This is a genomic window from Streptomyces sp. NPDC006430 (assembly GCF_040612395.1).
In the GTDB taxonomy this organism is placed as follows: Bacteria; Actinomycetota; Actinomycetes; order Streptomycetales; family Streptomycetaceae; genus Streptomyces.
Window position 1 is genome coordinate 344,426 of sequence record NZ_JBEXQA010000003.1, and the last position, 56,599, is coordinate 401,024.

General features: G+C 70.8%; 52 protein-coding genes and 1 pseudogene (1 of these 53 only partly in view). 35 read left to right on the forward strand and 18 right to left on the reverse strand.

Annotated elements, in window-relative coordinates; all coding sequences use genetic code 11:
* The first annotated feature begins 22 nt into the window (after positions 1-22).
* Positions 23-793, forward strand: a complete 771-nt coding sequence (locus ABZZ20_RS07435) for a DUF6801 domain-containing protein (RefSeq protein ID WP_356867747.1) — start codon at positions 23-25, stop codon at positions 791-793.
* 171 nt (positions 794-964) lie between these two features.
* A complete protein-coding gene (locus ABZZ20_RS07440; RefSeq protein WP_356867748.1) occupies positions 965-2,248 on the forward strand; it encodes an NAD(P)/FAD-dependent oxidoreductase in 1,284 nt (427 codons plus the stop codon).
* A 68-nt stretch (positions 2,249-2,316) separates the two neighbouring features.
* Here ABZZ20_RS07440 and ABZZ20_RS07445 read toward each other — a convergent pair whose 3' ends face one another.
* Positions 2,317-3,480, reverse strand: a complete 1,164-nt coding sequence (locus ABZZ20_RS07445) for a magnesium and cobalt transport protein CorA (protein WP_356867750.1) — start codon at positions 3,478-3,480, stop codon at positions 2,317-2,319.
* Between the two features lie 139 nt (positions 3,481-3,619).
* Between ABZZ20_RS07445 and ABZZ20_RS07450 the strand changes: the two genes are divergently transcribed.
* Both ABZZ20_RS07450 and ABZZ20_RS07455 read left to right on the forward strand, forming a co-directional pair.
* Positions 3,620-4,825: a winged helix DNA-binding domain-containing protein gene (locus ABZZ20_RS07450; RefSeq protein ID WP_356867752.1), complete on the forward strand. Its 1,206-nt coding sequence runs from the start codon at positions 3,620-3,622 to the stop codon at positions 4,823-4,825.
* Positions 4,826-4,870: 45 nt separating this feature from the next.
* The gene (locus ABZZ20_RS07455) at positions 4,871-6,577 is read left to right on the forward strand and encodes an AMP-binding protein (protein ID WP_356867754.1); all 1,707 of its coding nucleotides are present in this window, start codon (positions 4,871-4,873) and stop codon (positions 6,575-6,577) included.
* A gap of 115 nt (positions 6,578-6,692) precedes the next feature.
* Here ABZZ20_RS07455 and ABZZ20_RS07460 read toward each other — a convergent pair whose 3' ends face one another.
* A complete protein-coding gene (locus ABZZ20_RS07460) occupies positions 6,693-7,181 on the reverse strand; it encodes a glutathione peroxidase (RefSeq protein ID WP_356867756.1) in 489 nt (162 codons plus the stop codon).
* A gap of 178 nt (positions 7,182-7,359) precedes the next feature.
* Complete coding sequence (locus ABZZ20_RS07465) at positions 7,360-8,253, reverse strand: hypothetical protein (RefSeq protein WP_356867758.1); 894 nt, start codon at positions 8,251-8,253, stop codon at positions 7,360-7,362.
* 275 nt (positions 8,254-8,528) lie between these two features.
* Between ABZZ20_RS07465 and gcl the strand changes: the two genes are divergently transcribed.
* Complete coding sequence (gcl, locus tag ABZZ20_RS07470) at positions 8,529-10,307, forward strand: glyoxylate carboligase (RefSeq protein ID WP_356867988.1); 1,779 nt, start codon at positions 8,529-8,531, stop codon at positions 10,305-10,307.
* Between the two features lie 392 nt (positions 10,308-10,699).
* On the opposite strand, the gene ABZZ20_RS07475 is transcribed toward gcl, so the two are convergent.
* The 4 genes from ABZZ20_RS07475 to ABZZ20_RS07490 all read right to left on the reverse strand — a co-directional run bounded on the left by ABZZ20_RS07475 (position 10,700) and on the right by ABZZ20_RS07490 (position 14,967).
* The gene (locus ABZZ20_RS07475; RefSeq protein ID WP_356867759.1) at positions 10,700-11,101 is read right to left on the reverse strand and encodes a hypothetical protein; all 402 of its coding nucleotides are present in this window, start codon (positions 11,099-11,101) and stop codon (positions 10,700-10,702) included.
* Between the two features lie 378 nt (positions 11,102-11,479).
* Complete coding sequence (locus ABZZ20_RS07480; protein WP_356867990.1) at positions 11,480-12,937, reverse strand: catalase; 1,458 nt, start codon at positions 12,935-12,937, stop codon at positions 11,480-11,482.
* A gap of 230 nt (positions 12,938-13,167) precedes the next feature.
* Positions 13,168-14,058 (reverse strand): 2-hydroxy-3-oxopropionate reductase, encoded by an 891-nt coding sequence (locus ABZZ20_RS07485; protein ID WP_356867761.1) that lies wholly within the window; start codon positions 14,056-14,058, stop codon positions 13,168-13,170.
* A 75-nt stretch (positions 14,059-14,133) separates the two neighbouring features.
* Complete coding sequence (locus ABZZ20_RS07490; RefSeq protein WP_356867763.1) at positions 14,134-14,967, reverse strand: TIM barrel protein; 834 nt, start codon at positions 14,965-14,967, stop codon at positions 14,134-14,136.
* 126 nt (positions 14,968-15,093) lie between these two features.
* Here ABZZ20_RS07490 and ABZZ20_RS07495 point away from each other — a divergent pair, with 126 nt between their 5' ends.
* The 7 genes and pseudogenes from ABZZ20_RS07495 to ABZZ20_RS07525 all read left to right on the forward strand — a co-directional run.
* Positions 15,094-15,345: a thiamine-binding protein gene (locus ABZZ20_RS07495; protein ID WP_356867765.1), complete on the forward strand. Its 252-nt coding sequence runs from the start codon at positions 15,094-15,096 to the stop codon at positions 15,343-15,345.
* Positions 15,342-15,725, forward strand: a complete 384-nt coding sequence (locus tag ABZZ20_RS07500; RefSeq protein WP_356867767.1) for a helix-turn-helix domain-containing protein — start codon at positions 15,342-15,344, stop codon at positions 15,723-15,725. The genes ABZZ20_RS07495 and ABZZ20_RS07500 overlap by 4 nt, the downstream gene beginning before the upstream one ends.
* A gap of 154 nt (positions 15,726-15,879) precedes the next feature.
* Complete coding sequence (gene uraD, locus ABZZ20_RS07505) at positions 15,880-16,395, forward strand: 2-oxo-4-hydroxy-4-carboxy-5-ureidoimidazoline decarboxylase (protein ID WP_356867769.1); 516 nt, start codon at positions 15,880-15,882, stop codon at positions 16,393-16,395.
* 2 nt (positions 16,396-16,397) lie between these two features.
* Positions 16,398-16,790, forward strand: coding sequence for a hydroxyisourate hydrolase (uraH, locus tag ABZZ20_RS07510; RefSeq protein ID WP_356867771.1), 393 nt, complete (start codon positions 16,398-16,400; stop codon positions 16,788-16,790).
* Between the two features lie 5 nt (positions 16,791-16,795).
* On the forward strand, positions 16,796-17,719 hold the full coding sequence (gene pucL / locus ABZZ20_RS07515; protein WP_356867773.1) for a factor-independent urate hydroxylase: 924 nt from the start codon (positions 16,796-16,798) through the stop codon (positions 17,717-17,719).
* A gap of 188 nt (positions 17,720-17,907) precedes the next feature.
* Positions 17,908-19,311, forward strand: a complete 1,404-nt coding sequence (locus tag ABZZ20_RS07520) for an 8-oxoguanine deaminase (RefSeq protein ID WP_356867775.1) — start codon at positions 17,908-17,910, stop codon at positions 19,309-19,311.
* Positions 19,312-19,586: 275 nt separating this feature from the next.
* Positions 19,587-19,904 (forward strand): annotated as a pseudogene (locus ABZZ20_RS07525) (solute carrier family 23 protein); the annotation flags it as partial.
* Between the two features lie 355 nt (positions 19,905-20,259).
* Here ABZZ20_RS07525 and ABZZ20_RS07530 read toward each other — a convergent pair.
* The 4 genes from ABZZ20_RS07530 to ABZZ20_RS07545 all read right to left on the reverse strand — a co-directional run bounded on the left by ABZZ20_RS07530 (position 20,260) and on the right by ABZZ20_RS07545 (position 24,473).
* Positions 20,260-21,381 carry a GDSL-type esterase/lipase family protein gene (locus ABZZ20_RS07530; protein WP_356867777.1) on the reverse strand — a complete coding sequence of 374 codons (1,122 nt, stop codon included), beginning with the start codon at positions 21,379-21,381 and terminating at the stop codon, positions 20,260-20,262.
* A gap of 376 nt (positions 21,382-21,757) precedes the next feature.
* On the reverse strand, positions 21,758-23,377 hold the full coding sequence (gene aceB, locus ABZZ20_RS07535) for a malate synthase A (protein WP_356867779.1): 1,620 nt from the start codon (positions 23,375-23,377) through the stop codon (positions 21,758-21,760).
* 272 nt (positions 23,378-23,649) lie between these two features.
* The gene (locus ABZZ20_RS07540) at positions 23,650-24,267 is read right to left on the reverse strand and encodes a nucleotidyltransferase family protein (RefSeq protein WP_356867781.1); all 618 of its coding nucleotides are present in this window, start codon (positions 24,265-24,267) and stop codon (positions 23,650-23,652) included.
* On the reverse strand, positions 24,228-24,473 hold the full coding sequence (locus ABZZ20_RS07545) for a hypothetical protein (RefSeq protein WP_356867783.1): 246 nt from the start codon (positions 24,471-24,473) through the stop codon (positions 24,228-24,230). Before ABZZ20_RS07545 ends, ABZZ20_RS07540 begins: the two co-directional genes overlap by 40 nt.
* 86 nt (positions 24,474-24,559) lie before the next feature.
* Here ABZZ20_RS07545 and ABZZ20_RS07550 point away from each other — a divergent pair, with 86 nt between their 5' ends.
* Positions 24,560-26,047 carry a PLP-dependent aminotransferase family protein gene (locus tag ABZZ20_RS07550; RefSeq protein ID WP_356867785.1) on the forward strand — a complete coding sequence of 496 codons (1,488 nt, stop codon included), beginning with the start codon at positions 24,560-24,562 and terminating at the stop codon, positions 26,045-26,047.
* A gap of 177 nt (positions 26,048-26,224) precedes the next feature.
* Here the strand turns inward: ABZZ20_RS07550 and ABZZ20_RS07555 are convergent, their stop codons facing one another.
* Positions 26,225-26,854, reverse strand: a complete 630-nt coding sequence (locus tag ABZZ20_RS07555) for a response regulator transcription factor (RefSeq protein ID WP_356867787.1) — start codon at positions 26,852-26,854, stop codon at positions 26,225-26,227.
* Positions 26,851-28,053 (reverse strand): sensor histidine kinase, encoded by a 1,203-nt coding sequence (locus ABZZ20_RS07560; RefSeq protein WP_356867789.1) that lies wholly within the window; start codon positions 28,051-28,053, stop codon positions 26,851-26,853. The genes ABZZ20_RS07555 and ABZZ20_RS07560 overlap by 4 nt, the downstream gene beginning before the upstream one ends.
* Positions 28,054-28,187: 134 nt before the next feature.
* On the opposite strand from ABZZ20_RS07560, the gene ABZZ20_RS07565 reads away from it, so the two are divergent.
* Together ABZZ20_RS07565 and ABZZ20_RS07570 are read left to right on the forward strand one after the other, a co-directional pair.
* On the forward strand, positions 28,188-29,276 hold the full coding sequence (locus ABZZ20_RS07565) for an ABC transporter permease (protein WP_356867791.1): 1,089 nt from the start codon (positions 28,188-28,190) through the stop codon (positions 29,274-29,276).
* Entirely contained in the window at positions 29,273-29,974 is a 702-nt protein-coding gene (locus ABZZ20_RS07570) for an ABC transporter ATP-binding protein (RefSeq protein ID WP_356867793.1), read from the forward strand. The genes ABZZ20_RS07565 and ABZZ20_RS07570 overlap by 4 nt, the downstream gene beginning before the upstream one ends.
* An 89-nt stretch (positions 29,975-30,063) precedes the next feature.
* Here ABZZ20_RS07570 and ABZZ20_RS07575 read toward each other — a convergent pair whose 3' ends face one another.
* Positions 30,064-30,867, reverse strand: a complete 804-nt coding sequence (locus ABZZ20_RS07575) for an IclR family transcriptional regulator (protein ID WP_356867794.1) — start codon at positions 30,865-30,867, stop codon at positions 30,064-30,066.
* A 329-nt stretch (positions 30,868-31,196) separates the two neighbouring features.
* Between ABZZ20_RS07575 and allB the strand changes: the two genes are divergently transcribed.
* From allB to ABZZ20_RS07600, 5 genes are all read left to right on the forward strand, one after another.
* Complete coding sequence (gene allB / locus ABZZ20_RS07580; RefSeq protein ID WP_356867796.1) at positions 31,197-32,537, forward strand: allantoinase AllB; 1,341 nt, start codon at positions 31,197-31,199, stop codon at positions 32,535-32,537.
* Positions 32,538-32,540: 3 nt separating this feature from the next.
* Positions 32,541-33,677, forward strand: a complete 1,137-nt coding sequence (gene alc / locus ABZZ20_RS07585) for an allantoicase (RefSeq protein ID WP_356867798.1) — start codon at positions 32,541-32,543, stop codon at positions 33,675-33,677.
* 337 nt (positions 33,678-34,014) lie between these two features.
* Positions 34,015-34,635: a dihydrofolate reductase family protein gene (locus tag ABZZ20_RS07590; RefSeq protein ID WP_356867800.1), complete on the forward strand. Its 621-nt coding sequence runs from the start codon at positions 34,015-34,017 to the stop codon at positions 34,633-34,635.
* A gap of 183 nt (positions 34,636-34,818) precedes the next feature.
* The gene (locus tag ABZZ20_RS07595) at positions 34,819-35,751 is read left to right on the forward strand and encodes a DMT family transporter (protein WP_356867802.1); all 933 of its coding nucleotides are present in this window, start codon (positions 34,819-34,821) and stop codon (positions 35,749-35,751) included.
* A 59-nt stretch (positions 35,752-35,810) separates the two neighbouring features.
* On the forward strand, positions 35,811-36,998 hold the full coding sequence (locus tag ABZZ20_RS07600; protein WP_356867804.1) for a cytochrome P450: 1,188 nt from the start codon (positions 35,811-35,813) through the stop codon (positions 36,996-36,998).
* Positions 36,999-37,052: 54 nt separating this feature from the next.
* On the opposite strand, the gene ABZZ20_RS07605 is transcribed toward ABZZ20_RS07600, so the two are convergent.
* On the reverse strand, positions 37,053-38,057 hold the full coding sequence (locus ABZZ20_RS07605) for a Gfo/Idh/MocA family oxidoreductase (protein WP_356867806.1): 1,005 nt from the start codon (positions 38,055-38,057) through the stop codon (positions 37,053-37,055).
* 211 nt (positions 38,058-38,268) lie between these two features.
* On the opposite strand from ABZZ20_RS07605, the gene ABZZ20_RS07610 reads away from it, so the two are divergent.
* From ABZZ20_RS07610 to ABZZ20_RS07650, 9 genes are all read left to right on the forward strand, one after another.
* Positions 38,269-39,258: a sugar ABC transporter substrate-binding protein gene (locus ABZZ20_RS07610; RefSeq protein WP_356867808.1), complete on the forward strand. Its 990-nt coding sequence runs from the start codon at positions 38,269-38,271 to the stop codon at positions 39,256-39,258.
* Positions 39,255-40,286 (forward strand): ABC transporter permease, encoded by a 1,032-nt coding sequence (locus tag ABZZ20_RS07615; RefSeq protein WP_356867810.1) that lies wholly within the window; start codon positions 39,255-39,257, stop codon positions 40,284-40,286. Before ABZZ20_RS07610 ends, ABZZ20_RS07615 begins: the two co-directional genes overlap by 4 nt.
* Complete coding sequence (locus ABZZ20_RS07620) at positions 40,256-41,146, forward strand: ATP-binding cassette domain-containing protein (protein WP_356867812.1); 891 nt, start codon at positions 40,256-40,258, stop codon at positions 41,144-41,146. Before ABZZ20_RS07615 ends, ABZZ20_RS07620 begins: the two co-directional genes overlap by 31 nt.
* A gap of 16 nt (positions 41,147-41,162) precedes the next feature.
* The gene (locus tag ABZZ20_RS07625; protein WP_356867814.1) at positions 41,163-42,374 is read left to right on the forward strand and encodes an ROK family glucokinase; all 1,212 of its coding nucleotides are present in this window, start codon (positions 41,163-41,165) and stop codon (positions 42,372-42,374) included.
* Entirely contained in the window at positions 42,371-42,955 is a 585-nt protein-coding gene (locus ABZZ20_RS07630; RefSeq protein WP_356867816.1) for a hypothetical protein, read from the forward strand. Before ABZZ20_RS07625 ends, ABZZ20_RS07630 begins: the two co-directional genes overlap by 4 nt.
* Positions 42,956-43,001: 46 nt before the next feature.
* Entirely contained in the window at positions 43,002-43,634 is a 633-nt protein-coding gene (locus ABZZ20_RS07635) for an MBL fold metallo-hydrolase (RefSeq protein ID WP_356867818.1), read from the forward strand.
* A gap of 48 nt (positions 43,635-43,682) precedes the next feature.
* Complete coding sequence (locus ABZZ20_RS07640; protein ID WP_356867820.1) at positions 43,683-44,468, forward strand: exodeoxyribonuclease III; 786 nt, start codon at positions 43,683-43,685, stop codon at positions 44,466-44,468.
* 111 nt (positions 44,469-44,579) lie between these two features.
* The gene (locus ABZZ20_RS07645; protein ID WP_356867822.1) at positions 44,580-45,020 is read left to right on the forward strand and encodes a DUF6278 family protein; all 441 of its coding nucleotides are present in this window, start codon (positions 44,580-44,582) and stop codon (positions 45,018-45,020) included.
* Between the two features lie 121 nt (positions 45,021-45,141).
* Positions 45,142-45,885, forward strand: a complete 744-nt coding sequence (locus ABZZ20_RS07650) for an amino acid ABC transporter ATP-binding protein (RefSeq protein ID WP_356867824.1) — start codon at positions 45,142-45,144, stop codon at positions 45,883-45,885.
* A 107-nt stretch (positions 45,886-45,992) separates the two neighbouring features.
* Here ABZZ20_RS07650 and ABZZ20_RS07655 read toward each other — a convergent pair whose 3' ends face one another.
* Both ABZZ20_RS07655 and ABZZ20_RS07660 read right to left on the reverse strand, forming a co-directional pair.
* Positions 45,993-47,582 carry a CocE/NonD family hydrolase gene (locus tag ABZZ20_RS07655; RefSeq protein ID WP_356867826.1) on the reverse strand — a complete coding sequence of 530 codons (1,590 nt, stop codon included), beginning with the start codon at positions 47,580-47,582 and terminating at the stop codon, positions 45,993-45,995.
* A 121-nt stretch (positions 47,583-47,703) separates the two neighbouring features.
* Positions 47,704-48,882 (reverse strand): Ig-like domain-containing protein, encoded by a 1,179-nt coding sequence (locus ABZZ20_RS07660; protein WP_356867992.1) that lies wholly within the window; start codon positions 48,880-48,882, stop codon positions 47,704-47,706.
* A gap of 265 nt (positions 48,883-49,147) precedes the next feature.
* Between ABZZ20_RS07660 and ABZZ20_RS07665 the strand changes: the two genes are divergently transcribed.
* The 6 genes from ABZZ20_RS07665 (at position 49,148) to ABZZ20_RS07690 (ending at position 56,070) form a co-directional block, all read left to right on the forward strand.
* Positions 49,148-50,335 (forward strand): peptidoglycan bridge formation glycyltransferase FemA/FemB family protein, encoded by a 1,188-nt coding sequence (locus tag ABZZ20_RS07665; RefSeq protein ID WP_356867828.1) that lies wholly within the window; start codon positions 49,148-49,150, stop codon positions 50,333-50,335.
* Positions 50,336-50,400: 65 nt separating this feature from the next.
* Entirely contained in the window at positions 50,401-52,029 is a 1,629-nt protein-coding gene (murJ, locus tag ABZZ20_RS07670; RefSeq protein WP_356867994.1) for a murein biosynthesis integral membrane protein MurJ, read from the forward strand.
* A 39-nt stretch (positions 52,030-52,068) separates the two neighbouring features.
* Positions 52,069-52,764 (forward strand): response regulator transcription factor, encoded by a 696-nt coding sequence (locus tag ABZZ20_RS07675; RefSeq protein ID WP_356867830.1) that lies wholly within the window; start codon positions 52,069-52,071, stop codon positions 52,762-52,764.
* Positions 52,761-54,203 carry a HAMP domain-containing sensor histidine kinase gene (locus tag ABZZ20_RS07680; RefSeq protein ID WP_356867832.1) on the forward strand — a complete coding sequence of 481 codons (1,443 nt, stop codon included), beginning with the start codon at positions 52,761-52,763 and terminating at the stop codon, positions 54,201-54,203. Before ABZZ20_RS07675 ends, ABZZ20_RS07680 begins: the two co-directional genes overlap by 4 nt.
* Positions 54,200-54,706, forward strand: coding sequence for a hypothetical protein (locus ABZZ20_RS07685; protein WP_356867834.1), 507 nt, complete (start codon positions 54,200-54,202; stop codon positions 54,704-54,706). Before ABZZ20_RS07680 ends, ABZZ20_RS07685 begins: the two co-directional genes overlap by 4 nt.
* A gap of 62 nt (positions 54,707-54,768) precedes the next feature.
* A complete protein-coding gene (locus ABZZ20_RS07690; protein WP_356867836.1) occupies positions 54,769-56,070 on the forward strand; it encodes a cytochrome P450 in 1,302 nt (433 codons plus the stop codon).
* On the opposite strand, the gene ABZZ20_RS07695 is transcribed toward ABZZ20_RS07690, so the two are convergent.
* Positions 56,030-56,599, reverse strand: the 3' portion of a protein-coding gene (locus ABZZ20_RS07695; RefSeq protein ID WP_356867838.1) for a hypothetical protein. 156 nt of this gene lie beyond the right edge of the window; the window shows 570 of its 726 coding nt (coding positions 157-726); the start codon falls outside the window, past its right edge; it ends in the stop codon at positions 56,030-56,032. The two genes, ABZZ20_RS07690 and ABZZ20_RS07695, sit on opposite strands and share 41 nt — an antisense overlap.

Genomic DNA, 56,599 nt, shown 5'->3' on the forward strand with positions numbered 1-56,599 from the left:
CGGACCCGCTGCCGCGGACCCGGTGTCGCTCACACTGCGGTACACGTGCTCGACCGGGTTGATCGGGAACCTGCCCGTCACGGTGCGGATCCACTCGGACGTCCCTGAGTCGGCCGAGGTCGGAAAGCCCACCCCGACCTTTCCCGTCAACGCTGTCGTGCCGGTGCCCGCGGACGCTGCGAAGGTACTGGGCACGATCGGTGTGACGACCGTCGAGGGCACGGTGGAGGCGCAGGCCCGGGTGGCGGCCCCGGAGGGGGACAGCCGGGTGAAGGTGCCGGTCGACGTGAAGGCCGGCATCCCGGCGGCCGGGTCCTTCGACATCGAGGCGTCCGGCTCCGCACCGGCGCTCACCTTCAGACGGGCGGGCAGCGCGCGGATCACCGTCGGCGACCTCGTCGCGCATCTCGCCCTGAAGGACGCGAGCGGCGACGTCGTCTACCCGGGCGAGATCGACGCGCAGTGCACGCCGGATGCCGGGCAGAACAACGTCTTGGCGTCGTTCCGCATTACCGGGACCAGCACCGGGACCGGGACGGACACGAGCCAGACCGCGTCCGGGGCGACGGGCACTGCCGGTACAGCCGCCGCTCCCGGCGCACCGGCAGCCGACCGGACCGCGTCAGGCGCCACCGGGTCCACACCGCAGGGCGCGCTCCCCGAGACCGGAGCCGACCCCGACCTGTGGCTGCTCGGCGGCGCGGGCGTGCTGCTGGCTGCCGGTGCGGGCACTCTCTTCGCCGCACGCCGAACCCGTGCTGATGACGGGGCCGGCGATGCCGCCGCGCCCTGACCGGGCGACCGGGCGGATTCACGTCCGGAGCAGATCGGCAGGCGCAGGAACCCCCGCCGGGCGATCACCACCCGATCCGCAAACCCTTGACACCTGGTCATGCTCCTGACTGCAGTGGGCACTGCGCCACTCCCACGAACGGCACCACACCCGAAGGGAAGCGATCAGCGCATGACCAAGCCCGAGAGCGCGGGATACGACTACGACGTCGTCATCAGCGGAGCCGGCCTCGCCGGCAGCGCCGCGGCGATTCTGCTCGCCCGACGCGGCGTCCGCGTCGCACTGCTGGAACGCCGCTCGGACCCCGACGCGTACAAGGTGCTGTGCACCCACTCCCTCACGGCCAACGCGTACCCGGTTCTGGACGAGCTCGGCCTCGTCCCCGCTCTCGAGAAGGCCGGAGCCGTCCGCAACGAGGCCCGCTGGTACACCCGCTGGGGATGGATCGAGCCGAGGGCGGCGCCGGCGGGCCCCGAGCTGCCGTACGCGTACAACGTTCGGCGCAGCACCCTCGACCCGTTGATCAGGTCCCGTGCGGCGGAGACGCCCGGCGTCGATCTGCTCCTCGGTCATCATGTGACCGGGCTGGTCCGGGAAGCCGGGCGAACCTTGGGGGTGCGCGCGTCGACGCCACAGGGCGAGCGTGAGATCCGGGCGCGCCTGGTGGTCGGCGCTGATGGCAAGGACTCGGCCGTGGCGAAGTTCGCCGAGGTTCCTGCCCGGCAGTACGAGAACGCGCGGTTCGGCTACCTCGCGCACTACCGCAACCTTCCGCTGCACGGCGGGATCGGTCAGACCTGGTTCCTCGAGCCCGACATGGCGTACGCGTTTCCGAACGACGGCGGGGTGACCGTCCTCGCGGTGCTCCCGGACAAGAAACGGCTGCCGGCCTTCCGGGAAGACCTGGAGGGCAGCTTCCTCTCATTCGTCCGTGCCCTGCCCGAGGCACCGCCCATCGACTCAGCCGAGCGCATCACCAAGATCATCGGCACTGTCAACTACCCGCTCATCAGCCGCGAGCCGACCGCGCCGGGCGTCGCGTTGATCGGCGACGCCGCCCTGACCGGCGATCCCCTGTGGGGAGTGGGATGCGGCTGGGCTCTGCAGTCCGCGCAATGGCTGGCGGAGGCGGTCGCCCCGACCGCGACCGGCCGGGGCGACCTCGACCGGTCGCTCGCGGTGTACGCACGCAGACACCGACGCCGGCTGCGTGGCCAGCAGTTCCTGGCCGTCGACTACGCCAAGGCCCGTCCGTTCAATCCCGGGGAGCGGCTGATGTTCTCGGCGGCAGCGCGCGATGAGTCGATGGCGCGGCACATGTATCTGTTCGCATCCCGCCTGATCGGTCCGCTGCGCTTCTTGAACCCCGTGGCCCTGGCCAAGGCGTCGGCCGTCAACATCAAGCACCGCGGGTCGGCTACGTCAACCGTGTTCCGGACACACCCAGAGCCATGACCGACTCCCCTCCCACGTGACTCCCTCTCACCAAATGGGCTGCGCCGAAGGCGGTCGCGCCCTCTCGCCTACAGCCAGTCGCGCTTCTTGAAGATGACGTACAGGCTCGTACACACTACGGCCATCAGGAGGATCGCGAAGGGGTAGCCCGCGGCCCAGTGCAGTTCGGGCATGGTCTCGAAGTTCATGCCGTAGATGGTTCCCACGAGTGTGGGTGCAAACAAGATTGCCGCCCAGGAGGAGATCTTCTTGATTTCCTCGTTCTGTTCGAAGCCGGCTTCGGCCAGGGCGCGCATTTCGGCGTTCTGTTGTTGGGAGACCAGGGTGGCGTTGACCGTCAGGATTTCGGTCAGGGCTTGGCGGAAGCCGTCCACGCGCTCGCTGGTGTGGGTGACGTGGTCGGCCACGTCGCGGAGGTAGCGTTGGAGTTCCTCGTCCGTGCCGTACTTCGCGAAGCCGGCCATCAGGCCGTGGAGCATGCCGACCAGGGGGCGGGTGGCACGCTGGAACTCCACCATTTCGCGGGAGAGTTCGTAGATGCGGCGGGAGACCTCCGGGTCGCCGCGGAAGACCTCCGTCTCGATCTCGTCCATGTCGTTCTGGACGCCCTCGACGACCGGGACGTAGCCGTCGACCACCGCGTCGAGGATCGCGTAGAGGACGGCCTCCGGGCCGAGGGAGAGGAGTTCCGGGGTCTCCTCCATGCGGCGGCGGACGGCTGAGAGGTCCGGGGCGGCGCCGTGGCGGACCGTGATCAGGAAGTCCGGGCCGACGAAGATGTGGAGCTCGCCGAACTCGACCTCCTCCAGGGCGTCGAGGTAGCGCGCGGCGCGCAGGACGACGAAGAGGGTGTGGCCGTAGCGCTCCAGCTTGGGGCGCTGGTGGGCTTCCAGGGCGTCCTCGACGGCGAGCTCGTGGAGGTTGAACTCGGCGGCCAGGGAATGGAGTTCCGTCTCGCTAGGGCGGTGCAGGCCGATCCAGGCCATGCCGTCGGGCTGTTCCCGCAGCTGGCGGAAGGTCTCCGCGAGAGTCGCGGGGGAAGCGATGCGCCGGCCGTCGCGGTAGACGGCGGAGTCGATCACGCTGCGGTGGTTCGGGGGAGTGGCCGGCGCCGCCGTGGGCTTCGCGGCGGACGGCGGGGAGGCGGGGGGCGTGGCGGGCGGGGGCGTGGGGCGGCGCCATCCGGTGCGCTTCGCGGACGGCGAGGGGCGGCGGTCTGGGCGCTCCGACATCGCAGGTCAGCTCCCGGTCGAACGTGTGTTTACGGGCAAGAGGCAGGATATAGGGGGAAACGTGACCCTCCCGCACGGCCGCCACCTCGGCTCGCGTTGCGGACAGAAGGTGTCCGCAATGCGGGCTAGTTTTGCTGCCATGGCCTCCCGGACGACGCATCCCGTACTCGATACCCGCTCACTGAACCGTGCCACGCTCGCCCGCCAGCTGCTCCTGAGCCGTGCCGAGATGTCCGCGCAGGACGCCGTCGCACACCTCCTCGGCCTACAGGCGCAGAACGTGAAGCCGCCGTACTTCCAGCTGCACGCGCGGCTCGCCGGATTCCGGCCCGCCGAACTCGCGGGACTGATGGAGTCCCGGCAGGTGCTCCGGATGGTCACCATGCGTTCCACCATCCACACCCACACCGCTGACGACGCGCTCACCCTGAGGCCGTTGGTCCAGGGCGCCCGGGACCGGGAGGTCACCGCCTTCCGCAAGGGCCTCGTCGGCGTGGACCTGGAACGGCTCGGTCAGCGCGCCCGGGCGTTCGTCGAGGCCGTGCCGCGGACCATGGGCGAGATCCGCGAGGAGCTGCTCACCCAGTGGCCCGAGGCCGATCCGCAGGCCCTGGCCGTCGCCGCGCGGTGCCGGCTGCCGCTCGTACAGGTCACGCCGCGCGGGGTGTGGGGGCGCAGCGGGCAGGTGCGGCTCACCACCGTGGACCAGTGGCTAGGGAGGGCGGCCGGGCAGCGGCCGCAGCCGCAGGTCGTGGACGAGGTCGTACGGCGTTACCTGCGAGCCTTCGGCCCGGCTTCCGTGAAGGACATGCAGGTCTGGGCCGGGCTGACCCGACTGCGCGAGGTCTTCGAGCGGCTGCGCCCGGAACTGCTCGCCTTCCGGGACGAGAACGGCGTCGAGCTGTTCGACCTGCTCGACGCGCCCCGGCCGGACGCCGACACCCCGGCTCCACCCCGGTTCCTCCCGGAGTTCGACAACCTGCTGCTTTCCCACGCGGACCGCACGCGCGTGGTGCCCCCCGAGCTCAAGGGGCGCAGCTGGGCGGGGAACCAGGCCTACTGCACCCTCCTCGTGGACGGCTTCCTCGCGGGGCTGTGGCGGCTGGAGCCGGATCGGCGGCTCACCGTCGAGCTCTTCGGGAGGGCCTCGAAGGCGCTGAAGGACGAAATCGTCGCCGAGGGGGAGCGGTTGATCGCGGAGATGACCGAGTCGGACAAGGCGACCGGGACGGCCGGAGCGACCGGGACGGCCGGGACGGAAGGGGCGAGCAGGACGGCCGGGACGGAAGGGGCGAGCAGCGCGGCCGGTCGGGGCTCGGTACGGTTCGGGTCAATCCGCGACTGACGCCGCTCTGGTGGGCCGCGGGGGCGACACGGCACGATGCCTCCCATGACGCACAACACCGCCGAGAACGCCTTCCGGAACACCGGCGCCACCGCCGAGTTCCTGGCCGCACGGGACTTCCTGCTCGACCGCCGCGGGGACTACGAAGCCGCACGCGCCGGATTCACCTGGCCGCGGCCCGAGCGCTTCAACTGGGCCCTTGACTGGTTCGACCACATCGCAACCGGCAATGACGCCGACGCCCTGCGCATCGTCGAGGAGGACGGCACCAGCCAGTCCGTCTCGTTCGCCGAGCTGGCCGTACGGTCGGACTCCGCCGCCAACTGGCTGCGCGACCAGGGCGTCGCTCCCGGCGACCGGGTCCTGGTCATGCTCGGCAACCAGCGAGAGCTGTGGGAGGTCATGCTCGGCGCGATGAAGCTGCGCGCCGTCGTCATCCCCGCCACCCCGTTGCTCGGCGCCGCGGACCTGCGCGACCGCATCGAGCGCGGTCACGTACGCCATGTCATCGTGCGCGCCGAGGACACCGGCAAGTTCGACGGGGTGCCGGGCACCTACACCCGGATCGCCGCCGGGCCCGACGTACCCACCGGATGGCGTCGACTCGACGACATGTACGCGGCCGACTGTCATTTCGCCCCGGACGGCGAGACCCTGGCCACCGACCCGCTGATGCTGTACTTCACCTCCGGTACCACCACCCGGCCCAAGCTTGTCGAGCACACGCACGCCTCGTACCCGATCGGGCACCTCTCCACCATGTACTGGCTCGGGCTGCGCCCCGGCGACGTCCACCTCAACATCGCCTCGCCCGGTTGGGCCAAGCACGCCTGGTCGAACCTCTTCGCACCCTGGAACGCGGGCGCCACCGTGTTCGTGCACAACTACACCCGCTTCGACGCCGAGCGGCTGATGGCGGAGATGGACCGGCACGGCGTGAGCACCTTCTGCGCCCCGCCCACCGTGTGGCGGATGCTGATCCAGTCCGACCTCACCACACTCCGCACCCCTCCGCGTGAGGCCGTCGCCGCCGGCGAGCCGCTCAACCCCGAGGTCATCGAGAAGGTCCGGGAGGCCTGGGGCGTCACCATCCGCGACGGCTTCGGCCAGACCGAGACCACCCTCCAGATCGGGAACTTCCCCGGAGCCCCCGTCAAGCCCGGCTCGATGGGACGGCCGGCGCCCGGGTACGAGATCGTGCTCCTCGATCCGGTCTCCGGCAAGGAGTCCCCCGACGAGGGCGAGCTCTGCGTGGACCTGCGCACCCGGCCCGCCGGGGTGATGACCGGCTACCGGGACGACCCGCAGCGCACCGCCGAGGCCATGGCGAACGGCCTCTACCGCACCGGCGACATCGCCGCCCGCGACGAGGCCGGGTACCTCACGTACGTCGGGCGCTCCGACGACGTCTTCAAGGCCTCCGACTACAAGATCAGCCCGTTCGAGCTGGAGAGCGCCCTACTGGAGCACGAGGCCGTCGCCGAGGCCGCCGTCGTCCCGGCCCCCGACCCGCTCCGGCTGGCCGTACCGAAGGCGTACATCGCGCTCGCCGCCGGCTGGGAGCCCGGGCCCGAGACCGCCCGGGCGCTGTTCGAGCACTCCCGCGCGGTGCTCTCCCCGTACAAGCGGATCCGCCGCATCGAGTTCGCGGAGCTCCCGAAGACCGTGTCCGGCAAGATCCGACGGGTGGAGCTGCGGGAGCTCACTGCGGCCGGCTCCCGGGCGGAGTACGACGAGGCCGAGCTCGGCTGACCGGCTGACTCCGCCCCTGCTCCGGGCGAGCAGGCGAGGCGGCTCGACCGCACGGGTCGGGCCGCCTCTCGCCTCTCCGCCCCCGCCTCTCCGCCCTCGCCCCCCCAGGCCTCGGCTACGCCGGAAGCTGCGCCTCGATGGCGGCGATGATCTCCGGGGACTCGGGCTCGACGCTCGGACGGAAGCGCGCCACGACCTCGCCGGCCGGGGAGATCAGGAACTTCTCGAAGTTCCACTGGATGTCCCCCGCCTCGCCTTCCGCGTCCGGGGTCTTCACCAGCTCCTGGTACAGCGGGTGCCGGTTCTCGCCGTTGACCTCGGACTTCTCCAGGATCGGGAAGGTCACGCCGAAACCGGTCGCGCAGAAGGTCTGGATGTCCTCGGCGTTGCCGGGTTCCTGCCCGCCGAACTGGTTGCAGGGCACGCCGATGACGGTGAAGCCCTTCGCCTCGTACGCGAACTGCAGCCGGGCCAGACCCGAGTACTGCGGGGTGAGCCCGCACTGCGAGGCGGTGTTGACCAGCAGGATCACCTTGCCCTTGTGGGCCGCCAGGCTGGTGGGCTCGTCGGACAGGGTGGTCAGCGGGATGTCGTACAGGCTCATCGGGCTCTCCTCGGCAGGGAAGGGCGGACACGAACACGGGCGCGGATACGCCGAAACGGACACGGATACGTATACGGATACGGGTATCGGTTCCGAGCCTACGGCCTGCCCCGGGGCCCGAACGACCTGCCCTGACCCGGGCGGTGGGCCCGGCAGCCCCGCCCCGCGGGCCCGAGTCCTACGCTTCCGATCCTTGTGCTCCCGCGCCCACCAGCTCGTCCGCCGGGTCGTTGAGCGGCTGCGGCATGCCCGTGAGATCCATGACGAACAGCGGTATCCCCAGTTCGTCCGCGCGGGAGCGGGCGTCCTGCGTGTATCCGGCGAGCGCGAAGTAGACGCTGGTCGCGGACGCCGTGAGCCCGTTCAGCCAGACGCACTCCACCGCCCGCAGCCCGGCCGGCGCGGTGGTCGGGTCCACCTGGGCGACCAACCCCGGCGCCCGCAGGTCCACGGCCGCCGAGGGTACGGGCCGGGTGTCCGGCAGGCGAACGTCCTGGAAGCCGAGCCACCGCAGGTACAGCGCGGCCGTGGCCACCGCGTCCCGGGCGGTACGGATGGTCACCGGGCGGAACGCGGGCCGTCGGGGAGCCGCCGCCCGCGGGTTGGCCCCACCGGCCGCATCCCGGCGCCCATCCGCGGCGTGTCCTGCCTCCCCGCGTACGTGGGGCCCGTGTGCAAGGGGCCCGCGTCCGTCGGAGCGCGGCGCCGCGGAGTCCGGTACACCGAACTGGGGCGCTGACCCCATCGCCCCCATCGCCCCCATCGACCCCATCGGGCCCGACGGCGGGACCGGCGGCTCGGCGGGCTCGACCGGATGCACCGGAATCCGGACCACCGTGCCGCACGAGACGCAGCCCAGCTCGGGGTGCGGCCACTCGCTCACCCGCCGGCAGATCGTGCACCGTACGGCGACCCAGCCTTCCGACCAGGTGCGGTGCGTCAGCGGCAGGGGTGGTGCCGACAGGTCCAGTGGAGGGTTCACCGGGCTCCCGCAAGCACACGGGAAGACCGGGGCGGCGTAGTCGTTCTCGCGCAGGCACGCCGGGCAGCGCACCGGTACCGCTTCCGCCATGAGTCCTGGACCCCTTTCGTCGCTGTGCGTGGGTCCATGCTCCACCAGCTGCTACCGGCGGCGGGCGGGGTCCTCGATTTCCCGCCGACTCCCGGTCGTTCGTACAAGTCGCTTGAGCGAGACGCGGCTTTTGGTGGGTTCCGGAGTTCGGGAGCTTCTTGACGCGCAGGGACGCGCCCCCTAGCTTGTTCCGTATAGCAGAACAAAACTTCCGGATTACGGAAACAGCCGGAACAGTCTGACCGCCAGACCCGCAGGAGAACTCGATGCCTCGTATGACAGCCGCCGCCGCTGCAGTGGAGATCCTCAAGCGCGAGGGTGTGTCGCAAGCGTTCGGCGTGCCCGGCGCTGCGATCAACCCGTTCTACCGCGAGCTCAAGAACGTCGGTGGCATCAGGCACACCCTCGCCCGCCACGTCGAGGGCGCCTCCCACATGGCGGAGGGCTACACCCGCACCGCCCCGGGCAACATCGGTGTCTGCATCGGTACTTCCGGCCCCGCCGGCACCGACATGATCACCGGGCTGTACTCGGCCATCGCGGACTCCATCCCGATCCTGTGCGTCACCGGTCAGGCTCCGGTCGCGAAGCTCCACAAGGAGGACTTCCAGGCCGTCGACATCGCCTCGATCGCCAAGCCGGTCACCAAGGCCGCGACCACGGTCCTCGAAGCCGCCCAGGTCCCGGGCGTCTTCCAGCAGGCCTTCCACCTGATGCGCTCCGGCCGCCCCGGCCCGGTCCTCATCGACCTGCCGATCGACGTCCAGCTGACCGAGATCGAGTTCGACCCGGAGACCTACGAGCCGCTGCCGGTCTACAAGCCGCAGGCGACCCGCGCCCAGGCCGAGAAGGCCATCCGGTTCTTGCTGGAGTCCGAGCGTCCGCTGATCGTCGCCGGTGGCGGCATCATCAACGCCGACGCCTGCGACCTGCTCGTCGAGTTCGCCGAGCTGACCGGCGTCCCGGTCATCTCCACCCTGATGGGTTGGGGCACCATCCCCGACGACCACGAGCTGAGCGCCGGCATGGTCGGTGTCCAGACCTCGCACCGCTACGGCAACGCGACCTTCCTGGAGTCGGACTTCGTCCTCGGTATCGGCAACCGCTGGGCCAACCGCCACACCGGTTACAACCTGGACGCCTACCTCGGCGACCGCACGTTCGTCCACGTCGACATCGAGCCCACCCAGATCGGCAAGATCTTCGCGCCGGACTACGGCATCGCCTCCGACGCCAAGGCTGCGCTGAAGCTCTTCGTCGAGGTGGCCAAGGAGCTCAAGGCTGAGGGCAAGCTGCCGGACTTCAGCAGCTGGGTCGCCTCCCACCTGGAGCGCAAGAGCACCCTCCAGCGCCGTACCCACTTCGACGACATCCCGATCAAGCCGCAGCGCGTCTACGAGGAGATGAACAAGGCCTTCGGCCCTCAGACGCGCTACGTCACCACCATCGGCCTCTCCCAGATCGCCGGCGCGCAGATGCTGCACGTCTTCAAGCCGCGCCACTGGATCAACTGCGGCCAGGCCGGCCCGCTCGGCTGGACCATTCCGGCCGCACTGGGCGTCGCCACCGCCGACCCCGAGACCCCGGTCGTCGCCCTCTCCGGCGACTACGACTTCCAGTTCATGCTGGAGGAGCTGGCGGTCGGTGCGCAGCACAAGATCCCGTACGTCCACGTCCTGGTGAACAACGCCTACCTGGGCCTGATCCGGCAGGCGCAGATCGGCCTCGACATCAACTTCCAGGTCAACCTGGAGTTCGAGAACATCAACGCGCCGGAACTGGGCGTCTACGGCGTCGACCACATCAAGGTGGTCGAGGGCCTCGGCTGCAAGGCGATCCGCGTCACCGACCCGAACGAGCTGGGGGCCGCCTTCGAGGAGGCCAAGAAGCTCGCCGCCGAGTACAGCGTCCCGGTGGTCGTCGAGGCCATCCTGGAGCGCGTCACCAACATCTCGATGAGCAAGACGGTCGACATGAGCAACGTCACCGAGTTCGAGGAGCTCGCGACCGAGCCCGGCCATGCTCCCACCGCGATCCGCCCGCTGTCCGTCTGAGCGGTTCGGTAGTGCAGAACGGCCCTCGTCCCTCCGCGCGGAGGGACGAGGGCCGTTCTGCTGCCTCGTACGGGCCGCCGCCGCACGCTACCGCGGCCTGGCACCGGACGGTTGCCAGACCGCTGATCAGCACCTCGATGCCGAGGGCGAGCCGGGCGGAGGCCGGACCGGCAGCCAACTCGACCGCACTCGCCGCGAGTTGGGGATGGCGGGCCGGGTCCAGTTCGGCGGGCCGCTCCTCGATGGAGACCTGGGCGTGACGGCGTTCCAAAGCGTCCTGTAGTGCGTCGGAGCCGGAGCCGGAGCCGGAGCCGGAGCCGGAGCCGGAGCCGGGGCCGGGGCCGGGGCCGCGACGGAGACCTGGTAGGTGACGGCGCCGATGTGCAGGGCAATCAGGTCGCAGCCCCACGCGGCGCGTGGGCGTTCGACGCCGCCGGCGAGCAGCAGGCCGAGGATCCGGTCGAAGGGTCGAGCCAGGCGGGTGTCGTCGGGATGGAGCCGAGCGCGACCCGGCCGATGCCGGGGTGGGCGTTGAGGGCGTGGACCACATCGGTGATCAAATCGGTCAGCCGGGTGCGCCAGTCCCCGGGGGCCGTCGCGGACGACGGGGGCAGCGGCACCGTCGCGATCACCGCGTCGAGCATCAGGCGCAGCAGTTCGTCGCGTTGGGCGACGTAGACGGCACCCGCAGCCGTCCCCGCACCGTTTGGGCCATCGTCAAGGAGCCCCTCTGGTGCGGCCCGCGGCCTGCGGCCCGCGGTCCCGGCGATCGGCACGACGAAGCGCCGAGTCACGGGACCGTCCGTGACTCGGCGCTTCGGGTGTGACCGCCCGACGGTGCGAGGCTGGCGCAACAGGACGTTCGCATCGCCGGGCGGAGTTGCTGTCCTTATATATAGGGGGCCTTGTGCGAAGCCCCGTACGCAAGGAACGGCTGGGACCGTGGCGGGCGGCGACGGGGACTTCGGCATCGTCTCCCTCAGGTCGAGAGACGGGCCTCGGAACCCATGACCACCGCACTGGCTCGCACGCTCGCCACGGTCCTCACGCAGCGCCGGCCAGCGGCCGGCGCAGTCTGCCCTCGCCGCGCACCACCCCTCATCCGGGTCCGCGGTTCGGGCTCGACACCCGGGACCCGACCTCCCGCCAGGTCCCCGGTGCGGCTCTGCGGCTCAGGCGTCGCGCAGGGCGCGGACGGCCTCCTCGACGCGCTGGCCGTAATCGGCGTCCGCGGCGTGGAAGTGAGCCAGGTTCTTCTCGATGACCTCTTCCAGGGTGACCTGGGACAGGCCGCCGGCGATGTTCGCCACCAGACGCTCCTTCTCGGCCTCCGACATCAGTCGGTAGAGCTCACCGGCCTGGAAGAAGTCGTCGTCCTTGGTGTGGGCCGGTGCCTCGTGGGTGCCCGTGTAACCGGAGACGGCCTTCGGGGCGCCGAACGCGAGACCGGTCTCGACCGGGCCCCGGTACGAGTTGGGCTCGTAGTTCTTGTCGTGGCGCGAGCCGTTGCGCAGCGCCATGACGCCGTCGCGGCCGTAGTTCTCGGCCCTCGTCGCCTTCGGTGCGTTGACCGGCAGCAGGGTGTGGTTCACGCCGAGGCGGTAGCGCTGGGCGTCGGCGTACGCGAAGAGGCGGCCCTGCAGCATCTTGTCCGGCGAGGCGGTGATGCCCGGGACGAAGTTGTTCGGGGAGAAGGCGGCCTGCTCGACCTCGGCGAAGACGTTGTCCGGGTTGCGGTCGAGGACCAGCCGGCCCACCCGCTGGAGCGGGTAGTCGCTGTGCGGCCACACCTTGGTGAGGTCGAACGGGTTGAAGCGGTAGTCGGCGGCCTCGGCGGCCGGCATGATCTGGACGTACAGGGTCCAGCTCGGGTGGACACCGCGCTCGATCGCCTGCAGCAGGTCGGTCTGGTGCGAGTTGGCGTCCTTGCCGACGAGCTCGGCGGCCTGCTCGCCGGAGAGGCAGCGGATGCCCTGGTTCGTCTTGAAGTGGTACTTGACGAAGAAGGCCTCGCCCTGGGCGTTGGTCCACTGGTACGTGTGGGAGCCGTAGCCGTTCATGTGACGGTAGGAGGCCGGGATGCCGCGGTCGCCCATCAGCCAGGTGATCTGGTGCGTCGCCTCGGGGGCGTGCGCCCAGAAGTCCCAGACGTTGTCCGGCTCCTGCTTGCCCGTGAAGGGGTCGCGCTTCTGGGAGTGGATGAAGTCGGGGAACTTGATCGGGTCCTTGATGAAGAACACGGGGGTGTTGTTGCCGACGAGGTCGTAGTTGCCCTCTTCGGTGTAGAACTTCAGCGCGAAGCCGCGGGGGTCGCGGACGGCGTCGGCGCCGCCGAGCGAGTCGGCGACGGTGGAGAACCGCAGGAAGGTCTCGGTCTTCTTGCCGACCGTGTTCAGGAACGCCGCGCTGGTGTACGCGGTGACGTCGTCGGTCACCTCGAAGTGGCCGTACGCGGCCGAGCCGCGGGCGTGCACCACGCGCTCCGGGATGCGCTCGCGGTTGAAGCGAGCGAGCTTTTCGAGGAGCTGCTGGTCCTGGACCAGGAGCGGGCCACCGACGCCGGCGGTGGCGGAGTTCTGGTTGTCGGCGACCGGGGCGCCGGACTCGGTCGTCAGCGTGCGCTTCGACATGGTGACCTTCCGTACGGGAACCTGCTGACGGAAAGCGTATTCCGTCATGCGGAACAGCCTAATTTCCGGCCGGACGCAGCGTCAACAGTTTGTTGAAGAAAGAGGGTGGGAGGTGATCCGGACGGCGCCGGCGCTTGGGCGCGACAGGACAGGTGTCAGCACCGGCGCCATCCGGAAACTCGGGTCCCCGCGAGCGGGGAGGGGGCGGCCCGGCGCGCGGGCCGCGGGGGTCAGAGCTCGGCGCCGGAGAGGCGCTCGACCGCGCGGAGCAGGGCCGAGTGGTCCAGGCCGCCGTCGCCCTGGGCGCGCAGCGAGGCGACCAGCTGGGCGACGACCGCGCCGACCGGGAGGGCCGCACCGACGTTGCGGGCGGCGTCGGTGACGATGCCCATGTCCTTGTGGTGCAGGTCGATCCGGAAGCCGGGCTTGAAGTCGCGGTTGAGGAAGTTGTCCTTCTTGCGGGTCAGGACGGTGGAGCCGGCCAGTCCGCCACCCAGGACGTCCAGGGCGGCCCGGAGGTTCACGCCCGACTTCTCCAGGAAGACGACGGCCTCGGCACACGCCTGGATGTTCACCGCGACGATGAGCTGGTTGGCGGCCTTCACCGTCTGGCCGGAGCCGTGCGGACCGCACAGGACGATGGTCTTGCCGAGGGTTTCCAGGACCGGCAGGGCCTCGTCGAAGTCGGCCTGCTCGCCGCCCACCATGATCGACAGCACGGCCTCGATGGCGCCGGTCTCGCCTCCGGACACCGGGGCGTCGATGACGCGGATCCCCTTGGCGGCGGCGTTCTTCGCGAGGTCGATCGAGGTCTGCGGGGTGATCGACGACATGTCGATGATCAGCGCGCCGGACTTCGCGTTCTCCAGGATGCCGTCCTCGCCGTAGGAGATGGCCTCGACCTGGGGGGAGGCGGGCACCATCGTGATGATCACGTCGGCGTCCTCGACGGCCTCGGCGATCGAGCCGGCCGCAGTGCCGCCGGCGGCGGCCAGCCGGTCCAGCTTGTCCTGCTCCAGGGTGAAGCCGGTGACCGAGTAGCCGGCCTTGATCAGGTTCTCGGACATGGGGGAGCCCATGATGCCGAGGCCGATCCACGCGATCTTGGGGAGGTTGCTCATGGTGGGGGTCCTTCTCCACATGCTTCGTACGAAAAGTTCGGGACGTGCCTGGCGGATCGCCTGGACTTGGTCCGCCTACCGGGCGGCGTGGGCCCGTGCCGGCAGCCACTCGAAGGACGCGGCGGCGTCGGCCGCCTTGTACTCCAGGCCCACGTAGCCCTCGTATCCGGCCTTCTTCAGCTGGTCGAGCAGCTCCTCCAGGGGCAGCTCGCCGGTGCCGGGGGCGCCGCGTCCGGGCTTGTCCGCGATCTGGACGTGACCGGTCTTGGCGGCGTACTTTCCGATGACCTCGCTGAGGTCCTCGTCGTTCATCGCCAGGTGGTACAGGTCGAGCAGGAACTTGGCGTTCCCCAGGTCGGTGGCCTCGTTCACCTTGTCCACGACCTCGATCGCGGCGGGCGCGCTCACCAGTGGGTAGAGCGGGGACTCGGGCTCGTTGAGGGTTTCGATCAGCAGGATCGCGCCGATGCGGTCGGCCGCCCGCGCCGCCACGACCAGGTTCTTCAGGGCGAGCTCGTCCTGAACGGCCGGGTCCACCCCCTCGACGCGGTTGCCGTAGAGGGCGTTCAGCGCCTTGCAGCCGACGGAGGCGGCGAAGTCCGCGGCCACGTCGATGTTGGCGCGGAAGCGGTCCGACTCCTCACCGGGGACCGATACCGCACCGCGGTCCGGGCCCGGCAGCTGACCGGCGTAGAAGTTCAGGCCCACCAGCTGGGTGCCGGCGTCCTCAAGAGCCTTCTTGAGGGCGTCGAGCTCCTCCTGAGCGGGGGTGGGGGTCTCGATCCAGGGCCACCACAGCTCGACCGCGGTGAAGCCCGCCGCGGCGGCAGCCGCGGGACGCTCCAGAAGCGGGAGTTCCGTGAAGAGGATCGAAAGGTTCACATCGAAGCGCTGGTCCGTGTATCCCATGAGGGGCGTGCGCTCCTTCCGTATTGCGGAAGTTACTTTCTGCTTGATGGAAGACTGCAAGCAGGTCGGCGCACTTGTCAAGTACGGACTGCCGAAAAAACCTGACCGGGAGGTAGCTTGACCAGCGTGCGATTGAGAGTGGAGTTCACGACCGAGCCCTTCGACCTCGAAGAGGCCCCTGCCCATGCCGTGGCCGCTCGCGAGGTCATCCAGAAGGCCCAACTGGACGCGGTGGACGTCGGCCCGTTCGGCAACACGGCCGAAGGGGAGGCCGGCGAGGTGCTGGCTGCGGTGACCGCGCTGCTGCGCGACTCGCTGGAGTCCGGAGCCACGCGGGTCTCGCTCCAGATCAACGTGATCCGGGAGGAGAGCTCATGACCGAGCCCCGCGACCACCCGTTCGTCACCGCGGTCAAGCCGCTGGTGGATGCGATGGGCGGCGAGCTGATGGATCCGGCCCTGGCGCAGCCCGACGACGTCGTGCTCACCTGGGAGGGTCAGGACCTGCTGGCCGTGCGCCTGCCCCAGCTGTCCGACTCGCTGGACCACATCCTGGCGGCGCTGGAGCGTCGGCACGGCGTGCCGCTGTCCCAGCTCGACCGGAAGTCCAAGCAGGACGTCGTACGGATACTGGAGGCGCGGGGCGCCTTCTCGGTACGGCACGGCGTGGAGACGGTCGCGGGCGCCCTGGGCGTGAGCCGCTTCACGGTCTACAACTACCTGAACAGGGAAAATCCCAACAAGAACAACCCGGCGTGAAGATCAGCCGACCCGCGGCGACGAGCCGCCGTCCGCTTCGTCCGGGCGGCGGCTTTTGTGTGCGGGAAGTTTCAACAAAGTGTTGACGCGGTGTTGTCGAGGGCGTTAGCTATGCGCAGCCCGTCAAAGCACCAACAGGCCACGGAGGCCTACCGTGACTTCGAGTCCGACCCCGGGTCTCACCCGGTTCAACGCCTTGGACGACGGCGCGGCCACGGCTGAGCTGCACGAGGTCTGTGCCAGTTCGGCCTGGGCGAGCAAGCTGCTCGCCCAGCGTCCCTTCGCCACCGCCGACTCCCTGTTCTGCGCGAACGAGGCCGCCATGGCCGAACTCGCCGCCGAGGACCTGGCCGAAGCCATGGCGGGGCACGCGCCGATCGGCCGGCCGAAGCCGGGCGACCCGACCTCCGCCCGCGAGCAGCGCGGCATGGCCGGCGCCTCGGAGGAGCTCAAGAACGAACTCCTCGAACTGAACCTGGCCTACCAGGAGAAGTTCGGCCACGTCTTCCTCATCTGTGCCACCGGTGCGACCGGTGAGTTCATGCGGGACGCGGTCAAGGTCCGGATCGACAATTCGCCGGAGCAGGAGCGGGAAATCGCCCGCGGCGAGCTCGTCAAGATCAACAAGATCCGGCTGACCCGCCTCGTAGAACGCGCAGGAGGAGAGTGAGCATGAGCACCGGAACCACCGCGTCCGTGTCCACGCACATCCTGGACACCAGCATCGGCAAGCCCGCCGAGGGCGTCGCCATCTCCCTGTCGGCCCGTACGGGCACGACCGGAGAGTGGACGGCCCTGGGCAGCTCCGCCACCGATGCGGACGGGCGGTGCAAGGACCTGCCGGCGCTGCCGGAGGGCACCACCCACGTACGTCTCGACTTCGAGACCGAGACGTACTTCTTGAAGAAGAAGCAAGCCGAGGCGCAGCAGGACGCCCCCCGCGTAAGGGACAGCGGTGCGTTCTTCCCCGAGGTCACCATCACCTTCGCGGTGAACCCGGGCGAGCACTACCACGTACCGCTGCTGCTCAACCCGTTCGGCTACTCCGTTTACCGAGGGAGCTAGCAGACATGCCCACGATTCTCGGCCAGAACCAGTACGGCAAAGCAGAGAACCGCGTCGTCAAGATCACGCGGGACGGCGACACCCACCACATCAAGGACCTGAACGTCTCGGTCGCCCTCTCCGGCGACATGGACGACGTGCACTACTCCGGCTCGAACGCCAACGTCCTGCCGACGGACACCACCAAGAACACGGTGTACGCCTTCGCCAAGGAGCACGGCATCGAGTCCGCCGAGCAGTTCGGCATCCACCTGGCGCGCTGGTTCGTCGGCAGTCAGGAGCCGATCCAGAAGGCGCGCATCCGGATCGAGGAGTACGCCTGGGACCGGATCGCCACCTCGGACGCCAACTCCAAGTTCATCGGCTCCGACGAGGTCAACCACTCCTTCGTCCGCAAGGGCATGGAGACCCGCCTCACCCAGATCACCTACGACGGCCAGCACTGGGAGGTCATCTCCGGCCTCAAGGACCTGGTCGTCATGAACTCCACGAACTCGGAGTTCTGGGGCTACGTGAAGGACAAGTACACGACCCTCCAGGAGGCGTACGACCGCATCCTGGCCACTCAGGTGTCGGCCCGCTGGCGCTTCAACTGGTCGGACGACGAGCAGCGGATGCCCAACTGGGAGAAGTCCTACGCCGAGACCAAGAAGCACATGCTCCAGGCCTTCGCGGAGACCTACTCGCTCTCGCTCCAGCAGACCCTGTACCAGATGGGTTCGCGCATCATCAACCACCGTTCGGAGATCGACGAGGTCCGCTTCTCGCTCCCGAACAAGCACCACTTCCTCGTGGACCTGGAGCCCTTCGGCCTCAAGAACGACAACGAGGTCTACTTCGCCGCGGACCGCCCGTACGGTCTGATCGAGGCCACGGTCCTGCGGGACGGCGTGGACGCCCGCATCCCCGTGGACATGACCAACCTCTGATGCGGTACGCGCGTCCCGGGGCACCGCAGTGGCCCCGGGGCGGCGCGACACCCGTCAACTTCCTGAATCGGCACCCGGACGCACCCCACGGGGCGGCAGTACTGTCAGCTGTCAGACCCCGGCTCCGGCACTCAAATCCCCTGGGTTCTGCCGTGCCCGCACCGCCACTGAAAGCACGAGGAAGTCCCATGGCAGCATCGGCAGCGCATGACGGTGCGGTAGCGCGCACCGTCATCGAGAACTGTGCGATCGCGACAGTCGACGCGAACGACACCGAGTACGCCTCGGGCCACGTGGTCGTCGCCGGCAACAAGATCGAGTCGCTCGGCGCGGGCAGAGCACCCGAGAACCTCGAGAACGTGGTCCGACGCATCGACGGCACGGGTCACCTCGTCACCCCGGGTCTGGTCAACACCCACCACCACTTCTACCAGTGGATCACCCGCGGTCTGGCCACCGACCACAACCTCTTCAACTGGCTCGTCGCGCTGTACCCGACGTGGGCGCGCATCGACGAGCAGATGACGTACACGGCCGCCCAGGGTTCCCTGGCGATGATGGCCAAGGGCGGCGTCACCACCGCCATGGACCACCACTACGTCTTCCCCAAGGGCTCCGGCGACCTCTCCGGCTCGATCATCCGCGCCGCGTCCGAGATGGGCGTCCGTTTCACCCTCGCCCGCGGTTCCATGGACCGCAGCGAGAAGGACGGCGGCCTGCCGCCGGACCACGCCGTCGAGACCCTCGAAGGCGCGCTCGCCGATACCGAGGCGACCGTCAAGAAGTACCACGACCACTCCTTCGACGCGATGACCCAGATCGCCGTCGCCCCGTGCTCCCCCTTCTCGGTCTCCACCGAACTGCTGAAGCAGGGCGCCGAGCTGGCCCGCCGCCTCGGTGTGCGCATGCACACGCACGGCTCCGAGACCGTCGAGGAAGAGCAGTTCTGCAAGGAACTGTTCGGCATGGGCCCGACCGACTACTTCGAGTCGACCGGCTGGCTCGGCGAGGACGTGTGGATGGCGCACAGCGTCCACATGAACGACTCCGACATCGCCGCGTTCGCCCGGACCAAGACCGGCGTCGCGCACTGCCCCTCCTCCAACGCCCGACTGGCCGCCGGCATCGCCCGCGTCCCGGACATGCTCGCCGCCGGTGTACCGGTCGGCCTCGGCGTGGACGGCACCGCCTCCAACGAGTCCGGTGAGCTGCACACCGAGCTGCGCAACGCGCTGCTGATCAACCGTCTCAACCCGGTCCACCGCGAGCGGGCCCTGAACGCCCGCCAGGCCCTGCGCCTCGGTACGTACGGCGGCGCCCAGGTGCTCGGCCGCGCCGACAACATCGGGTCCCTGGAGCCGGGCAAGCTCGCCGACCTGGTGATGTGGAACCTGAGCACCCTGGCCCACTCCTCGATCGCCGACCCCGTCACCGCGCTGGTCTTCGGTGCGGCGGCACCGGTCACGCTCTCGCTGGTCAACGGAAAGCAGATCGTCGAGGACAACCGGCTGCTCTTCGCCGACGAGGACGCCATCGCGGTGTCCACGCGGGAAGAGGCCCAGCGTCTCGCGCGCATCACCGCGCAGGCCTGATCTCCCCAGCTATCGCTGGGAGGTACTCCCAGGCGTCCGGCCGGGGGGGGGGACGGCCCCCGGCCGGCGGTCGCGGACCCGAGCGGGGCCCGCGACAGCCGTTCCCGGGAAGCGCCCGAGGTTCTTCCGAAGGCGCCCCCGGGTGCGGTTACTCGTGCCACTGCTTCCCTTCTCGGTGGAACGAATCGGGCGAATCGTTTCTGCATGCCAGGACCCCTGCCCCCCCAACTGAACACAGGCTCGACTCGCACAGCTTTCGCACCACCTCCACGCGCATCGTCATGCTGGTCTGCATGACCGAGTCCACTGCCGACATCCTGGCCCTCGGCAAGATCGTCGATCGTCCGGCGGACGCGAAGACCATCGAGGGCGGACTGCGCGCCGACACCCTCGGCAGCGCGCTCAGCCCGCTGTTCAACGGCTTCATGTGCAGTGCCTTCGCGCAGAACATCGGACTCGTGGCGATGACCAAGGTGCGCAGTCGGTTCGTCGTCGCCGCCGGCGGCGGCATCCTGATCCTGCTGGGCCTGTGCCCGATGGCCGCCTCCGTCATCGGGGTCGTCCCCCTGCCGGTGCTCGGCGGCGCCGGCATACCGGCTGCGTGGTGGCCATCGTCCTCAACAACCTGGCCTTCAACCACCTCGGCAGCAAGCGGGCCGCAACGACCGGAGGGCTCGCGGAGCCGCTGCCCGCGCACTGAGGCCCGTACGGAGACGGCGGTGCGTACGCCACCCACTGCGGGTGTGGCGTACGCACTGCCGCGGTCATCCACGCGGCAGCGTGTGCGGCTCGGGAGTTGAGCATCGAGTAGGGGCCGGGGAGCGGGCCGTCGGCCTCGATGTCGACGGAGAAGCAGAGATGGGGGCGTGCGGTACGGGCTGCCATGCGCGAGAGCATGACAGCCCGTACCCGGGCCCGTACCCCGGGAGTTCGTCCGGAGGACTGGTACTACGACACCGGGGCGAGGTACATCCCGGTCTGGTCGGTGCCCGCCGTGTTCTTGCAGCTGCTGCTGGACGTGGCGCCCTGCGCGACGGCCAGGGCCAGGCAGCGGCCGACGGCGAGCTGGCCGAAGTAGTTCGGGTGCATGTCCTCCTGGATCGGGCCCTGCGTCTCGCTGCTGTCGATCCAGCGCGCCCACTCGCTCGTCTTCGCCGACGCCGCCGACGTGGAGCTCACCTGCTTGCTGGCCTTCGCGCACACCTCACGGCCCTGGAGCATGTCGCGCAGGTCCAGGAACTGCACGCCCTTGGCCGCGGCGACCCCCTTGATCCGGTTCGCTATCTGCGGCACGAGCGAGTCCCGAGCCCAGTCCGAGTCCCGGTTCCAGAAGGGGCAGCCGCCGGTGTTGACACGGCTCCAGTCGCTCTGCGGGTACCGGTTCTCCGCGGCGCGCGGGATCGGTGACGGGTAGGACTGCAGCACGATCCGGTAGGAGGCGTCGGTGTACCCGGCGGCCCGCATGACGGCGCGGATCTCGTCGACGGACTTGCCGACGCTCGCCATCACCGCGTCGATCTTCCCGTCGACGCCGTACTGCTGGTCGTCGTAGCAGTACGAGTTCCACAGGACGAAGTCGAGCGCGCAGTTCGTGATGATGTCGGCGAAGCCGAGGTCGTTCCCGCCGATGGACAGCGTGATGACCTTGACGTTGTGGCTCGCGGCCACCGCGGCGAGTTGATCGGCCTGCGGGGCCTCGCCCTTGAAGGGCACGCCGCCGTTTGAAGCGCGGAAGACGTTCTCGGTGACCGCTCCGGAGCAGGCCAGGTTCACGGCCACGTCGGCGATCGCCCCGGCGCTCTTGACCTCGGCGGAGTCGGACCGGTCGCAGCCGCCGGCCGTGCTCCCGTACACCTTCGAGGGGTCGTAGCTGCTGCCGGTCACCCAGGCCCGGTCGGTGCCGTTCCTGCTGCCGCTGTTGGTGAGGCTGTTGCCCTTCCATCGTCCGGCCTCGCCGGAGATGTAGCTGTCGCCCATGGACACCACGGCGGTGGGCCCGGTCCCGGGGCTGGCCACCGAGGTGCCGGCCCCGCCACCGATCAGCGCGCCGACGGTGAGCGGCAGAACCATCCCAACCCCGGCGAGTCGTCGCATTCGACTGCGGGTCCGATCCTTGGTGGCGTTGCGGAATCCGATCACTGCGGAACTCCTGCGGTAGGCCATGGCGAAGCGAGGCGCAACTCCGTTGCATGGCTGGGGAAGTGGGGGTACCGCCGGCCGGTGGCATCGGAAAGGTGACACGGCGCACGTTGTTACCGCTAGGTAGCCGCAGATTACGATGGCGTAACGTCCGACCGTTCGTTCGGTCGCGCTCGAATCGGCGCGGCGGAGGGGGCGGGGAGGTGCTCGCGTGACGGGATCGCACGCGCACATGGCTCCGCCCCCGGGGCCCTGGGGCGCCGGGGGCGGAGTCGTGCCGCTGTGCGAATCGGCCGAAGTGGAGACGTCAGCCGTCCAGTTGGTCGTACGCGGGGAGGGTGAGGAAGTCCGCGTAGTCGGCGTCCAGGGCGACCTTGAGGAGCAGGTCATGGGCCTGCTGCCACTTCCCGGCCGCGAACGCCTCGTCGCCGATTTCGGCGCGGACGGCCGCCAGTTCCTCGGCGGCGATCGTACGGGTCAGCTCGGCGGTGGCGGTCTTGCCGTTCTCGAACACGACGCCGGCGTTGATCCACTGCCAGATCTGCGAGCGGGAGATCTCGGCGGTGGCCGCGTCCTCCATCAGGCCGAAGATGCCGACCGCACCCAGGCCCCGCAGCCAGGCCTCGATGTAGCGGATGCCGACCTGGACCGCGTTGCGCAGGCCCTCGTACGTGGGTTTCGCGTCCAGCGAGTCGATCGCGATGAGCTCGCCCGGAGCCACCGAGACGTCCTCGCGCAGCCGGTCCTTCTGGTTCGGCTTCTCGCCGAGGACCGCGTCGAAGGAGGCCATGGCGATCGGGACCAGGTCGGGGTGGGCGACCCACGAACCGTCGAAGCCGTCGGCTGCCTCGCGGTCCTTGTCCGCCTTGACCTTCTCGAACGCGATCCGGTTGACCTCGGCGTCCTTGCGGGACGGGATGAAGGCCGCCATGCCGCCGATGGCGTGCGCGCCGCGCTTGTGGCAGGTCTTGACCAGCAGTTCGGTGTAGGCCCGCATGAACGGGGCCGTCATCGTCACCGCGTTGCGGTCCGGGAGGACGAACTTCTCGCCGCCGTCGCGGAAGTTCTTCACGATGGAGAACAGGTAGTCCCAGCGGCCCGCGTTCAGGCCCGCCGCGTGGTCGCGCAGCTCGTAGAGGATCTCCTCCATCTCGTACGCGGCCGTGATGGTCTCGATCAGGACCGTCGCGCGGATCGTGCCCTGCGGGATGCCGACGTAGTCCTGGGCGAAGACGAAGATCTCGTTCCAGAGGCGTGCCTCCAGGTGCGACTCCGTCTTCGGCAGGTAGAAGTACGGGCCCTTGCCGAGGTCGATCAGGCGCTGCGCGTTGTGGAAGAAGTACAGGCCGAAGTCCACCAGTGCCCCCGGCACCGGGCGGCCGTCGGCTTGGAGGTGGCGCTCCTCCAGGTGCCAGCCGCGCGGGCGCATCACCACGGTCGCCAACTGCTCGGCGGGCTTGAGCGCGTACGTCTTGCCCGTGCGCGCGTCCGTGAAGTCGATGCGGCGCTCGTAGGCGTCGATGAGGTTGAGCTGACCGAGGACGACGTTCTCCCAGGTGGGGGCCGAGGCGTCCTCGAAGTCGGCGAGCCAGACCTTGGCGCCCGAGTTCAGGGCGTTGATGGTCATCTTGCGGTCGGTGGGACCGGTGATCTCCACACGGCGGTCGTTCAGCGCGGCCGGAGCCGGCGCGACCTTCCAGTCGCCCTCGCGGACCTGTGCGGTGTCCGGGAGGAAGTCGAGGTGGGAGGTGCGGGCGATCTCGGCGCGACGCTCGGCGCGGCGGGCCAGCAACTCGGCGCGGCGGGGGCTGAACCGTCGGTGGAGCTCCGCCACGAAGGCGAGGGCCGCCTCGGTCAGGACTTCGTCCTGCCGGGGCAGGGGCTCGGCGTCGACGATGGCCAGCGATGACGGCGCTGGTGCGGACATATCTGTCACTCCTTCAGCGGCGGTGCCTGGCGGCCGCGGGGAATGCTCGCGCAAGGCGGCACGCGGTGCCGCCGGGTGTGGAGAGCTCCGGGATACGGTCGCGGGCGCCGTCTGGGGTTCAGGGCGCTTCTGACCAGTGGATAGTAATTTCCTTATGGTGGAAGTTCAATGGTTTGTTGATGTCGAGATTCTCCGGGTCGACAGACTCCGGCGTCCGGTGGCCCTCAGTGCCACCGCCGTCACAGCCCGCTCAGTCCCCGCTCCACCACCACTCAAACCAGTCGTGCCAGGTCCGGCGGGGTGTCGATGTCATAGGCCTCGGCGACGTCCCCGCACTCCACCAGCGTGAGCTCGTGCGCATGAGAGGTCAGGTGTGCCCGCGCGCCCCTGTCGCCCGTCGCCGTCGCCGCGACGTCCGCCCACCGGTCCGCACCGAAGAGCACCGGATGGCCGCGCTCCCCGCCGTACGCCGCCGCGACCAGGCTCATGGGGGAGCGGTACGCCTTCCGGACCCGGGCCACCGCCTCGGGGCCGATGCCCGGCTGGTCCACCAGGGACACGAGGGCCGCGCAGGCACCCGTACCGGTGAGCGAGGCGAGGCCGACGCGCAGGGAGGAGCCCATGCCCTCGGCCCAGTCGGGGTTGTCCACCACCACGCAGCCGGTCAGGTCCGCCCGCTCGCGGACCTCGGCCGCCGAGGCGCCGAGCACCACGTGGAGCGGACCGCAGCCGGCCTCGCGCAGCACCCGTACGGCGTTCTCGACGAGCGGGCGCCCGCGGTAGGGCAACAGGGCCTTGGGGCGCCCGCCGAGGCGGCGCCCGCCGCCGGCCGCGAGGAGCAGACCCGCGATCACCGGGTCAGTGGACTGGGGGGTTGCATGGATTGGCATGACAGCGATTCTCGCCCCCGGGCCGCGGCGGGTGTCCGCCGCGCCAGGACCCGCCGCAGGCGGGCGAGCGCGGCCCCCAGGCGCAGCGGCTCGGAGATCCGGTTCTCGGCGGCAGCGGCCAGGGCGCGTTCGGCGCGGTCGGTCAGGAGGGTGGACGGGGTGGACAAGGCGGTGGATGGGGCGGACGGAGTGGACGAGGTCGGCATGGGAAACTCCTTGCCAATCGGGGGCCAATACCGCGAGTCTGGACCCGGATTGGCCTGGTCGGCAGAGCCAATTAGGGGAGGTTGGCATGGCGAACGGGCGAGTCGTCCAGACGGCGGACAGAACGATCGGCAGCCGCCAGCTCGCGGCGCTGCTGCCGGCCGAGGTGCTGGCCCGCCCCGGCTACCGGGCCCTCGCCGACGCCGTACGGACCCTGATCCTCGACGGCCGGATCGCCCTGCACGTGCGGCTGCCCGCCGAGCGCGAGCTCGCCGAGGCGGTCGGCGCCAGCCGGGCCACCGTCACCGGGGCCTACGACCTGCTGCGCGAGAGCGGCTACGTCCGCAGCCGGCGCGGCTCCGGCACGTGGACCGAACTCCCCGAGGGCCACGGCCCGGTCGGCGCCCACCTGCTCGTGGGGTCCGGGGGCTACGCCGCCGACGGCGATCCGGGGATCGACCTCGCCATCGCCGCCCTCGGCGCCCCCGGGGACACCCTCGCCGAGGCCCTCGCCTGGGCCGCGCCACGACTGCCGGGCCTCGCCCGCAGCCCCGGCTACCACCCCTTCGGGCTGCCCGACCTGCGCAGTGCCGTTGCCGACCGGTTCACCCGGCGCGGACTGCCCACCCGCCCCGAGCAGATCCTGGTCACGGCCGGGGCCCAGCAGGCGTTCTCGCTGGTCGTGAGCCTGCTGTGCCGGGCCGGGGACCGGGTGGTGACCGAGAACCCCACGTACGCGAACGCCCTCGACGCGCTGCGGCACGCACGGCTGCGCACCGGTTCGATAGCCGTCTCCGACGCGGGCTGGGACATGGAGATCGCCGAGTCCACGCTGCGGCAGACGGTGCCGAGGATGGCGTACGTCATCCCGGACTTCCACAACCCGACGGGCGCGCTGATGCCGCCGGAGCAACGGCTGCGCCTGCTGTCGGCGACGCGCCGGACCGGGACCTGGCTGGTGGTCGACGAGACCATCGCCGACATCGCACTGGACGTGCCCGCGCCGGCGCCGCTGGCCTCGCTGGCGCCCAGGGGCGGGGCGGACCACGTGGTGACGATCGGGTCGCTCAGCAAGACGCACTGGGGCGGGCTCCGGGTGGGCTGGATACGGGCCACCGCGAAGATGATCACGGAGCTGACGGCGGTGAAGGTGGCCGCCGACATGACGGGCTCGGTGCTGGACCAGCTGGTCGCCCTGCCCCTGCTGGAAGGGCTGGAACGGACGCTGCCGGCGCGGCTCGCGCAGCTGCGCGACCAGCGGGAGGCCCTGGTGCGGGCGTTGGAGCGACACACCCCGCAGTGGTCGTGGCGGACGCCGCCGGGAGGGCTCTCGCTGTGGGTGGACCTGGGGGAGGCGGTCAGCTCGGCGCTGGCGGAGCGGGCCGCGGCCGACGGCGTGTACATCGGGCGCGGGGCCCGCTTCGGTGTGGACCCCGGGACCTTCGAACACCGTCTCCGCATCCCGTACACCCTGTCCGCGGACCGGCTGGACGAGGGCGTGCGCCGCCTCGCGACCGCCTTCCACGACGGGGTTCCGCTGGCTCCGTCGGTGGAGCGCCCGCACTGGGTGGCCTAAGGGCTGTTCCGTCGACCTGGTGGATCGGCGCACGGCGCCGGATGCGGTGCATCGCAAGGCGGAGGCCCTGCGGCGCTGGGTCCTGGGTCGGCTACCGGCACCAACCGCGGTGCCCCGACTTCAGCCTGGTACTGAAGCGATTCTGAGGAGAGCTCCAGCTGGACCGGCGAGCGGAAGTCAAGGCGTGCGGATCAACCGTCGCGTGGCGGCAGCGGCCACCGCCGCGGTACGGGAGTCCACGCCGAGCTTCGCGTAGATGTGGACCAGGTGGGACTTGACGGTGGCCTGGCTCAGGAAGAGCTTCTTCGAGATCTGCTGGTTCGACAGCCCGTCCGCGACCAGCTGGAGCACCTCCAGCTCCCGTTTCGTCAGCGCCTCCGCGGGCGTGCGCATGCGGTCCATCAGGCGCAGCGCCACCGCCGGGGCCAGGGCCGACTGGCCCGCCGCCGCCGTGCGGACCGCCGCAGCCAGCTCCTCCGGCGGTGCGTCCTTCAACAGGTAGCCCGAGGCGCCCGCCTCGACCGCCGCCAGGATGTCCGCGTCCGTGTCGTACGTGGTCAGGACCAGGACCCGGGGGGCGCCGGGCCGGGCGGTGATCGCCGCCGTCGCCGCCGAGCCGTGCATGCCCGCGCCGAACTGGAGGTCCATCAGGACCACGTCCACCGGCTCGGCGGCGGCCAGCTCCACCGCCCGCTCCGCGGTGGCGGCCTCCGCGACCACCGCGAAGTCCGGTTCGGTGTCCAGGACCGCACGCAGCCCGGCCCGCACCACCGGGTGGTCGTCCGCCAGCAGCAGCCGGATCGTCATGACGGGACCTCCACGGGTTCCAGGGGAAGCGGCAGGGTGACGGCCACGGCGGTGCCCTGGCCGGGCGCGGACTCCACGGTGAACAGCCCGCCCAGGCTCTCGGCGCGCGACCGCATGGCCGGCAGCCCGAAGCCGCCCTCGCCGGAGGGGGCGGACGAAGGGTCGAAGCCCTCCCCGTCGTCCACGATGTCCAGCGTCACCGAGGTGTCCATGAAGGTCAGGGTGATCTCGGCGCGCCCGGCCCCTGCGTGCCGCACCACGTTGGCCAGCGCCGACTGCGCGATCCGCAGCAGGGCCACCTCGTACGGGGTGGGCAGGACCCGTGGCACACCGCTGAGGCAGAAGCGGACGCGCGGCCCCGGGGCGGCCGTGCACAGCCGCTCCAGTGCGGCGGCGAGCGACCCGTGCTCCAGGTCCGGCGGGGTGAGGGCCCGTACGAAACGACGCGCCTCGGCGAGGTTCTCCTGCGCCGCCTCCCGGGCCCGGCCGATGTGTTCCAGGGCCGGAGCGTCCTGCGGGAGCGACCGCTCCGCGGCCCTCAACAGCAGCTGGATGGAGGACAGCCCCTGCGCGAGCGTGTCGTGGATCTCCCTGGCCAACCGCTCCCGCTCGGCCAGGATCCCGGCGTCCCGCTCGGCCGCGGCCAGTTCGGCGCGGGTCGCGATGAGCTCCTCGATCAGCTCACGGCGGCGTTCGCTCTCGCGGTAGAGCGCCTGGTAGCCCAGTACGGTCGCCACCGCCACGGCCCCGCCGAGCAGCGGCCCGAGGAAGGTCCCGGGCGTCACCGCACTGCTGTGCGCCAGGAAGCCCCCGATCGCCGCGCAGGCCGTCACCGCGACGGCCGCGATGCCCCAGCGCAGCCGCAGCAGGTGCAGCTCCAGGAAGTACAGCGGGAAGGCGATCCACAGCCCGTCGGGGGAGACCGCGAGCAGTCCCACCCAGGCCGCGCCCAGCGCGGTCAGCCACACCGCCCCGGCACGCGGCGAACGGTGCACCGAGGGGGCCAGTACGCCCGCCGCGTACACGGCGGCCAGCACCGTGCAGGCGGCGACCACCCAGCCGGCGTGCGGAGCGGAGTCCGTGACGGCCCGCCCGGCGGCCAGCGCGAGCAGGCCGAGGAGCAGTGCGTGCAGGCACAGGCGCAGCACGCGCGAGACGGGCGTGAGGGGGCGGGGAGCGGGGGAGAGCGAGATAGCCATGTCCCGACCAGCGTAAGTGCGCCCCCGCACGCCCCGGTCAATCGAAAGGTTGATGTCTGGATCCGTCCTTCGATACCAGGATCGCTACCGTGGCGCGATGCCCCGGGGCGGCGCGGAGGACGAGGGTGGGGACCATGTTCGTCGCATGGAGAGATCTACGGTTCGCCAAGGGCCGCTTCGCCCTCATGGGCTCGGTCGTACTACTGATCACGCTGCTGGTCGGCCTGTTGTCCGGGCTCACCGCCGGCCTGGCCCGGGAGAACGTCTCGGCCGTCACCGGCCTGCCCGCCACCCATCTGGCCTTCGCCGCACCCACCGGGGACCAGAAGGTCTCCTTCACCAACTCCCAGGTGTCCGAGAAGGCCTGGCAGGCCTGGCGGGCACAGCCCGGCGTGAGGTCGGCACAGCCGCTCGGCATCCGCACCACCAACGCCGCGGCGGGGGAGCGCACCGCAGCCATCTCCGTCTTCGGCGTCGACCCGGCCGGCCCGCTGGCGCCGCGGGACAGCGGCCTCGCCCAGGGGAAGGTGGTCCTCACCGAGAAGGCCGCGAAGGAGCTCGGCGGCCTCACCGCCGGCGCCAGGCTGAAGATCGGCCCGCTCGAAACGACCGTGGCCGCCGTCTCCGGCACCGCCGCCTACAGCCACACCCCCGTCGTCTGGATGGAGCTGGGTGACTGGCAGCGCATCGGCAACCCCGGTACCTCCCTCGACACCATCGCCACCGTGATCGCGCTCGACGCCGACGGTTCCGCGGACCTCGTGGCCGGCGACGCGGCCACCGCCACCAAGGCGCAGACCATCGACGAGGCGCTCGGCGCCATAGGGTCCTACCAGGCCGAGAACGGCTCGCTCCAACTGATGCGCGGTTTCCTCTTCGCCATCTCCGCCCTGGTCATAGGGGCCTTCTTCACGGTGTGGACGATCCAGCGCAGCGGTGACATCGCCGTCCTGAAGGCACTGGGTGCCTCCACCGGATACCTGCTGAAGGACGCCCTCGGCCAGGCCGTGGTGATGCTCGCGATCGGCACCGGGCTCGGCACGGCGCTCGCCGCCGGGTTCGGCGCGCTGATCAGCGGGGGCAACGTGCCCTTCGTCCTCGACACCGCCACCGTGCTGCTGCCCGCCGCGATCATGATCGCGCTGGGCGCGCTGGGCGCGGCCCTGTCCATCCGGCGGATCACCGCCGTTGACCCCCTGACCGCTCTCGGGAGCGCCCGATGACCCTGCTCGTGCACGACGTGACCCTCACCTACCCGGACGGCGACGGCCGGCTCACCGCCCTCGACCGGGTCCGCCTGGACGTGCCCGCGGGCACCATGACCGCGGTGATCGGCCCCTCGGGCTCGGGCAAGTCCAGCCTGTTGGCGGTCGCCGCCACTCTGGTCACGCCGGACTCCGGCCAGGTGGTGGTGGCCGGCCAGGACACCGCACGCCTCAGCGCGGCGGAGAAGTCGGCCCTGCGCCGCGACAAGATCGGCATCGTCTTCCAGCAGCCGAACCTGCTGGCCTCGCTCACCGCGGCCGAGCAGCTCCAGGTCATGGCGCACCTCTCCGGTCGCTCGGCGCGGGCGGTGCGCGGCCGGGCCCTGGACCTGCTGGACGCGGTGGGCCTGGCCGACAAGGCCGACAAGCGTCCCCACGAGCTGTCCGGCGGTCAGCGGCAGCGCGTCAACATCGCCCGCGCCCTGATGAACGAGCCGGCGGTGCTCCTGGTCGACGAGCCCACCAGCGCCCTGGACCACGACCGCGGGGCGGCGATCCTCGACCTGCTGGTCGCCTTGACGCGCGAGCGTTCCACCGCGACGGTGCTGGTCACCCACGACCATGCCCACCTGGACCGGATGGACCGCACGGCAACGATGACGGACGGCCGCCTGACGGTGGCGGGCGCGGAGGCGGGCGCGGTCCCCGCGGCCTGAGCGGCGACGACCGCACCGTGCGTGGCGCGTGCGGACGAAGGCCCCGGCCCCTCGCTCGGAGGGGGCCGGGGCCTTCGTGCGTACGGAACCTACGCGGGGTTCTGGCTCTGCAGGGCCACGGACAGCTCTGCGGCGACGTTCTGCAGGATCGGCACGATCGAGTCCGTCAGGGCCTCGGTCACCCGGCCGGCCGGACCCGAAATGGAGATCGCGGCGGCGGTCGGTGAGTTCGGCACCGACACGGCGAGGCAGCGGACTCCTATCTCCTGCTCGTTGTCGTCGACCGCGTAGCCCACCTTGCGGACCTGCTCCAGGGCCTCCAGGAAGCCCTCGGGCGTGGTGATGGTCTTCTCGGTCGCGGCCGGCATGCCGGTGCGCGCGAGCAGGGCCCGTACCTCGTCCGCGGGGGCGTGGGCGAGCAGCGCCTTGCCCACGCCGGTGGAGTGCGGCAGCACCCGGCGGCCGACCTCGGTGAACATGCGCATGGAGTGCTTGGACGGCACCTGGGCGACGTAGACGACCTCGTCCCCGTCGAGGAGCGCCATGTTGGCCGTCTCGCCGGTCTCCTCGACCAGCCGGGCGAGGTAGGGCCGCGCCCAGGTGCCCAGCAGGCGCGACGCGGACTCGCCGAGTCGGATCAGCCGGGGGCCGAGGGCGTACCGTCGGTTGGGCTGCTGCCGGACGTAGCCGCACGCCACGAGCGTGCGCATGAGGCGGTGGATGGTCGGCAGCGGCAGGCCGCTCGCGGTGGAGAGCTCGCTGAGGCCGACCTCGCCCCCGGCATCGGCCATGCGTTCGAGCAGATCGAAGGCGCGCTCAAGGGACTGGACGCCACCGCTGGCGCTGGTGGTCTTGGCGGAAGCGTCGGTGGTGCTGGCGCTGGACGTCGGCACGGCGCGGTCCTTTCGGTGCTGGCAGGCAAGGAAGCAGCCTACCGGTCGGTCGGCGGCGGCCCTAGGGCTGGGTCGATGCCGTCCCCGCCGGTCAGAGGGGGTTTGTCCGAGTGGTGGATGTCCTCGGGAAGTTACCTGCCCACCTCCGGGTGGTGATAGCTACATTCTGGATAGTGAAATGTTAATTCCATGTTGTGGAAACGTCCAAGTGTGGCGTCGGCGGGTCGGTGCTCCGTCCGGAGGCTCTTGACTGGCCCAGGATCGGCATGAAGACTCCGTCAACAGAACGTTGAATTTCGCTCTGTGGAAGTAGATGGGGAGGTTCCGGCGTGTCCGACGACGTGGAACTGGTACTGCGCTCGACCCGCGTCATCACCCCCGAGGGGACGCGCGCCGCTTCGGTCGCCGTCGCCGCCGGGAAGATCGTCGCCGTACTGCCGCACGACGCCGAGGTACCGGCCGGCGCCGGGTTCGAGGACTTCGGGGACGACGTCCTGCTCCCCGGACTCGTCGACACCCACGTCCACGTGAACGACCCGGGCCGCACCGAGTGGGAGGGCTTCTGGACGGCCACCCGGGCCGCCGCGGCCGGAGGCGTCACCACGATCCTCGACATGCCCCTCAACTCCCTCCCGCCGACCACCACCCTCGACCACCTGCGGGTCAAGCAGGACGTCGCCCGGACCAAGGCGCACGTGGACATCGGCTTCTGGGGCGGCGCGCTCCCCGACAACGTCAAGGACCTGCGCCCGCTGCACGACGCCGGCGTCTACGGCTTCAAGTGTTTCCTCTCGCCCTCCGGCGTCGAGGAGTTCCCCGAGCTCGACCAGGAGCAGCTGGCCACCTCCCTCGCCGAGATCACCGGCTTCGGCGGTCTGATGGTCGTGCACGCCGAGGACCCGCACCACCTGGACTCCGCGCCGGTCGTCCCCGGACCCAAGTACGCCGACTTCCTCGCCTCCCGCCCGCGCGACGCCGAGAACACCGCGATCGGCAACCTGATCGCCCAGGCGAGGCGGCTGAACGCGCGGGTCCACGTACTGCACCTGTCCTCCTCCGACGCGCTGCCGCTGATCGCCGCGGCCAAGGCCGAGGGCGTACGGATCACCGTCGAGTCCTGCCCGCACTACCTCACCCTGACGGCCGAGGAGGTGCCGGACGGCGCGAGCGAGTTCAAGTGCTGCCCGCCCATCCGCGAGGCCGCCAACCAGGACCTGCTGTGGGACGCGCTCGCCGACGGCACCATCGACTGCATCGTCTCCGACCACTCGCCGTCCACGGCGGACCTGAAGACGAACGACTTCGCCACCGCCTGGGGCGGCATCTCCTCCCTCCAGCTCGGACTGCCGGCGATCTGGACCGAGGCGCGCCGCCGCGGTCGCACCCTCGACGAGGTCGTGCGCTGGATGTCCGCCGCCCCCGCCGCGCTCGCGGGTCTCGCCGACAAGGGGGCGATCGAGGCCGGTCGCGACGCCGACTTCGCCGTCCTGGCCCCCGAAGAGACCTTCACCGTGGACCCCGCGGAACTGCACCACCGCAACCGGGTCACGGCGTACGCGGGCAAGACCCTGCACGGCGTCGTGAAGTCCACCTGGCTGCGCGGCAGGCAGATCGCCGACCACGGCACCCCGACCGAGCCCACGGGCCGACTCCTCGAAAGGCAGAACTGACAAGTGGCACAGCGTTCAACTGGACTGGCTTCCTTCACCGGTAACGCGAACCCGTACGGAGGCGGGGACCCGTACGCGGACTACCGCACCGCGGACTTCCCGTTCACCCAGTACGCGAACCTCGCAGCCCGTGAGCTGGGCGCCGGTGTCATCGCCGCCAACGACGAGTTCTTCGCCGAGCGGGAGAACCTGCTCATCGCCGAGGCCGCGCACTTCGACCCGGAGCACTTCGGCCACAAGGGCAAGGTCATGGACGGCTGGGAGACCCGCCGCCGTCGCGGCGCATCGGCCACCCAGCCCTGGCCGACCCCCGAGGACCACGACTACGCGCTGATCCGTCTCGGCGCCCCCGGCGTCATCCGCGGCATCGTCGTCGACACCGCCCACTTCCGCGGCAACATGCCGCAGGCCGTCTCGATCCAGGGCGCCTCGGTCGCGGGCTCCCCGACCGCCGGGGAACTCCTCTCCGACGACGTCAAGTGGACGACGCTCGTCGAGCGCACCCCGGTCGGCGGCCACGCCGCCAACGGCTTCGAGGTGCACGTCGACCAGCGCTTCACGCACCTGCGCCTGAACCAGCACCCGGACGGCGGCATCGCCCGCCTGCGCGTGTACGGCGAGGTCCGCCCGGACCCGAAGTGGCTGGCCGCGCTCGGCACCTTCGACGTCGTCGCGCTGGAGAACGGCGGCTCGGTGGAGGACGCCTCCAACCGTTTCTACTCCCCGCCGACCAACACCATCAACCCGGGCCGTTCCCGCAAGATGGACGACGGCTGGGAGACCGCCCGCCGCCGCGACCACGGCAACGACTGGATCCGCTACCGGCTGGTGGCCGACTCCGAGATCCGCGCCGTCGAGATCGACACCGCCTACCTGAAGGGCAACTCGGCCGGCTGGGCCTCGCTGTCGGTCGCGTCCGGCACATCGGGCGGTGAGGTCGAGTGGAAGGAGTTCCTGCCGCGCACCCGCCTGCAGCCCGACACCAACCACCGCTTCGTGCTGGACACCCCGGCGGTCGGCACCCATGTCCGGATCGACATCTTCCCGGACGGCGGCTTCTCCCGCCTGCGCCTGTACGGCTCGCTGACGGAGGCCGGCGAGGCCGCGCTGACCGCCCGCCACCAGGAGCTGGGCGGCTGACGGCGCCCGCGCGAGGCCGCCCGCAGGACTGCCCCGGGGGCCGACGCCCCCGGCCCGCACGGGACGCCGCGGATCCCGCCCCGGCGGCTACGTCGCCTGGCCGCCGTCCACCGAGAACTCGACGCCCGTCACCGGGGCCACCGTGTCGTTGTCCATGGTCTTCTCCCTCTCGCGCGCTCTCGACCCGGACGTCGTTGCGACTTCAATGAAACGGGGGAGGGGAACGCGCGCTGGCAGGAATCGGACGCCGCGTTCGCGCGTGCCGCACCGACGAGTTCCGGTGCGGCCGGGAGTCTGAACGGATGCAGCAGACCCCGGACGCAAGGAGTGCACAACGATGGGCAAGCTGACCCTCACCACCTTCCTGACGCTCGACGGCGTGATGCAGGCCCCCGGCGGGCCGGACGAGGACCGCAGCGGCGGGTTCCCGTACGGCGGCTGGGTGGTGCCGTACGCCGACGAGGGCATGGGCGTCTTCGTGACGGAGGTGTTCGAACGGGCCGGCGCCTTCCTGCTCGGGCGCCGGACGTACGAGATCTTCGCCGGCTACTGGCCGCAGATCACCGACCCGGTCGACCCGGTCGCGAGCCGGTTGAACGGCCTACCGAAGTACGTGGCCTCGACCACGCTCAAGGATCCGGCATGGGCCGGGACCACCGTGGTGGACGGGGAGCACCTGCAGAGCGAGATCACGCGGGTCAAGGACGCGTTGGAGGGGACCCGGGAGCTCCAGGTCCACGGAAGCGGCGCGCTGGCCCAGTGGCTCCTGGCGAGGGACCTCGTGGACGAGCTGAACCTGCTGCTGTTCCCCGTCTTCCTGGGGACCGGGCGCCGGCTGTTCCCGACGGGCGGACTGCCGACCGCCTGCGAGCTGATCGGGTCGCGCACCACGCCGAACGGCATCGCGATCCAGAGCTACCGGCCGACGGGCCGCGCCACCTTCGGCTCCTTCGTCTGACGTCCCTGATGTCACGGTCCCGCCGGAGGTAGCAGGCGGGACGCAGGCCGGGGCCCGGCCCGGTGGAGGTCGGGCCCGCGGTCGGAAAGCGGGTCGACCCGGTGGTCGGCATCGGATACCTTCAGCGTGCATCCGTGTGAGCCGCCGACGTCTCCGCCCGCTCCTTGTCGTTGGAGAGTCCCGGTGACCTCGTCCGCCCTGCTCGAACGCCCCGCCGTTCCCCGCGGAGCCTGGCTGTCCGATCTGCCCGTCCTGGTGGTCGCCGCCGTCTGGGGCGGCAGCTATCTCGCGGCCAAGGGCATCACCACGTCCCACACCGTGATCGCCGTCCTCGTCCTGCGCTTCTCGCTCGTCCTGCCCGTACTCGCCGTCGCCGGTCGTCGGCGGCTGCGGGCGCTCACTACCGGCCAGCTGCGCGGCGCGGGCCTGCTGGGGCTCGTACTCGCCGGGATCTTCCTCCTGGAGACCTACGGAGTCGTCCACACCTCCGCCACCAACGCCGGGCTGATCATCAGCCTGACCATGATCTTCACCCCGCTCGCCGAGGCGGCCGTCCACCGCAGGGCACCTTCGGGAGCCTTCGTCGCCGCCGCAGGGGCCTCCGTCGCCGGCGTCGTCCTGCTCACCCAGGGCGGCGGGTTCACCGTCCCCGGCATCGGTGACCTGCTCATCCTCGGCGCGGCCCTCGCGCGCACCCTGAACATGCTGCTGATGGCGCGGATGAAGGCCGTGCAGGACGCCGACCCGCTGTCCGTGACCACCGTGCAGCTGGGCGGCGCCGTGCTGGTGTTCGCCCTGCTGGCAGCCGTGCCCGGCACCGGCGACAGCCCCTGGGAGACGGCCGTCGCGTTCGGGCCCACCGAGTGGACGGGACTCGTCTTCCTCTCGATCTTCTGCACCCTCTTCGCCTTCTTCGTGCAGATGTGGGCCGTACGCCGTTCCTCGCCCTCCCGCGTCAGCCTGCTGCTCGGCACGGAACCCCTGTGGGCCGCCGCCGCCGGCATCGCCCTCGGTGGCGAACACCTCGGCCCGCTCGGTTTCGCGGGCGCCGCGCTCGTCCTCGCCGGCACCGCCTGGGGCCGCCGCGCGGCCACCGCCCGCGTGGCGTGCGGATGACCAGGAAGTGACCCGAAAACGGCGGGTCCGGGGCTCAACTGCCGCCGTAGTGTGGCTACATGCCTCAACCGGACATCAGCGTGAACATCGCGGACTTCCACGCCGACCCCTACTCCTTCTACGCCGGACTGCGGGCAGCGGGACCGGTTCACCACGTCGAGGTGTCGGCCATCGCGTACGAGCCGACCTGGCTGGTCGTCGGCTACGAAGAAGCCCGCCAGGCCCTGAGCCATCCCGCCCTGTCGAAGGACTGGCACGGCACCGGCAACCTCCCCGGCGTCGCACCCACGGCCGCCAACACCAACATGCTGGAGTCCGACCCGCCGCAGCACACCCGGCTGCGCCGCCTGGTCGCCCGCGAGTTCACCGCCCGCCGCATCGAAGCCCTGCGTCCCCGCGTCCAGCAGATCACCGACGAGCTGCTCGACGCGATGGCCGCCCGCCCGCAGCGCAGCGCCGACCTGGTCACGGCCGTCGCCTTCCCCCTGCCCATGACCGTCATCTGCGAGCTGCTCGGGGTCCCCGACCTGGACCGCGCGCGGTTCAGCTACTGGTCCAAGGAGGTCGTGGCGCCCACCCCCGGCACCCCGAACACCCGCGCCCACCAGCAGCTCAGTGTCTACCTCGGTGAGCTCGTCGAGGCCAAGGAGAAGGACCCCGGCGACGACCTGCTCGGCGCCCTGATCCGGACCCGGGACGAGGACGGCGACTCCCTGTCCGCGGACGAGCTGATCGGGATGGCCTTCCTGCTGCTCATCGCGGGCCACGAGACCACCGTCAACCTCGTCACCAACGGCGTACGGGCCCTGCTCGCGCACCCGGAGCAGCTCGCCGCCCTGCGCGCCGACTACGACGGCCTCCTCGGCGGGGCGGTCGAGGAGATGCTCCGTTACGAGGGCCCGGTGCAGAACGCCACCTACCGCTACGCCCGCGAGGACCTGGAGATCGGCGGCCGGCTCATCCCGGCCGGGGCCACCGTGGTGGTCTCGCTGGCAGGGGGCGACCGCGACCCCGCGCGGTACGCGGACGCCGACACGTTCGACATCCGCCGGGCCCCGCAGGGCCACCTGGCCTTCGGGCACGGACTGCACTACTGCCTCGGCGCCCCGCTGGCCCGGATGGAGGGCCGCATCGCCATCCGAGGCCTGTTGGAACGCTTCCCGGAACTGACCGAGGAGCCCGGGCCGCGGGCCTGGATCGGGGGCAGCCTGATGCGGGGTGTCAGCCGACTGCCGGTGCGCTGGTAGCCGCCGCCCATGGCAGGTTCCGTACGGCGCCCGCAGTCACGGCCCCCGCACCTTTCACAGGTCCGGGAGCTCCTCCATCCGGACCGGGCGCCGCTCCCTGCGCGACAGCTCGCAGGCCTCCGCGATCCGCAGTGCGGCCAGTGCCTCCCGGCCGTCGCACGGATTGGGCTCCTCGCCGCGCACCAGGCGGACGAAGGCCGCCAGCTCAGCCTCGTACGCAGGGCCGAACCGCTCCAGGAAGCCCGTCCACGGCTTGCTCGCCGGGGGTGGGCCGTGCGGTTCGGTCGAGGCGATCGGCGTACGGTCGTCCAGGCCCGAGGAGACCTGGTCGAGCTCCCCGGCCAGCTCCATCCGTACGTCGTACCCGGCGCCGTTGCACCGGGTGCCGGTGCACGTCGCCAGGGTGCCGTCGTCCAGGGTGAGGAGGGCGGCTGCGGTGTCCACGTCCCCCACCTCCCGGAACCGGGGCGGACCCGCGTCCGACCCGGTCGCGTACACCTGTTCCACCTCGTGCCCGGTCACCCAGCGGACCATGTCGAAGTCGTGCACCAGGCAGTCCCGGAACAGACCCCCGGACGTCGCCAGGTACGCGGTGGGCGGCGGCGCCGGATCGGCGGTCATCGTCCGTACGGTGTGCAGCCGGCCCAGGGCTCCGGAACGCACCAGCTCCCGCGCGGTGCGGTAGCCCGCGTCGAAGCGGCGCATGAAGCCCAGCTGGAGCACACCGTCCGAGGCGGCCACCTCGCGCAGCACCGCCAGCGTCCGGGCGAGGTCCGTGGTCAGTGGCTTCTCGCAGAAAACCGGCAGCCCGCCGCGCACCGCCCGGACGACCAGCTCCGCGTGGCCCTCAGTGGCGCACGCCACGACCACCGCGTCCACGCCCCAGGTGAAGACCTGCTCCACGGAGGGCGCCGCCGTGGCTCCCAGCCGGTCGGCGAGCCGTACCGCCCGCGCGGGATCGGCGTCGGCGAGCAGCAGCGAGCCGGCGTCCGGTTGGCGGGCCAGTGCCGCGGCGTGGAAGGAGCCGATCCGACCCGTTCCGATCACCCCGATGCGCATGCACTCAACCTGACGCCCTCCGGGGAAGCTGTCAATCCGCTTTGTCTCACTCGGATGACCCAGAAGACCTCGAAGGCCCCGATGACCGCACATGGTGCACTGTGGCGGATACTGAGCGGCTGGAACCGGAATGACCGCTTTGGCATCAGCAGCATGCAGGACGAGGGAAGGGCACGCACACGTGGCTAGGGTTCGGACAGGGGTACGCGTCGTGGGCGCCGTGCTCGCCGCGGTACTGGGGGCCTCCCTCGTGGGCTGCAGCAGTACGGGCGGCAAGCGTGCCGAGGAGCGGGCGAAGGCCGCCCAGGCGGGCCGGCCCGCCGTGTCCACCCCGCGCTGGACCTTCGCGATGGTCACCCACGCCGGCGACGGCGACACGTTCTGGGACATCGTCCAGAAGGGCGCCAAGGAGGCCGCGGCGAAGGACAACATCAACTTCGTCTACGCCCACGACGACCAGGCGCAGCAGCAGGCCCAGTTCGTGCAGAACGCCATCGACCAGAAGGTCGACGGGATCGTGGTGAGCCTGGCCAAGCCCGAGGCCCTCAAGGACGTCCTCGCCAAGGCCGTCAAGGCGGGCATCCCGGTGATCACGGTCAACTCCGGATCCGCCCAGTCCGCCGAATACGGCGCCCTCACCCATATCGGCCAAGACGAGCAGATCGCGGGCGAGGCGGTCGGCAGCGAGCTGGCCAAGCGCGGCAAGAAGAAGGCCGTCTGCGTCCTGCACGAGCAGGGCAACGTCGGGCACGAGCAGCGCTGCGCCGGGGCGAAGAAAGCTTTCGGTGGGTCCGGCGGGGTCATGGAGAACCTGTACGTCGAGGGCACCAACATGCCCTCCGTCCAGGCGGCCGTCCAGGCGAAGCTCCAGGCGGACCCGTCCGTCGACGCGATCGTCACCCTCGGCGCCCCGTTCGCCCCCACCGCGATCAAGGCGAAGGACGCGGCGGGCAGCAAGGCCGAGGTCGACACCTTCGACCTGAACGAGTCCGTCGCGCGCGACCTCAAGTCCGGCGCCCTCGGGTTCGCCGTCGACCAGCAGCCCTACCTCCAGGGCTATGAGGCCATCGACCTGCTCTGGCTCCACCGCTACAACGCCGACGTGCTCGGCGGCGGCCGGCCGGTGCTCACGGGACCGCAGATCGTGACGGCCGCCGAGGCGGCCGAACTGGAGGAGTACATCAAGCGGGGCAGCCGATGAGCGCGGCGACCGCCGTCGACGAGCGGCTCGCCCCCACCTCCCTGATCCGCAAGCTGCTCGGCCGTCCGGAGCTGGGCGCGGTGGTCGGTGCCGCCGCCGTCTTCGTCTTCTTCTCCTTCGCCGCCGACAGCTTCCTGCAAGCGTCCAGCCTGAGCACGATCCTGTACTCGGCCTCGACCATCGGGATCATGGCGGTCCCGGTCGCCCTGTTGATGATCGGCGGGGAGTTTGACCTGTCCGCCGGCGTCATGGTCACCACCTCGGCGCTGGTCAGCTCGATGGTCAGTTACCAGCTGACCGCCAACGTCTGGGTCGGCGTCGGGGTGTCCCTGCTGGTCACCCTCGCCATCGGTTTCTTCAACGGGTTCATGCTGACCCGCACGAAGCTGCCCAGCTTCATCATCACGCTCGGCACCTTCCTGATGCTGACCGGTCTGAACCTGGGCTTCACCAAACTGATCAGCGGTTCGGTCTCCACCAAGTCCATCGCCGACATGGAGGGCTTCTCCTCCGCGCGCTCCCTGTTCGCCTCGCAGTGGAACATCGGCTCGGTCACCCTGAAGGTCACCATCCTGTGGTGGCTGGTCCTGGTCGCCGTCGCCACCTGGATCCTGCTGCGCGCCCGCGCCGGGAACTGGATCTTCGCCGTCGGGGGCGGCGCGGACGCGGCCCGCGCGACCGGCGTCCCGGTCGTCAAGACCCGTATCGGCCTCTACATGGGGGTCGCCCTGTGCGCCTGGATCTCCGGGCAGCACATCCTCTTCTCGTTCGACGTGGTCCAGTCGGGCGAGGGTGTCGGCAACGAGTTCCTGTACATCATCGCGGCCGTCATCGGCGGCTGTCTGATGACCGGCGGCTACGGCTCCGCGATCGGCTCGGCCGTCGGCGCCTTCATCTTCGGCATGACGAGCAACGGCATCGTGTACGCCCAGTGGAACCCGGACTGGTTCAAGTTCTTCCTGGGCGCGATGCTGCTGCTGGCCACGCTGCTCAACGCATGGGTCCGCAAGCGGGCGGAGGCGAAGTGACCGTGACCACGACGAACGCCGCGATCCCGCTGGTGAAGCTGACCGACGTCAGCAAGTTCTACGGCAACATCCGCGCGCTCCAGGCCGTCTCCCTGGAGGTCCACGCCGGCGAGATCACCTGCGTCCTCGGCGACAACGGCGCGGGCAAGTCCACCCTCATCAAGATCATCGCAGGGTTGCACCGGCACGACGCCGGCAGCTTCGAGATCGAGGGCGAGGAAACCGTGCTCGCCAACCCGCGCGCGGCCCTCGACCGCGGCATCGCCACCGTCTACCAGGACCTGGCCGTCGTCCCGCTCATGCCCGTCTGGCGGAACTTCTTCCTCGGGTCCGAACCCACCAAGGGCCGCGGCCCCTTCCGCCGCCTCGACGTGACCTTCATGCGCGAGACCACCCGAACCGAGCTGCTGCGCATGGGCATCGACCTGCGCGACGTCGACCAGCCGATCGGCACCCTGTCCGGCGGCGAGCGGCAGTGCGTGGCCATCGCCCGCGCCGTCTACTTCGGCGCGAAGGTCCTCGTCCTGGACGAGCCCACCGCCGCCCTCGGCGTGAAGCAGTCCGGCGTGGTCCTCAAGTACGTCGCCGCCGCCCGCGACGCGGGCCTCGGCGTGGTCCTGATCACCCACAACCCGCACCACGCCCACCTGGTGGGGGACCGGTTCGTCCTGCTCAAGCGCGGCACCATGGCCGGCAGCCACACCCGCGACTCGATCACCCTCGACGAGCTCACCCGGCAGATGGCGGGCGGCTCCGAGCTGGACGAACTGAGCCACGAGCTGGAGCGGGTGGCAGAATCAGGACCGGACCACCCGTCCGGAGCGGCCGACGCGGCCCCCGGAACCACCACCGCACCCTGAGGGACGACACGACTCGATGAGCACGTACCGGGACTTCACGCTCACCCACCGGGGGTCGGCGCGAGGCACCGTCCTGCGGACCATCGGAACCCGTGAGCGCCGGTCGCACCTGACCGCCCCGCGCGTCCCGACCGTCGGCATCGACATCGGCGGCACCAAGGTGATGGCCGGGGTCGTCGACGCCGACGGGGTCATCCTGGAGAAGCTCCGCACCGAGACCCCCCACAAGTCCAAGAGCCCCAAGGTCGTCGAGGACACCATCGTCGAGCTGGTGCTCGACCTGTCCGACCGCCACGACGTGCACGCCGTGGGCATCGGCGCGGCCGGTTGGGTCGACGCCGACCGCTCCCGCGTCCTGTTCGCACCCCACCTGGCCTGGCGCGACGAGCCGCTGCGCGACGCGCTGCAGTCCCGGCTCGCGGTCCCGGTCATGGTGGACAACGATGCCAACACCGCTGCCTGGGCGGAGTGGCGCTTCGGCGCCGGACGCGGCGAGGACCACCTCGTCATGATCACGCTCGGCACCGGCATCGGCGGCGCCATCCTCGAAGGCGGCCAGCTCAAGCGGGGCCGTTTCGGTGTGGCCGGCGAGTTCGGCCACATGCAGGTCGTTCCCGGTGGTCACCGCTGCCCGTGCGGGAACCGCGGCTGCTGGGAGCAGTACAGCTCCGGCAACGCCCTGGTCCGCGAGGCCCGGGAGCTGGCCGCGGCCGACTCCCCGGTCGCGTACAACATCATCGCCAGGGTCGGCGGCAACGTTTCGGAGATCACTGGGCCGCTCATCACCGAGCTGGCCCGCGAGGGCGACGCCATGTGCGTCGAGCTCTTCCAGGACATCGGCCAGTGGCTCGGGGTCGGCATCGCCAACCTCGCCGCCGCCCTCGACCCCTCCTGCTTCGTCATCGGCGGCGGCGTCAGCGCCGCCGACGACCTGCTGATCGGCCCCGCCCGGGACGCCTTCCGCCGCCACCTCACCGGCCGCGGCTACCGGCCCGAGGCCCGCATCGCCAAGGCCCAGCTCGGCCCCGAGGCCGGAATGGTGGGGGCCGCCGACCTCGCCCGGCTCGTCGCCCGCCGCTTCCGCCGCGCCACGCGCCGGCGCGTCGAGCGGTACGAGCGCTACGCGCAACTGGGGCGGCGCACCACCCCCGCCGCGGACCCCAAGACCGCGGACTCCACGGCCTTGGACTCCACGGCCTTGGACCCCAAGAAGGGGGACGCGCAGTGACGCCGCCCTCCCTGCCCCGTCAGGCGTCCGCCCCCGACGAGGGCGGTGCGCCGCCGGCGGAGGACCGCAAACACGTCGTACGGCGCCGCTGGATCACCGCGATCATCATCCTGCTGCTGGTCGGCGTGCCCGCGGGCTACCTCGCCGTCTCCGCCCAGCAGAGCCGCGAGAGTGGCCGTGACAAGGCCGCGAAGGTCGGTGCGACCAAGGTGCGCCCCGGCTGGCCCTCCAAGGTGCAGCGCAGCATCTACGAGGTACCCATCCCGCCGAAGGCCTGGCGGGTCGGGTTCCTGGAGACCAACAACTGGCGCACCAGCCGGCTCTACGTGCAGTTCGCGGTCACCCCGGCCGACCTGGACACCTTCCTGGAAGAGTTGGGCACCAGCCGGTCCGGCCTGACCCGCGGGGTCGCGATCGACGCGCACGACGCGACGATCGCCGGGTGGAGCTGGGGCCCGCGCAACAGCTGGTACGGCATCACCCTGGAGCAGCCGGACCCGCGGCCCACCCGGGACGTCACGGTCGACCTCACCGACCCGAAGATGCCTCGCGTCTACCTGGTCTCCACGACGACCCCCTGAGGGCTCGATCGGCGGAGCCGGACGCTCCGCCGACTAGCCTGGGATCATGAAGCTCACCAAGCGGCTGCACTCATGTGTCCAACTGGAGAAGGACGGGCGCGTGCTCGTCATCGACCCGGGCGCGTTCAGCGAACCCGACGCGGGGCTGGGGGCGGACGCCCTGCTCGTCACCCACGAGCACCCCGACCACTTCGAGGAGGGCCGGCTGCGGGCCGCCCTCGACGCGAATCCGGCGGCCGAGCTGTGGACCCTGCGCAGCGTCGCGGAGCGGATCGCCCCGGCCTATCCGGGCCGGGTGCACACGGTCGGGCACGGAGACGCCTTCGTCGCGGCGGGCTTCGACGTCCAGGTGCACGGGGAGCTGCACGCCGTGATCCATCCGGACATGCCGCGGGTCACCAATGTCGGCTACCTCGTGGAGGGTTCGCTCTTCCACCCCGGTGACGCGTTGACCGTGCCCGAGGTGCCCGTCGACACGCTGATGCTCCCGGTGCACGCGCCGTGGAACAAGATCAGCGAGGTGATCGACTACCTGCGCGAGGTCAAGCCGCGCCGGGCCATCGACATCCACGACGCCTACCTCGCGGACATCGCCCGGCCGATCTACGACTACGCCCTGGACGCCCTGGGCGGCACCGACCACGGGCGACTCGCGGCCGGGGGCACCGCCGACCTGTGACGGACCGCTGCCGGCCGGCTGTCGGTGCCGGGCGGTAGGTTGGGACGCATGCGTATCGCCACGTTCAACGTCAACTCGATCACCGCCCGGCTGCCCCGCCTGTTGGCCTGGTTGGAGAAGTCCGGTACGGACGTCCTGTGCGTCCAGGAGACCAAGTGCTCCGCGGAACTGTTCCCGCACGCCGAGCTGCGCGCGCTGGGCTACGAGTCGGCCGTCCACGCCACCGGCAGGTGGAACGGGGTGGCGCTGATCTCCAAGGTCGGCCTGGAGGACGTGGTCACCGGCCTGCCCGGCGGCCCCGCGTACGAGGACGTCCAGGAGCCCCGGGCGATCTCCGCGACCTGCGGCGGGGTGCGCCTGTGGTCGGTGTACGTACCCAACGGCCGCGAGGTCGAGCACGACCACTACGGGTACAAGCTGGACTGGTTCCGCGCGCTGACCACCGCCGTCGCCGAAGACGCGGCCGGTCCGCGCCCGTTCGCCGTGCTCGGCGACTTCAACGTGGCCCCCACCGACGAGGACGTCTTCGACCCCGCGGTCTTCGCGGGCCTCACCCACGTCACCCCGGCCGAGCGCGCCGCCCTGGAGGCACTGCGCGGCGCCGGGCTCAGCGACGTGGTGCCGCGCCCGCTCAAGTACGACCGCCCGTACACGTACTGGGACTACCGTCAGCTCGCCTTCCCGAAGAACCGGGGCATGCGCATCGACCTGGTCTACGGGAACGAGGCCTTCACCAAGGCCGTCACCGACGCCTACGTCGACCGGGAGGAGCGCAAGGGCAAGGGCGCCTCCGACCACGCGCCGGTGGTCGTGGACCTCGCGCTCGACGCCTGAGCGTCGGCCGAGCGGGTCGGGTTGGGTCCGGCATCCTGCCCGACCCGGGCCCGTAGACGGATCCCGCGCGCCCTGTGGCCAGCGCGGGATCCTGGTGCCACGCTGGGCGGTATGAACATCCCCTTCCTGGACAACTGGCTGAACCGGCACGAAACGGAACGGGGGGCGGGGCTCGCCGCCGCCGTCACCGACGATCCCGAGGGCGCCAACGAGTTGTTCTCGGAATGCGAGATGCTGCGTGTCCAGGCTCGGGCGGCCGGGCTGGAACTCGACGGGAGCCCGGCCTCGTTGGAGGCGCTCGACCAGCTGATGCCCCGCTGGCGCCGCGATCCCGAGGCGGCGCCCTGGCTGGGCAACGACGCGGGCTTCTACCTCGGGACCGTGATCATCCGGACGCAGCCGGGCGCCGCCTGGCGGGTGTGGCCCAACGGCCAGCCCGTGATCCTGCTGGCCTCGGGCCGGGAGCTGAACGTGGTGGAGGCGGGGGTGTCCTGGGCGATGACCGGATCGCCCGAGCTCTCCCAGGTGTACGCCGAGGCCTGCGAAGGTTGATCCGACCGAAGCGCTCCGGTCGATCTTTATGTCGCCTTTAGGCGTGTCGAGGGGAAGTGCCCTTCCGTGGCTGGATACTTTGCGCTGACCTCGACACACCGACCAGTGGGCAGGGCAGCGTATGGCCGTCGATCCGTTGATCGAGCTGCGGCACGTCAACAAGCACTACGGAGCGTTGCACGTCCTTCAGGACATCGACCTCACGGTCGGCCGCGGGGAGGTGGTGGTGGTCATCGGCCCCTCCGGGTCCGGGAAGTCAACCCTGTGCCGGACGATCAACCGGCTGGAGACCATCGAGTCGGGCACGATCAAGCTCGAAGGCAAGCTGCTGCCCGAGGAGGGCAAGGAGCTGGCCGCGCTCCGGGCCGACGTGGGCATGGTCTTCCAGTCCTTCAACCTCTTCGCGCACAAGACCGTCCTCGCCAACGTCGCGCTCGCGCAGATCAAGGTCAGGAAGCGCAAGAAGGAGGAGGCCGAGAAGCGCTCCCGGGAGCTGCTGGCCCGCGTCGGACTCGCCGACCAGGCCGAGAAGTACCCGGCCCAGCTCTCCGGCGGTCAACAGCAGCGCGTCGCCATCGCCCGCGCCCTGGCCATGGACCCCAAGGCCCTGCTCTTCGACGAGCCCACCTCCGCCCTCGACCCGGAGATGATCAACGAAGTGCTGGAGGTGATGCAGCAGCTCGCAGCCGAGGGCATGACCATGGTCGTGGTCACCCACGAAATGGGCTTCGCCCGCTCAGCCGCGAACCGCGTCGTGTTCATGGCCGACGGGAGGATCGTCGAGGACCGGACGCCGGAGGCCTTCTTCACGGCACCGGAGAGTGCGCGGGCCAAAGATTTCCTCTCCAAGATCCTCAAGCACTGAGCGGTGGGACCGAGGCGATCGACGTCGCTGTCGCCGAACCCGAAACGGTGCTGCCGGACGGTCTCCGGCAGCTCCGAAGAGCCACCCCGTCCGGCGGCAGCCGCAGATCACTGCTCGCGCAGAGGCACCGAGACGTACGAGGGATCGGTGCGCGGCGAGGAGAAGGTCAGCTGCGCGCCGGTGGGGTTGTGCTCGATGTAGAGGGGGTCGACGGTGTCGACGACGAGGGCGAGCCGGTGGCCCGCGGGCACGTCGTAGGCGGTGGAGAACAGCTCCAGGTCCGCGCCGAAGGCCTGGCCGCGGGTCTTCCCGTGGAAGGTGTAGGGGGCGTTGCTGACCAGCTTGCCGATGCCGAGCGGGCCGACGTCGTAGAGGTACGCGACGAAGGTGCCGTCCGCGGCGGTCGGGGTGACGGTGGTGTGCACCTTCACCGTGCCGCGGACGTGTCGGTCCCGGGTGTAGCGCGGCGACTGCCAGACGGCGGCGAAGGCGCGGGGGAGGAGCGGGATGGAGGCGGTCGGAGGCGCCTTGACGAACTGGTCGAGGATGCTGGAGAGGAAGATGACACCGCCGTTCGCGCCCGAGTCGATGTTCGCGAACACGTGCTCGCTGTCGGAGAGCGCCAGCTTCTCGGTGCCGCCGGCACCGACCGACTTCCAGTCGGCGTAGCCCTCGTAGCCCTCGTTGCTGCGGGACTTGATCTGCACCGGGAGCTCGGTGTCCACGCCGTTGCGCTCGCCCTTGAGGTAGCGGTCGAACCAGCGGTGGGCGTTGGTCCAGGTGTCGTTGGGCAGACCGAGCAGTCCGGTGCCCTCGGCCGTGGCGTGGTCGCCGGGCCGTAGTTCCAGGCGCTTGGGGCCGCTCAGCTTCTCGTAGAAGGCGGCGTACTGGTTGGGCGGGAAGATGGTGTCGCCCCACGCATTGCCCATCATGATGGCCGCGCCGTTGGCGTTGATCCGGTCGAGCTGCTCGGAGGCCGAGCGCTTCTTGCCCCACTCGATCATCTGCTGCTCCCGGTCCAGCCGGGAGCCGAGGAAGTCGTGCAGGATCTGCTTGAGTTCGGGGCCGGGGCGGCCCGTGAGGTAGCCGGCGCCGCCGAGCATCGCGGCGGCCTGGAGGTGCTCGGTGCGGCCCGAGTAGATGGACTCGATGATGTCGGCCCAGCCGCTGAGCGCGACCACGGCCTTGATCCGGGCGTCCTGCGCGGAGGCCAGCAGGATGATGCCCGCACCGTACGAGACCCCGCCCAGGCCGATGTGGTCGGCGTCGGCGGGGGTGTGGGCCAGCGCCCAGTCGATGACGGCGGACACGTCGGCGGTGTCCGGCGGGCCGGCCACCTCGATCTCGCCGCCGGAGAGCCAGAAGCCGCGCGAGGTGTAGCTGACCACCACGTAGCCGTCGTCGGCGAGCTTCTTGGCCTGGGCGATGTATTCGATCTGTGGCAGGCCCCAGCTGGTGGGGAGCACGATCAGCGGATACTTCCGGCCGGCCTGGGCGCCGGCCGGGGTGAACACGTTGCCCTTGAGGGTGATGCCTCCCGAGCCCGGGATGTCGTGGAAGCGGAGTTCTGGTGAGGCGTCAGCAGCAGTTGCGACAGCGGGCGCGGGCGCCGCCTGGGCCTGGTGGGGGGCCAGGCCCAGGGCGGTTGCCGCCAGTACGGCCGCCACGGCAGCCGCGGTGCTGGTGGTACGGACCATCGATCGCTCCTCGCGTGCGCCGGAGTCAGGGTGAACCGACGGTAACGGGAGGGGCTTACCGAAAGTAACCCATCGGTAAGTTACGCACTGGTAACGATCAAATGAGTGTCAAGTGCGCCGATCAGCCGTTCCGGGGAGTCCCGTTGAGGGCGCTCTTGGCCTTCCACTCGTCCCAGGGCAGGTTCCACTCGCCGTAGCCGTTGCCGATCTCGGCCTTGCCCTTGGAGCCCTCGCCGGTGACCTCGACCAGGTCGCCGACCTGGGCCTCGGCGAAGAGTTCCTTGGCGTCGGAGTCGCTCATCCCCACGCAACCCGAACTGGTGTTGGCGCGGCCGAAACTGCCGGTGTTCCACGGGGCGGCGTGGATGTACATGCCCGACCAGGTCACCCGCATCGAGTAGTCGACCATCTTGTCGTAGGAGTCGCCCAGGCCCACCGTCTGGGAGTCCATCCGGATGGTGCCCTCCTTGGTCATCAGCACCATCTTTCCGGACCAGGAGGCCTTCTTGCCGCCGGGCGTGCCCGCCGAGACCGGGATCGTCCGCACCGCCTGGCCGTCCTCGGTCACCGTCATCCGGTGGGTGTTGAGGTCTACCTGGAGCCGGCGGTCCTTCCCGATCTTGAACTCGGTGTTGTAGTCCTTCACGAACATCCCGCCGCCCTGCCCCGAGTCCACCCCGTTCAGGTTCATCTCGACCTTCACGTCGGTGCCGGACTTCCAGTAGTCCTTCGGTCGCCAGTCCACCCGGTCGTTGCCGGTGTAGTCCTTGAACCAGCCCCACGAACCCTCGGTGTTGTTCGACGTGGTGACCAACAGGTGCTTCTCGACCTCGGCCTTGTCCTTCACCGGGTTGTCGAAGACGATCGAGATCGGCTGCGCGATGCCCACCGTGGAGCCCTTGCCCGGATTGATCGTGACCTTGTTCACCTTGTCCGCGGCGACCGTCTTGAACTGGGCGCTCGCGCTCTGACTGTCGGTGTTGTGCGCCTCGACCTTGTAGTCCGTGCCCGGCGAGGCGTTGCGCTCGGAGGTCCAGGTCCTGCCGTCGTCGGATATCTTGCCGGGCAGCTCGCCGCCCTTGCCGTCGGAGACCTTGACCTGGGACAGCTTGCCCTCGGCGAGGGAAACCTTGACCGGCTCACCGGGCTTGGCCTGATCGCCCGTGAGGTTCACGGAGATCGCCATGTCGGGCTTCTTCTTCATCTCCGCGCCGCCGGGGCCGCTTCCGCTGGAGCCGGAGCCGGAACCGCCACCGCAGGCGGTCAGTGCGGCGGCCATGAGCGCGGTCCCCACCAGCATGACGTGGCGACTGCGTGCGATACGGCGTGTGCGGCTCAACGAAGGGCCCCCAGGTGGCGAGTGGTAGTGATCGTTCGCAAAGGGAGATGCGAACGGCACGACTTTAGGTTGCCCAATCCGTCGAAAAGATCCGAATTCCGGTTGTGATGTGGACCGCAGCGAAACGGTCATGGTCCGGTCACAATCGCCGCGCGATTCCGTCATGGACACCTGTGAGAGTCCTGTGCATCCCGCTCCCTCGGACGTACAGGAAGGTCGATCAGCCGTGTGCGCACTGCTCGTGACCCCCGCCCGGCAGCACCAGGAGAAGGACCAGGACCAGCGCCGGAACCAGGAGCTGAGGGTGCGTCCGCTGACCGTCCCCGAATACCAGGCCTTCCTTTCCCGGCACGGGCGGGCGAGTTTCCTCCAGTACCCGTCATGGGCCGAGGTGAAGGACCTCTGGCGCTCCGAACGAGTCGCATGGCACTACCCGGACGGTGAAATAGCGGGCGCCGGACTCGTTCTCTACCGTCAATTCCCCGGCACCCGCAAATACTTCGCCTACCTTCCCGAGGGCCCCGTCGCCGACTGGTCCGACCCCCGCATCGACCGGTGGCTGGACCCCCTGATGCGCCACCTGCGCGCGGCCGGCGCCTTCGCCGTCCGGATCGGCCCCGCCCCCGCCTACCGCCGTTGGGACGCCGCCACCGTCAAGGCCGGCACCGGACCCGGGCGCCGGGTGTCGGACGTGCTCGCCACCGAGGTCGATCCGGTCGGCGCCGCCCTCGCCGACCGCCTGCGCAGCCGCGGCTGGAAGCGCTGCGGCGGCGAGGACGACGGCGACGCCCAACCGCGCCACGTCTTCCGCGTGCAGATCGCCGGCCGCTCCGTCGAGGACCTGTGGTCCGGGCTCAACCAGGAATGGCGGCGCAACGTGCGCAAGGCCGAGAAGGCCGGTGTGCAGACCGTCATCGGCACCGCCGCCGACCTTCCCGAGTTCTACCGACTGCTACGGATCACCGAGGAGCGCGACGGCTTCCGACTCGGTCGCTCGCTCGCGTACTACCAGCAGCAGTACGAGGTCCTCAACGCCGAGGCGCTCGGCCGGATGCGCCTCTACCTGGGCGTCCACCAGGGCGAGATCCTCGCCGCACACACGATGATCGTGGCCGGCAGGCGGGTCTGGTACCAAACCGGCGCCTCCGCGGACCACCGCCGCGAGGTCCGCCCCAGCAACGCCTTGCAGTGGCGCATGATGCGCGACGCACACGCCCTCGGAGCGGACGAGTACGACATGCGCGGGGTACCCTCCACCCTTGACCCCGACGAACGTTCCTTCGGGTTGCTGCGCTGGAAGCTCGGCACCGGCGGACAGGTCGTCGAAACGCTAGGCGAGTGGGAGACCCCGGTGGACGGATACGCCAACACGGCGCTCTACAGGGCTTTCCAGGCCTACCTGGCCCGCCGGTGACCGACACCGCCACCGACACCGCCACCAGAGCGGCCGGTCCGGCAACCGACCCCGCGGCGCACACGGTGCCCACGGCACCGCAGAAGTCCTCGGTGCTGCGCAGCGGCGCGCTCATGGCCGCCGGGTCGATCGTCTCCCGCGCCACCGGCTTCGTCCGCTCCGCCGTCGTGGTCGCCGCGCTCGGCACCGGACTGCTCGGCGACAGCTACGCCGTCTCCAACACCGTCCCGAACATCCTGTACATGCTGCTCATCGGCGGCGCGCTCAACGCGGTCTTCGTTCCCGAACTGGTCCGGGCCGCCAAGGAGCACGAGGACGGCGGGGCCGCCTACACCGACCGGCTGCTGACCGCCTGCACGGCGGCCCTCGTCGTGCTGACCGCCGTCGCCGTACTGGCCGCACCGCTGATCGTCTCGGCGTACACCCCGTACACCGGGACCCAGGCGAGCACCACCGTGGCCCTGGCCCGGTACTGCCTCCCGCAGATCCTCTTCTACGGGCTCTTCACCCTGCTCGGCCAGGTGCTGAACGCCCGCGGCCGGTTCGGCGCGATGATGTGGACCCCGGTCCTCAACAACATCGTGATCATCGCTGTCTTCGGGCTCTTCCTCTACCTGTCCCACGATGCGGCCGACGGCCTGACGGGCGCGGAGACCAGGCTGCTCGGCCTCGGCACCACCGCGGGCATCGTCCTCCAGGCCCTCGCGCTCGTCCCCTCGCTGCGCGCCGCCCGCTTCCGCTGGCGGCCCCGCTTCGACTGGCGCGGCCAGGGCCTCGCCCGCCCGCTGCGCAACGCGGGCTGGCTGGTCATGCTCGTCTTCACAAACCAGATCGGCTACTGGGTCGTCACCCGGCTGTCCACCGCCACCGGACGGCACGCCGTCGAAGCCGGCCTCGCGGGCGGCGCCGGCTACACCGCCTACAGCAACGCCTACCAGCTGTGGATCGTCCCGCAGGGCATCATCACCGTCTCCCTCGTGACCGCACTGATGCCCCGGATGAGCTCGGCCGCCGCCGACGGCGATCTCGGTGCGGTCCGCCGGGACGTCTCGTACGCGCTGCGCTCCAGCGCCGCCCTCGTCGTCCCCGCCGCCGCGGTCTTCGCCGCCCTGGCCCCCTGGGTGATGGGCAGCGTCTTCGAGTACGGGCGCACCGGCGCCGCCGACGTCGAGGTCATGGCGGGCATGCTGGCGGCCTTCGCCCCCGGTCTGATCGCCTTCTCCGGCCAGTACGTCCTCTCGCGCGGGTTCTACGCCCTCTCGGACACCCGGACCCCGTTCTTCCTGAACCTGGTCATCGCCGCCCTGAACGCCGCTCTCTCCGCCGCCGCGTACCTCCTGCTGCCGCCGCGCTGGGCGGTCACGGGAATGGCGGGCGCCTACTCCGTGGCACTGTTCGCGGGCCTCGCGGTCACCGCGTACACCCTGGCCCGGCGCCTGGGACCCCGCGCGGGAAGCCGTACCGAGCGCCGCAGCACCGCGGTCCGCACCCACCTGCGGCTGCTGGTCGCCTGCGTGCCCGCGGTCGCCGCGGGGTACGCAGCCGCCCTGGCCGCCGAGGGCCTGGGCGACTTCGCAGCGGTCGGCGCGGGAACCGGGGCGATCGTGCTCGTCGTCGTCCTCCTTGCCGGGCCCCTGCGCCTCACGGAAATCACCGACCTGCTGGACTCCCTGCGGCGCAAGACCAGCCGTTGACGGGGGGGAAGGCCCCGAACCACCTGGGACGACGACCGGATGCCACGCGTACTGCTGATCGAGGACGACCCTTCCATCCGGGAAGGAGTGGGCCTCGGCCTACGCCGCCGCGGCCACGAGGTGGGCGCCACCGAGACCGGCGAGGCGGGCCTCGCCCTGATGGCGGACTTCCACCCCGAACTGGTGCTGCTCGACCTCATGCTGCCCGGCATGAACGGCGTGCAGGTCTGCCGCCGCATCCGGGAGACCAGCCAGGTCCCGATCATCATGCTGACCGCCCGCGGTGACGACTTCGACATAGTCGTCGGCCTGGAGGCCGGCGCCGACGACTACATCGTCAAACCCGCCCGCACCGAGGTGATCGAGGCCCGCATCAGGGCCGTGCTGCGCCGCCTGGGCGACCCGGCGGGCGCCCGCCCCGAGGTCGAGTTCCACGGCGAGCTCGCCATCGACCGTGCCGGGCTGACCGTCGCGAAGAACGGTGAGCGGGTCCCGCTGGCCCCCAGCGAACTCAAGCTCCTACTGCACCTGTCGGCCTCGCCCGAGCAGGTCTTCTCCCGCCAACAGCTCCTGGAGTACGTATGGGAGCACAGCTACCACGCCGACGCCCGGCTCGTGGACGCGTGCGTACGGCGCCTGCGCCACAAGGTCGAGGACCCCGACACCGCCCCCCGCTACATCCAGACCGTGCGCGGTTTCGGCTACCGGTTCGGCCCCCTCCAGAAGGCGTGGTGAGGCGCATCGCGCCGCTCGGGCTGCGCACCCGGTTGATCGCGGCCTTCCTCCTGGTCGCTGCGATCTCCGCGGTGACCACGGCCGCGCTGACCTACCAGCAGGCCCGCACCGCGGTCCTCAAGCAGAGCCAGGACACCGCCGTCAGCACCCTGCGCGACCTGATGGAGAACCAGCCCGTCACGCTGCCGATGGAACAGGAGCAGCTCCAGCGCTTCGTGAACGAACTGGGCAAACGCGGCAAACCGCACCCCTGGGCCGTCTTCGGGGAGTACGGCAGCCTGCGGGCCTCCAGCACCAGCGCGCCCACTTCCACGGTCGTCACCGAGCAACTGCGCGTCCAGGTGTCCGCCCATCCGCACGGCGCCTTCCAACGCGTGACCGACCCCGCCGGCACCCCCTACCTCGCCGTCGGCATGCCGGCCGTCTTCAGCCGCAACGACGTGCGCCAACCCACCGGCCTCGTCATCTTCGCCACGATGCCCCTGGCCACCGAGGCGAAGACGGTGGACGCCATGGTCGAAGCCGCCAAACGGGGCGCCGTCCCCGGCCTCGCCATCGCCGTCGTCCCCGCCCTGCTCGCCGCGCGCAGCGTCCTGCGCCCCGTACGGGACATGCGCCGCGCCGCCCAGCACCTCGGCCGCGGCCGCCTCGACACCCGCATCGAAGTCCGCGGCGCCGACGAGCTCGCCGGACTCGCCCGCACCTTCAACGAGACCGCCCGCGCCCTCGAACAGTCGGTGAACGAACTACGGGAGGCCGAGATCCGGGCCCGCCGCTTCGCGTCCGACGTCTCCCACGAACTGCGCACCCCGCTCTCCGGGATGCTCGCCGTCACCGAAGTCCTGGACGAGGAAGCCGAGCGCCTCGACCCCGACACGGCCGCCGCCCTGCGGCTGGTCAGCGCCGAGACCGGCAAGCTCGCGGTCCTCGTCGAGGACCTGATGGAGATATCCCGCTTCGACGCGCGCGCGGCCGAACTCAACCTCGACGACGTGGACGTGGCCGAGGCCGTCCGCAAGACCCTGGAACGCCGCCACTGGGACGACGACCGGGTGGTCACCGACCTGCCGTCGCAGGTGCGGGCCCGACTCGACCCGCGCCGCTTCGACGTGGTCCTCGCCAACCTCGTCGGCAACGCCCTCAAACACGGCGGCGCCCCCGTCCGCGTCAGCGTACGCACCGAACCCCGACCCGGTGGCCCCCGGCTGCTCCTTGTGGTCGCCGACAGCGGGCCCGGCATCGCCCCCGAGGTGCTGCCGCACATCTTCGACCGCTTCTTCAAGGCCGACGCCGCCCGTACCCGCTCCGCGGGCAGCGGCCTCGGCCTCGCCATCACCCTGGAGAACGTCCGGCTGCACGGCGGCACCCTGCTCGCCGCGAACGGGCCCGCCGGCGGAGCCGTGTTCACCCTCGACATGCCCCTGGAGGCCGACGCATGAACCCCGCACGGACGGCCGCGGGCGTCAGCGCCCTGCTGGGCGCCCTGCTGCTCACCGGCTGCGGGATCAAGACCACCGGGGTGATCGAGAGCGGCGCCGCGGCCCGGGTGATCGTGCCGGAGCGCAACGAAGGGCCGCTGCCGTACTTCGTGACCCCGGACGACCGGCTCGTCCCCTCGTCCCAGTCCGACGACCCGTCGGGCGACCTCCGGACCGGCGTGGTCCGACTGCTCCTCGGCCCCGACGGTCAGGAGAAGGCCTCGGGCCTGCACACCGAGCTGCCCGCGCTGGACCCCAAACAGGCCGCGGGAGCCCAGGTCGTACGGAGCTCGGACGCCGTGATCGAAATCCGGCTCCCGTTCAAGGTCGGCGGCCTGTCCGCGCTCGCCCGCGGCCAATTGGTGTGCACCGCGCTGTCCACCAGCGGGTCTCAGGACCGGGTGGTCCTGCGCGGCCCGGACACCACCCTCGACGAGGCAGCCTGCGACACCGGCAGCAGCTGAGCGCGCCTCCCGCTCCGGCGGTCCCCTTGCGGGGCGGCCGGTGCTGCGGCCACCGTGGGCCCATGGACCAGGCCTCCCCGAACCCCGCCGCGGACGTCCCCGACGTCTTCGATCCGCGCGTCTACGCCGAGGGCGTCCCGCACGCGCGCTACCGGCTGTTGCGTGACCGGAACCCGGTGGCCCGGCAGGCGGAGCCGGAGCTCCTGGGCTGGCCCGCCGGACCCGGCTTCTGGGCGGTCACCCGGCACGCCGACGTGGTCCGGGTGCTGCGCGACCACACCACGTACTCCTCCTGGCTGGGCGCCACCCAGATCCGCGATCCCGACCCGGCGGACCTGCCCTTCCTCCGGCGCACCATGCTCAACCAGGACCCTTCCCGCCGCTCCGCGGGGGAGACCCCCACCGACCACGGGCGGTTGCGCCGCCTGGTCTCGCGCGCCTTCACCCCGGCCCGCGTCGACGCCTTCGCCGGCCGGGTCCGGGAGCGCGCCCGTACGCTGCTCGCCGACGCCCGGGCCAAGGCCGAGGACGGCGCCGCCGACGTGGTCGCCGCCGTCACCGACGAGTACGCGCTGCTCAATCTCACCGACCTGATGGGCGTCCCCGCCGCCGACCGCGCCCTGCTGCTGGAGTGGACCGTACGGATCATCGGCTACCAGGACCCCGAGGACACGCCCGAACCGCTGCGCGGCCCCGACGGCAAGCCGCTCAACCCGCGCTCCCCGGCCCTGCTGGGCGAGATGTTCGGCTATGCCCGCGAGCTCGCGGCCTTCAAACGCACCCACCCCGGCGACGACCTGATGACCGCCCTCGCCGGGGCCGGGCTGGACCCGGCCGAGCTGGAGATGTTCTTCTTCCTGCTCACCGTCGCGGGCAACGACACCGTACGGAGCGCCGCTCCCGGCGCCCTCCTCGCACTGGCCGGCTCCCCGGACGCCTACCGGCGGTTCGCCGGCGGCGGCGTCCCGTCGGACCGGGCCGTCGACGAACTCCTGCGCGTCCACCCGCCCGTGCTCAGCTTCCGCCGTACCGCCGCCGTCGACACCGAACTGGCCGGACAGCAGATCCGTGCCGGGGACAAGGTCGTGGTGTTCCACGCCTCCGCCAACCACGACGAGCGCGTATTCACCGACCCGGGGCGCCTCGACCTCGGCCGGACGCCCAATCCGCACGTCTCCTTCGGGGACGGTCCGCACGTCTGCCTCGGCGCCCATTTCGCCCGGCTCCAGCTGCGGGTGCTCTACGAGGAGTGGCGCGCGGCCATGCCGGCCCCGGAACTCGCGGGCCCGCCACGCCGGTTGGTGTCGAACTTCATCAACGGGATCACGCGACTGCCGCTACGGGTGTCCGGGCCGGCGCGGTGACGTCCGCCACCAGCTCCGTGACGTCGGGGCCGTAGGCGTCGGAATTGATCACCTTCAGCAGGATGCAGAAGCTCTCCTCACCGTACGTGCGGGCCAGGTGCACGTGGTGCTTGGCCAGGTAGCGGGCCGCCGCCTGATTGCTGTTGGCGGTCTGCCCGCACAGCAGGAACACCGGCCGGGAGCCCCGTCCGGACGTCAGCCGGGCCAGCAGCACGTACTCGACCAGGCCCTTCTGCCAGCGGTACGACTCCCCGCCGACGACGATGGCCCCCCGGTCCGCGGCGGGCTCGTCGGAGACCGCCATCCGTACGCCCGGGAGCATGGAGGCCAGGTGCGCCACGGTACGGGTGTTGGACGCCGGCCCGCCGACGCAGAACTCGGCCCGCTCGCCGAAGCCCTGGCGGGCCCCGTCGTGGGTGACGATCTGCACGTTCGCCCCGCAGTCCTTGATCAGGGCGGAGACCTCCAGCAGTGCGAAGGCGTCGCTGCGGTGGAGGGACGAATCGTTCCCGCCCATCTGCCGGTTGAC

Coding starts and splice junctions, on each gene's coding strand:
- ABZZ20_RS07615 (WP_356867810.1), top strand. CDS start 39,255: ATGAGCGCGGCGACCGCCGTCGACGAGCGGCTCGCCCCCACCTCCCTG.
- ABZZ20_RS07455 (WP_356867754.1), top strand. CDS start 4,871: ATGACGCACAACACCGCCGAGAACGCCTTCCGGAACACCGGCGCCACC.
- ABZZ20_RS07635 (WP_356867818.1), top strand. CDS start 43,002: ATGAAGCTCACCAAGCGGCTGCACTCATGTGTCCAACTGGAGAAGGAC.
- ABZZ20_RS07645 (WP_356867822.1), top strand. CDS start 44,580: ATGAACATCCCCTTCCTGGACAACTGGCTGAACCGGCACGAAACGGAA.
- ABZZ20_RS07490 (WP_356867763.1), bottom strand. CDS start 14,967: ATGGGATACACGGACCAGCGCTTCGATGTGAACCTTTCGATCCTCTTC.
- ABZZ20_RS07620 (WP_356867812.1), top strand. CDS start 40,256: ATGGGTCCGCAAGCGGGCGGAGGCGAAGTGACCGTGACCACGACGAAC.
- ABZZ20_RS07570 (WP_356867793.1), top strand. CDS start 29,273: ATGACCCTGCTCGTGCACGACGTGACCCTCACCTACCCGGACGGCGAC.
- pucL (WP_356867773.1), top strand. CDS start 16,796: ATGCCCACGATTCTCGGCCAGAACCAGTACGGCAAAGCAGAGAACCGC.
- ABZZ20_RS07605 (WP_356867806.1), bottom strand. CDS start 38,057: ATGCGCATCGGGGTGATCGGAACGGGTCGGATCGGCTCCTTCCACGCC.
- ABZZ20_RS07520 (WP_356867775.1), top strand. CDS start 17,908: ATGGCAGCATCGGCAGCGCATGACGGTGCGGTAGCGCGCACCGTCATC.
- gcl (WP_356867988.1), top strand. CDS start 8,529: ATGACAGCCGCCGCCGCTGCAGTGGAGATCCTCAAGCGCGAGGGTGTG.
- ABZZ20_RS07590 (WP_356867800.1), top strand. CDS start 34,015: ATGGGCAAGCTGACCCTCACCACCTTCCTGACGCTCGACGGCGTGATG.
- ABZZ20_RS07600 (WP_356867804.1), top strand. CDS start 35,811: ATGCCTCAACCGGACATCAGCGTGAACATCGCGGACTTCCACGCCGAC.
- ABZZ20_RS07545 (WP_356867783.1), bottom strand. CDS start 24,473: ATGCCGACCTCGTCCACTCCGTCCGCCCCATCCACCGCCTTGTCCACC.
- ABZZ20_RS07540 (WP_356867781.1), bottom strand. CDS start 24,267: ATGCCAATCCATGCAACCCCCCAGTCCACTGACCCGGTGATCGCGGGT.
- ABZZ20_RS07560 (WP_356867789.1), bottom strand. CDS start 28,053: ATGGCTATCTCGCTCTCCCCCGCTCCCCGCCCCCTCACGCCCGTCTCG.
- ABZZ20_RS07675 (WP_356867830.1), top strand. CDS start 52,069: ATGCCACGCGTACTGCTGATCGAGGACGACCCTTCCATCCGGGAAGGA.
- ABZZ20_RS07555 (WP_356867787.1), bottom strand. CDS start 26,854: ATGACGATCCGGCTGCTGCTGGCGGACGACCACCCGGTGGTGCGGGCC.
- ABZZ20_RS07500 (WP_356867767.1), top strand. CDS start 15,342: ATGACCGAGCCCCGCGACCACCCGTTCGTCACCGCGGTCAAGCCGCTG.
- ABZZ20_RS07440 (WP_356867748.1), top strand. CDS start 965: ATGACCAAGCCCGAGAGCGCGGGATACGACTACGACGTCGTCATCAGC.
- ABZZ20_RS07650 (WP_356867824.1), top strand. CDS start 45,142: ATGGCCGTCGATCCGTTGATCGAGCTGCGGCACGTCAACAAGCACTAC.
- uraH (WP_356867771.1), top strand. CDS start 16,398: ATGAGCACCGGAACCACCGCGTCCGTGTCCACGCACATCCTGGACACC.
- ABZZ20_RS07690 (WP_356867836.1), top strand. CDS start 54,769: ATGGACCAGGCCTCCCCGAACCCCGCCGCGGACGTCCCCGACGTCTTC.
- ABZZ20_RS07460 (WP_356867756.1), bottom strand. CDS start 7,181: ATGAGCCTGTACGACATCCCGCTGACCACCCTGTCCGACGAGCCCACC.
- ABZZ20_RS07550 (WP_356867785.1), top strand. CDS start 24,560: ATGGCGAACGGGCGAGTCGTCCAGACGGCGGACAGAACGATCGGCAGC.
- ABZZ20_RS07445 (WP_356867750.1), bottom strand. CDS start 3,480: ATGTCGGAGCGCCCAGACCGCCGCCCCTCGCCGTCCGCGAAGCGCACC.
- aceB (WP_356867779.1), bottom strand. CDS start 23,377: ATGTCCGCACCAGCGCCGTCATCGCTGGCCATCGTCGACGCCGAGCCC.
- ABZZ20_RS07640 (WP_356867820.1), top strand. CDS start 43,683: ATGCGTATCGCCACGTTCAACGTCAACTCGATCACCGCCCGGCTGCCC.
- ABZZ20_RS07465 (WP_356867758.1), bottom strand. CDS start 8,253: ATGGCGGAAGCGGTACCGGTGCGCTGCCCGGCGTGCCTGCGCGAGAAC.
- ABZZ20_RS07450 (WP_356867752.1), top strand. CDS start 3,620: ATGGCCTCCCGGACGACGCATCCCGTACTCGATACCCGCTCACTGAAC.
- ABZZ20_RS07655 (WP_356867826.1), bottom strand. CDS start 47,582: ATGGTCCGTACCACCAGCACCGCGGCTGCCGTGGCGGCCGTACTGGCG.
- ABZZ20_RS07660 (WP_356867992.1), bottom strand. CDS start 48,882: ATGCTGGTGGGGACCGCGCTCATGGCCGCCGCACTGACCGCCTGCGGT.
- ABZZ20_RS07565 (WP_356867791.1), top strand. CDS start 28,188: ATGTTCGTCGCATGGAGAGATCTACGGTTCGCCAAGGGCCGCTTCGCC.
- ABZZ20_RS07485 (WP_356867761.1), bottom strand. CDS start 14,058: ATGAGCAACCTCCCCAAGATCGCGTGGATCGGCCTCGGCATCATGGGC.
- ABZZ20_RS07685 (WP_356867834.1), top strand. CDS start 54,200: ATGAACCCCGCACGGACGGCCGCGGGCGTCAGCGCCCTGCTGGGCGCC.
- ABZZ20_RS07625 (WP_356867814.1), top strand. CDS start 41,163: ATGAGCACGTACCGGGACTTCACGCTCACCCACCGGGGGTCGGCGCGA.
- ABZZ20_RS07530 (WP_356867777.1), bottom strand. CDS start 21,381: ATGGTTCTGCCGCTCACCGTCGGCGCGCTGATCGGTGGCGGGGCCGGC.
- ABZZ20_RS07480 (WP_356867990.1), bottom strand. CDS start 12,937: ATGTCGAAGCGCACGCTGACGACCGAGTCCGGCGCCCCGGTCGCCGAC.